Annotated in this window: 59 protein-coding genes, 1 pseudogene and 1 riboswitch (1 of these 61 only partly in view); of the genes and pseudogenes, 30 read left to right on the top strand and 30 right to left on the bottom strand. The window is 57.8% G+C overall.

Annotation, left to right across the window (positions count from 1 at the left end; all coding sequences use genetic code 11):
* The 11 genes in view from ccmA to Q7U76_02105 are tightly spaced (at most 20 nt apart) and all read left to right on the top strand, a layout consistent with a single transcriptional unit that may run on beyond the window.
* On the top strand, window positions 1-231 hold the final stretch of the coding sequence (ccmA, locus tag Q7U76_02155) for a cytochrome c biogenesis heme-transporting ATPase CcmA (GenBank protein ID MDO8355179.1). The gene continues 390 nt to the left of window position 1, outside the view; only the last 231 of its 621 coding nucleotides appear in the window; its start codon lies beyond the left edge, outside the window; its stop codon occupies window positions 229-231.
* Window positions 228-911 carry a heme exporter protein CcmB gene (gene ccmB / locus Q7U76_02150; protein ID MDO8355178.1) on the top strand — a complete coding sequence of 228 codons (684 nt, stop codon included), beginning with the start codon at window positions 228-230 and terminating at the stop codon, window positions 909-911. The genes ccmA and ccmB overlap by 4 nt, the downstream gene beginning before the upstream one ends.
* A 2-nt stretch (window positions 912-913) precedes the next feature.
* Window positions 914-1684, top strand: coding sequence for a heme ABC transporter permease (locus Q7U76_02145; protein ID MDO8355177.1), 771 nt, complete (start codon window positions 914-916; stop codon window positions 1682-1684).
* Entirely contained in the window at window positions 1684-1851 is a 168-nt protein-coding gene (gene ccmD / locus Q7U76_02140) for a heme exporter protein CcmD (protein MDO8355176.1), read from the top strand. The genes Q7U76_02145 and ccmD overlap by 1 nt, the downstream gene beginning before the upstream one ends.
* 11 nt (window positions 1852-1862) lie before the next feature.
* Window positions 1863-2330: a cytochrome c maturation protein CcmE gene (gene ccmE, locus Q7U76_02135; protein MDO8355175.1), complete on the top strand. Its 468-nt coding sequence runs from the start codon at window positions 1863-1865 to the stop codon at window positions 2328-2330.
* A 12-nt stretch (window positions 2331-2342) separates the two neighbouring features.
* Window positions 2343-4334 carry a heme lyase CcmF/NrfE family subunit gene (locus tag Q7U76_02130; protein ID MDO8355174.1) on the top strand — a complete coding sequence of 664 codons (1992 nt, stop codon included), beginning with the start codon at window positions 2343-2345 and terminating at the stop codon, window positions 4332-4334.
* Window positions 4331-4858, top strand: a complete 528-nt coding sequence (locus Q7U76_02125; GenBank protein MDO8355173.1) for a DsbE family thiol:disulfide interchange protein — start codon at window positions 4331-4333, stop codon at window positions 4856-4858. Before Q7U76_02130 ends, Q7U76_02125 begins: the two co-directional genes overlap by 4 nt.
* The gene (locus tag Q7U76_02120) at window positions 4855-5316 is read left to right on the top strand and encodes a cytochrome c-type biogenesis protein CcmH (GenBank protein ID MDO8355172.1); all 462 of its coding nucleotides are present in this window, start codon (window positions 4855-4857) and stop codon (window positions 5314-5316) included. The genes Q7U76_02125 and Q7U76_02120 overlap by 4 nt, the downstream gene beginning before the upstream one ends.
* On the top strand, window positions 5313-6617 hold the full coding sequence (gene ccmI / locus Q7U76_02115) for a c-type cytochrome biogenesis protein CcmI (GenBank protein ID MDO8355171.1): 1305 nt from the start codon (window positions 5313-5315) through the stop codon (window positions 6615-6617). The genes Q7U76_02120 and ccmI overlap by 4 nt, the downstream gene beginning before the upstream one ends.
* A gap of 15 nt (window positions 6618-6632) precedes the next feature.
* A complete protein-coding gene (locus Q7U76_02110; protein ID MDO8355170.1) occupies window positions 6633-7946 on the top strand; it encodes an NAD(P)-binding domain-containing protein in 1314 nt (437 codons plus the stop codon).
* A gap of 20 nt (window positions 7947-7966) precedes the next feature.
* Window positions 7967-8590, top strand: a complete 624-nt coding sequence (locus Q7U76_02105) for a tetratricopeptide repeat protein (protein ID MDO8355169.1) — start codon at window positions 7967-7969, stop codon at window positions 8588-8590.
* Between the two features lie 216 nt (window positions 8591-8806).
* On the opposite strand, the gene Q7U76_02100 is transcribed toward Q7U76_02105, so the two are convergent.
* From Q7U76_02100 to Q7U76_02055, 10 genes are all read right to left on the bottom strand, one after another.
* Window positions 8807-10159, bottom strand: a complete 1353-nt coding sequence (locus Q7U76_02100; protein ID MDO8355168.1) for a DUF5666 domain-containing protein — start codon at window positions 10157-10159, stop codon at window positions 8807-8809.
* A 110-nt stretch (window positions 10160-10269) separates the two neighbouring features.
* Window positions 10270-11106, bottom strand: coding sequence for a DUF6502 family protein (locus Q7U76_02095; protein MDO8355167.1), 837 nt, complete (start codon window positions 11104-11106; stop codon window positions 10270-10272).
* 34 nt (window positions 11107-11140) lie between these two features.
* On the bottom strand, window positions 11141-12553 hold the full coding sequence (locus tag Q7U76_02090; GenBank protein ID MDO8355166.1) for an ATP-binding protein: 1413 nt from the start codon (window positions 12551-12553) through the stop codon (window positions 11141-11143).
* 3 nt (window positions 12554-12556) lie between these two features.
* Complete coding sequence (locus tag Q7U76_02085; GenBank protein MDO8355165.1) at window positions 12557-13234, bottom strand: response regulator transcription factor; 678 nt, start codon at window positions 13232-13234, stop codon at window positions 12557-12559.
* A gap of 65 nt (window positions 13235-13299) precedes the next feature.
* Window positions 13300-16404: a CusA/CzcA family heavy metal efflux RND transporter gene (locus Q7U76_02080; protein ID MDO8355164.1), complete on the bottom strand. Its 3105-nt coding sequence runs from the start codon at window positions 16402-16404 to the stop codon at window positions 13300-13302.
* A gap of 1 nt (window position 16405) precedes the next feature.
* Window positions 16406-17590, bottom strand: coding sequence for an efflux RND transporter periplasmic adaptor subunit (locus Q7U76_02075; GenBank protein MDO8355163.1), 1185 nt, complete (start codon window positions 17588-17590; stop codon window positions 16406-16408).
* Between the two features lie 21 nt (window positions 17591-17611).
* Window positions 17612-18868, bottom strand: a complete 1257-nt coding sequence (locus Q7U76_02070) for a TolC family protein (protein ID MDO8355162.1) — start codon at window positions 18866-18868, stop codon at window positions 17612-17614.
* Window positions 18869-19044: 176 nt separating this feature from the next.
* On the bottom strand, window positions 19045-19503 hold the full coding sequence (locus Q7U76_02065; protein MDO8355161.1) for a hypothetical protein: 459 nt from the start codon (window positions 19501-19503) through the stop codon (window positions 19045-19047).
* A gap of 156 nt (window positions 19504-19659) precedes the next feature.
* Entirely contained in the window at window positions 19660-20109 is a 450-nt protein-coding gene (locus Q7U76_02060; GenBank protein ID MDO8355160.1) for a DUF2231 domain-containing protein, read from the bottom strand.
* 86 nt (window positions 20110-20195) lie between these two features.
* Window positions 20196-20510 carry a PepSY domain-containing protein gene (locus Q7U76_02055; GenBank protein ID MDO8355159.1) on the bottom strand — a complete coding sequence of 105 codons (315 nt, stop codon included), beginning with the start codon at window positions 20508-20510 and terminating at the stop codon, window positions 20196-20198.
* A 226-nt stretch (window positions 20511-20736) separates the two neighbouring features.
* Between Q7U76_02055 and Q7U76_02050 the strand changes: the two genes are divergently transcribed.
* The 5 genes and pseudogenes from Q7U76_02050 to Q7U76_02030 all read left to right on the top strand — a co-directional run bounded on the left by Q7U76_02050 (window position 20737) and on the right by Q7U76_02030 (window position 23781).
* Window positions 20737-21639 (top strand): DMT family transporter, encoded by a 903-nt coding sequence (locus Q7U76_02050; protein ID MDO8355158.1) that lies wholly within the window; start codon window positions 20737-20739, stop codon window positions 21637-21639.
* 272 nt (window positions 21640-21911) lie between these two features.
* The gene (locus Q7U76_02045; protein MDO8355157.1) at window positions 21912-22304 is read left to right on the top strand and encodes a nuclear transport factor 2 family protein; all 393 of its coding nucleotides are present in this window, start codon (window positions 21912-21914) and stop codon (window positions 22302-22304) included.
* Window positions 22305-22549: 245 nt separating this feature from the next.
* Entirely contained in the window at window positions 22550-22795 is a 246-nt protein-coding gene (locus Q7U76_02040) for an addiction module protein (GenBank protein MDO8355156.1), read from the top strand.
* A 116-nt stretch (window positions 22796-22911) separates the two neighbouring features.
* A pseudogene (locus Q7U76_02035) lies at window positions 22912-23082 on the top strand (winged helix-turn-helix domain-containing protein).
* 15 nt (window positions 23083-23097) lie between these two features.
* Complete coding sequence (locus Q7U76_02030) at window positions 23098-23781, top strand: restriction endonuclease (protein MDO8355155.1); 684 nt, start codon at window positions 23098-23100, stop codon at window positions 23779-23781.
* Window positions 23782-23899: 118 nt separating this feature from the next.
* Here Q7U76_02030 and Q7U76_02025 read toward each other — a convergent pair whose 3' ends face one another.
* Window positions 23900-24298: a PilZ domain-containing protein gene (locus tag Q7U76_02025; GenBank protein MDO8355154.1), complete on the bottom strand. Its 399-nt coding sequence runs from the start codon at window positions 24296-24298 to the stop codon at window positions 23900-23902.
* A gap of 180 nt (window positions 24299-24478) precedes the next feature.
* Here Q7U76_02025 and Q7U76_02020 point away from each other — a divergent pair, with 180 nt between their 5' ends.
* Complete coding sequence (locus Q7U76_02020; GenBank protein MDO8355153.1) at window positions 24479-24715, top strand: hypothetical protein; 237 nt, start codon at window positions 24479-24481, stop codon at window positions 24713-24715.
* 148 nt (window positions 24716-24863) lie between these two features.
* Here the strand turns inward: Q7U76_02020 and Q7U76_02015 are convergent, their stop codons facing one another.
* The 3 genes from Q7U76_02015 to Q7U76_02005 form a co-directional block, all read right to left on the bottom strand.
* Window positions 24864-25124: a type II toxin-antitoxin system RelE/ParE family toxin gene (locus Q7U76_02015; GenBank protein MDO8355152.1), complete on the bottom strand. Its 261-nt coding sequence runs from the start codon at window positions 25122-25124 to the stop codon at window positions 24864-24866.
* Complete coding sequence (locus Q7U76_02010; GenBank protein ID MDO8355151.1) at window positions 25108-25338, bottom strand: CopG family transcriptional regulator; 231 nt, start codon at window positions 25336-25338, stop codon at window positions 25108-25110. Before Q7U76_02010 ends, Q7U76_02015 begins: the two co-directional genes overlap by 17 nt.
* Window positions 25339-25436: 98 nt before the next feature.
* Window positions 25437-25676: a hypothetical protein gene (locus tag Q7U76_02005; protein MDO8355150.1), complete on the bottom strand. Its 240-nt coding sequence runs from the start codon at window positions 25674-25676 to the stop codon at window positions 25437-25439.
* Between the two features lie 299 nt (window positions 25677-25975).
* Between Q7U76_02005 and Q7U76_02000 the strand changes: the two genes are divergently transcribed.
* The 3 genes from Q7U76_02000 to Q7U76_01990 all read left to right on the top strand — a co-directional run bounded on the left by Q7U76_02000 (window position 25976) and on the right by Q7U76_01990 (window position 28314).
* Window positions 25976-27457, top strand: a complete 1482-nt coding sequence (locus Q7U76_02000; protein MDO8355149.1) for an alkaline phosphatase D family protein — start codon at window positions 25976-25978, stop codon at window positions 27455-27457.
* Between the two features lie 98 nt (window positions 27458-27555).
* The gene (locus Q7U76_01995; protein ID MDO8355148.1) at window positions 27556-27804 is read left to right on the top strand and encodes a hypothetical protein; all 249 of its coding nucleotides are present in this window, start codon (window positions 27556-27558) and stop codon (window positions 27802-27804) included.
* A 27-nt stretch (window positions 27805-27831) separates the two neighbouring features.
* Window positions 27832-28314 carry a hypothetical protein gene (locus Q7U76_01990; protein MDO8355147.1) on the top strand — a complete coding sequence of 161 codons (483 nt, stop codon included), beginning with the start codon at window positions 27832-27834 and terminating at the stop codon, window positions 28312-28314.
* A 134-nt stretch (window positions 28315-28448) separates the two neighbouring features.
* On the opposite strand, the gene Q7U76_01985 is transcribed toward Q7U76_01990, so the two are convergent.
* From Q7U76_01985 to thiC, 5 genes are all read right to left on the bottom strand, one after another.
* A complete protein-coding gene (locus Q7U76_01985; GenBank protein ID MDO8355146.1) occupies window positions 28449-29540 on the bottom strand; it encodes an aminomethyltransferase family protein in 1092 nt (363 codons plus the stop codon).
* Window positions 29541-29566: 26 nt separating this feature from the next.
* Window positions 29567-29992: a histidine kinase gene (locus Q7U76_01980; protein MDO8355145.1), complete on the bottom strand. Its 426-nt coding sequence runs from the start codon at window positions 29990-29992 to the stop codon at window positions 29567-29569.
* An 86-nt stretch (window positions 29993-30078) separates the two neighbouring features.
* The gene (locus Q7U76_01975) at window positions 30079-30594 is read right to left on the bottom strand and encodes a tetratricopeptide repeat protein (GenBank protein ID MDO8355144.1); all 516 of its coding nucleotides are present in this window, start codon (window positions 30592-30594) and stop codon (window positions 30079-30081) included.
* An 89-nt stretch (window positions 30595-30683) separates the two neighbouring features.
* Window positions 30684-31487 (bottom strand): sulfide-dependent adenosine diphosphate thiazole synthase, encoded by an 804-nt coding sequence (locus Q7U76_01970; GenBank protein ID MDO8355143.1) that lies wholly within the window; start codon window positions 31485-31487, stop codon window positions 30684-30686.
* Between the two features lie 139 nt (window positions 31488-31626).
* Window positions 31627-33540 carry a phosphomethylpyrimidine synthase ThiC gene (gene thiC / locus Q7U76_01965; protein MDO8355142.1) on the bottom strand — a complete coding sequence of 638 codons (1914 nt, stop codon included), beginning with the start codon at window positions 33538-33540 and terminating at the stop codon, window positions 31627-31629.
* A 148-nt stretch (window positions 33541-33688) separates the two neighbouring features.
* Window positions 33689-33791, bottom strand: a riboswitch (TPP riboswitch).
* A 167-nt stretch (window positions 33792-33958) separates the two neighbouring features.
* Between thiC and nadA the strand changes: the two genes are divergently transcribed.
* From nadA to lspA, 3 genes are all read left to right on the top strand, one after another.
* On the top strand, window positions 33959-35062 hold the full coding sequence (gene nadA, locus Q7U76_01960) for a quinolinate synthase NadA (protein MDO8355141.1): 1104 nt from the start codon (window positions 33959-33961) through the stop codon (window positions 35060-35062).
* Between the two features lie 222 nt (window positions 35063-35284).
* Window positions 35285-38098, top strand: a complete 2814-nt coding sequence (gene ileS, locus Q7U76_01955) for an isoleucine--tRNA ligase (GenBank protein MDO8355140.1) — start codon at window positions 35285-35287, stop codon at window positions 38096-38098.
* Entirely contained in the window at window positions 38098-38619 is a 522-nt protein-coding gene (lspA, locus tag Q7U76_01950; GenBank protein MDO8355139.1) for a signal peptidase II, read from the top strand. Before ileS ends, lspA begins: the two co-directional genes overlap by 1 nt.
* Window positions 38620-38753: 134 nt before the next feature.
* Here lspA and Q7U76_01945 read toward each other — a convergent pair whose 3' ends face one another.
* Window positions 38754-39632, bottom strand: coding sequence for an undecaprenyl-diphosphate phosphatase (locus Q7U76_01945; protein ID MDO8355138.1), 879 nt, complete (start codon window positions 39630-39632; stop codon window positions 38754-38756).
* A 284-nt stretch (window positions 39633-39916) separates the two neighbouring features.
* Here Q7U76_01945 and Q7U76_01940 point away from each other — a divergent pair, with 284 nt between their 5' ends.
* The 4 genes from Q7U76_01940 (at window position 39917) to Q7U76_01925 (ending at window position 44141) form a co-directional block, all read left to right on the top strand.
* Window positions 39917-40621, top strand: coding sequence for a helix-hairpin-helix domain-containing protein (locus Q7U76_01940; protein ID MDO8355137.1), 705 nt, complete (start codon window positions 39917-39919; stop codon window positions 40619-40621).
* A gap of 160 nt (window positions 40622-40781) precedes the next feature.
* The gene (locus tag Q7U76_01935; GenBank protein ID MDO8355136.1) at window positions 40782-42059 is read left to right on the top strand and encodes an efflux RND transporter periplasmic adaptor subunit; all 1278 of its coding nucleotides are present in this window, start codon (window positions 40782-40784) and stop codon (window positions 42057-42059) included.
* A gap of 126 nt (window positions 42060-42185) precedes the next feature.
* Entirely contained in the window at window positions 42186-42905 is a 720-nt protein-coding gene (locus Q7U76_01930; GenBank protein MDO8355135.1) for an ABC transporter ATP-binding protein, read from the top strand.
* Complete coding sequence (locus tag Q7U76_01925) at window positions 42906-44141, top strand: ABC transporter permease (GenBank protein MDO8355134.1); 1236 nt, start codon at window positions 42906-42908, stop codon at window positions 44139-44141. It abuts the gene before it with no gap.
* A gap of 43 nt (window positions 44142-44184) precedes the next feature.
* On the opposite strand, the gene Q7U76_01920 is transcribed toward Q7U76_01925, so the two are convergent.
* The 6 genes from Q7U76_01920 to Q7U76_01895 form a co-directional block, all read right to left on the bottom strand.
* Complete coding sequence (locus Q7U76_01920; GenBank protein ID MDO8355133.1) at window positions 44185-45402, bottom strand: DUF3391 domain-containing protein; 1218 nt, start codon at window positions 45400-45402, stop codon at window positions 44185-44187.
* 156 nt (window positions 45403-45558) lie between these two features.
* Window positions 45559-45951 carry a RusA family crossover junction endodeoxyribonuclease gene (locus Q7U76_01915; GenBank protein MDO8355132.1) on the bottom strand — a complete coding sequence of 131 codons (393 nt, stop codon included), beginning with the start codon at window positions 45949-45951 and terminating at the stop codon, window positions 45559-45561.
* 167 nt (window positions 45952-46118) lie between these two features.
* Window positions 46119-46559, bottom strand: coding sequence for a division/cell wall cluster transcriptional repressor MraZ (locus tag Q7U76_01910; protein ID MDO8355131.1), 441 nt, complete (start codon window positions 46557-46559; stop codon window positions 46119-46121).
* Window positions 46560-46575: 16 nt separating this feature from the next.
* Window positions 46576-46773 (bottom strand): helix-turn-helix domain-containing protein, encoded by a 198-nt coding sequence (locus tag Q7U76_01905; GenBank protein ID MDO8355130.1) that lies wholly within the window; start codon window positions 46771-46773, stop codon window positions 46576-46578.
* Between the two features lie 110 nt (window positions 46774-46883).
* Complete coding sequence (locus Q7U76_01900; protein MDO8355129.1) at window positions 46884-47228, bottom strand: zinc ribbon domain-containing protein; 345 nt, start codon at window positions 47226-47228, stop codon at window positions 46884-46886.
* A gap of 3 nt (window positions 47229-47231) precedes the next feature.
* Window positions 47232-48053, bottom strand: a complete 822-nt coding sequence (locus Q7U76_01895) for a ComF family protein (GenBank protein ID MDO8355128.1) — start codon at window positions 48051-48053, stop codon at window positions 47232-47234.
* Between the two features lie 124 nt (window positions 48054-48177).
* On the opposite strand from Q7U76_01895, the gene Q7U76_01890 reads away from it, so the two are divergent.
* Both Q7U76_01890 and Q7U76_01885 read left to right on the top strand, forming a co-directional pair.
* The gene (locus Q7U76_01890; GenBank protein MDO8355127.1) at window positions 48178-48894 is read left to right on the top strand and encodes an ABC transporter ATP-binding protein; all 717 of its coding nucleotides are present in this window, start codon (window positions 48178-48180) and stop codon (window positions 48892-48894) included.
* Complete coding sequence (locus tag Q7U76_01885; protein ID MDO8355126.1) at window positions 48894-49820, top strand: dihydroorotate oxidase; 927 nt, start codon at window positions 48894-48896, stop codon at window positions 49818-49820. Before Q7U76_01890 ends, Q7U76_01885 begins: the two co-directional genes overlap by 1 nt.
* Window positions 49821-49822: 2 nt before the next feature.
* Here Q7U76_01885 and Q7U76_01880 read toward each other — a convergent pair whose 3' ends face one another.
* Window positions 49823-50095 carry a response regulator transcription factor gene (locus Q7U76_01880; GenBank protein ID MDO8355125.1) on the bottom strand — a complete coding sequence of 91 codons (273 nt, stop codon included), beginning with the start codon at window positions 50093-50095 and terminating at the stop codon, window positions 49823-49825.
* A 181-nt stretch (window positions 50096-50276) separates the two neighbouring features.
* Between Q7U76_01880 and Q7U76_01875 the strand changes: the two genes are divergently transcribed.
* Window positions 50277-52880, top strand: a complete 2604-nt coding sequence (locus tag Q7U76_01875) for an FtsX-like permease family protein (protein ID MDO8355124.1) — start codon at window positions 50277-50279, stop codon at window positions 52878-52880.
* Window positions 52881-52899: 19 nt separating this feature from the next.
* On the opposite strand, the gene bioB is transcribed toward Q7U76_01875, so the two are convergent.
* The 3 genes from bioB to Q7U76_01860 all read right to left on the bottom strand — a co-directional run.
* On the bottom strand, window positions 52900-53895 hold the full coding sequence (gene bioB / locus Q7U76_01870) for a biotin synthase BioB (GenBank protein MDO8355123.1): 996 nt from the start codon (window positions 53893-53895) through the stop codon (window positions 52900-52902).
* A gap of 85 nt (window positions 53896-53980) precedes the next feature.
* Complete coding sequence (locus Q7U76_01865) at window positions 53981-55381, bottom strand: tetratricopeptide repeat protein (GenBank protein MDO8355122.1); 1401 nt, start codon at window positions 55379-55381, stop codon at window positions 53981-53983.
* A 4-nt stretch (window positions 55382-55385) separates the two neighbouring features.
* Window positions 55386-55701: RsfS/YbeB/iojap family protein (locus tag Q7U76_01860; GenBank protein MDO8355121.1), on the bottom strand; the 316-nt coding region annotated here is incomplete at its 5' end.

Below are 55701 nucleotides of genomic sequence, written 5' to 3'. Positions count from 1 at the left end.
GTGCTGTCGCAAGGACAGAAGCGCCGGGTCTCACTGGCACGCTTGTGGGTCTCACAGCGGTTACTCTGGATTTTGGACGAACCGTTCGCAGCACTGGATGCGGCGGCGACCGGTCTGCTGATGCAACAGCTGCGAGCGCATCTCAGTAACGGCGGGATCGTCATCGCGGCGACTCACCAAGAGATCGATGTCGGCGCCGATCGCCTTGATCAGCTGAGGCTCGTTGGATGAATCAGCTTGGCATGTTCGCAGCTCTGCGTGAAATCATTCGACGGGATCTCCTGCTGGCGATGAGACGCCGTTCGGATGTTCTGACGACGGTGCTGTTTTTTATCCTGGTCGGGAGCCTCTTCCCCTTGGGCGTCGGACCGGAACCAGCGGTGCTGCGGACGATCGCACCGGGTGTCTTGTGGGTCGCTGCGCTGCTTTCGTGTTTGCTGTCGCTGGGTCGCCTGTTTACGACTGACTATGTCGACGGAGTATTGGAACAGATGCTGCTGATCCCGCAACCATTATCCGTGTTGGTCATCGGGAAGGTGACGGCGCATTGGCTGATCTCCGGGTTGCCGGTGGTGCTCCTCTCGCCGCTTCTTGGCCTGCAGTTCGGTCTGACCGGGGAGGCGTTGGGCATCCTGACCCTCTCGCTCTTGCTGGGCACGCCGGCGTTGAGTTTTATCGGGGCGATCGGTGCCGCGTTGACCCTGGGGGTGCGTGGCAGTAGTGTGCTGATTGCGCTCCTCGTGTTGCCGTTGTTTATTCCAGTTTTGATTTTCGGCGCCGGCGCCGTGTCGAGCAGTGCCTCGGGAATCGGCGCCGGCGCGCATCTCTCGCTCCTGGGCGCGGGTCTGTTACTGGCCCTCGCATTGGCGCCCTGGGCCACGGCCACATCGTTACGGATCGCGCTGGAGTAATCATGACTATGATAGGTCTCACTCGTATCAATTGGTTCAAGTATTCGTCGCCGCAGGTCTTCTATCCCTTGGCCGGACGCCTGATGCCCTGGTGTGCTGCCGCAGCGATTCTGTTGATCGGGGCGGGGCTCTATCTTGGGTTTTTCGTGGCGCCGACCGATTTTCAGCAAGGACAGTCCTATCGCATTATTTTCGTCCATGTCCCGGCTGCCTGGATGTCGATGTTCCTCTATGTGGTCATGGCCGTCTGGGCCGGGATTGGATTAGGCCTCAATGCGCGTCCCTCGTTTATGATGGCCCAAGCGATTGCTCCGACCGGGGCGCTGTTCACCTTTCTCGCGCTGGTGACCGGCGCCATGTGGGGCAAGCCGACCTGGGGAGCCTGGTGGGTCTGGGATGCCCGGCTGACATCCGAACTGATTCTCTTGTTTCTGTACGGCGGGGTGATGTTGCTCCGCACGTCTATCGATGACTCCCGACGCGCCGATCGTGCCAGCGCCGTCTTCGCGCTGGTCGGAGTCGTCAACGTGCCCATTATTTACTTTTCTGTGCGTTGGTGGAATACGCTCCACCAGGGTGCTTCGGTGAGCATGACGGCTGCGCCAAAAATGGCGGCGACGATGCTCACGGCGATGTTGGTCATGACGCTGGGGTTCTGGATGTACAGTCTCGCCGTCACGCTGGCGCGCATGCGTTGCGTGATTCTTGAACGTGAGCAGCAAGCCTCATGGGAAACGCAGGCTACTCATCAAGACGCGCTGGAGGTTCCCTGATGCAGTGGGGGAGTGTGTCAGAGTTTGTGGCCATGGGCGGGTACGGGCTCTATGTCTGGACGTCGTTTGGCGTCACGGCGTTCGGTATGCTGTGGGAAGTGTTCGCCTTGCGACGGCGACATGCGGCGGCGCGTGAGGGTGCCCGTCAATCATTTCAGGACCTGTGAATGGAACGACGATGAAACCCAGACAGAAACGTTTTGTGCTCATCGGGCTTGGTCTCGTGGCGTTGGCCGTAGCGGCGGTGTTGGTGCTGAATGCGTTCCAAAGTAACCTCGTGTTCTTTTTTACGCCGACGCAAGTCGCCAATGGCGAGGTGCCTCAGGGCCGCAGCTTCCGCATCGGCGGGATGGTCGAACAAGGAAGTCTGACGCGTGAGGGCGACGGCCTCACCGTTCATTTCATCGTGACCGACATGGCGAAGCGCGTTCCCGTGATGTTCAAAGGGATTCTTCCCGACCTCTTCAAGGAGGGGAAGGGCGCAGTGGCGCAGGGGCAACTCGGGGCCGATGGGACGTTCATCGCCAGCGAGGTGCTGGCCAAGCACGATGAGAACTATATGCCGCCGGAAGTCGCTGAGGCGCTGGCCAAAGCTAAGGCGAAAGGCGCACAGAGCAGCAGCACATTGGTCGTACAACCGCAGTAGGACACCACCTGTATGATTCCAGAAATCGGTCATTTTGCGTTGATTCTTGCGCTCTGCGTCGCGGTCGTGCAGGGGAGCCTTCCTATTTATGGGGCCGCAGTCGGGAACGCGGCCTTGATGTCCGTTGCGAAGCCGGCGGCGCGCGGGCAATTCATCCTAGTCCTGTTGGCCTTCTGTTGCCTGGGATACGCGTTCGCCGTCAAAGACTTCTCGGTCCTGTACGTCGCGTCCACGTCGAATTCCCATCTCCCCCTGCATTATCGTCTCGCGGCCATCTGGGGCGCGCATGAGGGGTCGTTGCTCCTCTGGACGTTCATCCTCACCATCTGGATGGTCGCCGTGACGTTCTTCTCCTCACATCTACCGGAGGCGATGCGTGCCCGTATTCTCGGCGTCATGGGGTTGGTCAGCCTGGGATTTCTCTTGTTCATGTTGACCGTGTCGAATCCATTCGAACGGTTGATTCCGGCCGCGGCCGATGGGCGCGATCTCAATCCCTTGCTGCAGGATCCCGGCATGGTCATGCATCCGCCGATGCTCTATATGGGGTACGTGGGATTTTCCGTGGCGTTCGCCTTTGCGATTGCAGCCCTGTTGGGAGGCAATCTGGACGCAGCCTGGGCCCGCTGGTCGCGCCCTTGGACGACCGCCGCCTGGTGTTTTCTCACCGTGGGTATCGCGTTAGGCAGCGGCTGGGCCTATTACGAACTCGGCTGGGGCGGCTGGTGGTTCTGGGACCCGGTGGAAAACGCTTCCTTCATGCCTTGGCTGGCAGGGACCGCGCTGATCCACTCGCTGGCCGTGACGGATAAACGGGGCGGTTTCAAAGTCTGGACGGTGCTGCTCGCGATTCTCGCCTTCTCATTGAGTTTGGTCGGAACATTTTTGGTCCGATCCGGTGTCTTGACCTCGGTCCATGCTTTCGCGACCGATCCAAAACGCGGCTTGTTTATTCTGGTCTTCCTCGCGATCGTCATCGGCGGGTCGTTGGTCCTCTATGCCTGGCGTGCCCCGCGTGTGGGGTTGGGGGGCGGCTTCGACATGGTCTCGCGCGAAGCGATGTTGCTGGGAAACAATGTATTGCTGGTCGCGGCCTTGGGATCGGTCTTCCTGGGTACGCTCTATCCGTTGTTTCTCGACGCGATGGGTCTCGGGAAGATTTCAGTCGGCCCGCCCTATTTCGATACGGTGTTTGTCCCCCTCATGACCCCGGCCATTTTTCTCATGGGAATCGGCCCATTGGCGCAGTGGAAGAAAGCGAGCTTGCCGGACTTGGCGCTACGCCTGCGTTGGGCCTTCGGCGCGAGCGTCGTCACCGCGCTGCTGCTCCCGTTCGTGCTGGGCAAGTGGACGCCGCTTCTCAGCCTGGGGCTGTTGTTGGCGTCTTGGATTGTGACGACGGCAGCGGTGAATGTGTGGGAGCGAGTGAGCCGCCTCGTCGGCATCAGTGTCATGAGTGCTCTGGCCACGCTTCCGCGGGCCTATTGGGGCATGGTGGTTGCCCATTGCGGCATCGCTGTGTTTATCGTGGGCGTCACCATGGTCAAAGGGTTCGAGGTCGAACAAGATCTACGCATGAATGTCGGCGAGACCTCCACCATCGGAGGATATACCTTCCGGTTCGATGGCGTGCAAAACGTTAAGGGGCCGAACTATACGGCGGCACGCGGGATGTTTCACGTGAGCCAGGGGGGGCATGACGTCACCGACATGTTTCCTGAAAAGCGGCATTATCCGGTTCAGAATCAGGCGATGACCGAAGCCGCGATTGATACAGGATTGCTGCGCGACCTCTATGTGTCGCTCGGGGAACCGCTCCCTGGGGGAGCCTGGAGCGTGCGGTTGTACCACAAGCCCTTCATCGACTGGATCTGGGGCGGTTGTTTGATTATGGCGTTGGGCGGGGTCCTCGCGATGACCGATCGCCGCTATCGTTTAGCCGGGCGGCGTGAAGAATCGCTCGTGTCAGACCTGCCGCACCCGGTGGGGCCAGAGGTCTCATGAAACGGTTCCTCCTCCCTCTTGCGATCTTTGTGGTGGTCGTCGGGTTTCTGGGTATTGGGCTCACCTTGAACCCTCGCGAAGTGCCATCGCCGTTAGTGGGTAAATCGGCGCCGGAGTTTGCCCTGCCGCAATTACACGAACCTCAGCAGATGTTGTCGCTGCAGGATCTGCGCGGCAAAGTCTGGCTGCTGAATTTCTGGGCTTCGTGGTGCGGTGGCTGCAAGGAAGAGCATCCTGTGCTGATGCAGCTCGCGAAAACCGGCGAAGTCCCGATCTACGGCATGGACTACAAGGACCGGCGGGACGAGGGGATCGCCTGGCTGCAGCGATGGGGGAATCCCTATTCGGTCATCGCGGTCGATGAATCGGGGCGTGTGGGCATCAACTACGGAGTCTATGGCGTTCCTGAAACGTACGTGATCGATAAAGCGGGGGTGATCCGCTACAAACAGATCGGTCCGCTGGATGAGAGTATTCTGGACAAGAAAATCATGCCCCTGGTGCGGGAGTTACAACAACAATGAGACGCTGGTTACTTGTGTTGCTCTTGATTCCCTGCCTCGTGTCGGCAGAGGAAGCGAAACCGCTGGCTGAGAACCCGCAGGCAGAGGCGCGTCTGAAGACCCTTGCTCTGGAGTTGCGCTGTCTCGTCTGTCAGAACCAGACGCTGGCAGACTCGACCGCGCCATTGGCCGAAGATTTGCGCCGTGAAGTCCGCGAAATGATCGCGAAAAATATGAGCGACCAAGAGATCCTCGACTTCCTGGTCCAACGGTATGGCGACTTCGTGTTATACCGGCCTCCGCTCAAGGCCACGACGACTTTTCTCTGGCTGGGCCCGTTTCTCTTGCTCGTGGTGGGAGGGGTTATGTTAGCCGTTTCGTTGCGGCGCCGAGCGAAGACAGTGCCAGATCCCGCGCTCTCCGATGAGGACCATCGAGCAGTCGCGCAACTGCTCTCGGAAGGAACCAAACGCTCATGACACTCATGTTCTGGCTCATCGCATCGGCTATGACCATCTCTGTGATCGCGCTCCTTCTATGGCCGTTGCTCAGGCGAACCACTGCGGTCGCGATGGGCGAACGCGATAACAGATTGGCGGTCTACCGGCAGCAGTTTGCCGAACTCGAACAGGATCAGAAGAATGGGGTGTTGACAGAGGAGCTCTACCAGCAGGCGCGGTCTGAGCTCGAGCGTCGGCTGCTCGATGAAACCGGGAGCGCCGATACGGCGCCGGCAGCGGCAGGATGGCAGGTCAATAGCCGTCTGGTCGCGGTCGTCGTCGCCATCGTCGTTCCTCTGGCGAGTGTGGTTCTGTACTGGACGATCGGGAATCCGCTGGCGATTTCGCATCCATCCGCATCGGCGTTTTCGGCGCAGGGCAACTCGGATTCCGACCGCATGAGTGCCGAAGGGATCGAGTCCCTGTTGGAACGTCTCAAGAAAAAACTCGAGCAAAATCCCAACGACGGAGTGGGATGGGCGCTGCTCGCCCGCTCCTATGTGAGCATGGGGCGGTATGGCGAGGCCGTGACGATTTACGAGAAAGCCGTCAGCCTGATTCCGGATGATGCCCAGTTACTGGCCGACTATGCCGACGCGTTGGGCGTCGTCCAGGGCCGGACATTGGAAGGAAAGCCGGAGTTGCTGATTCAGCAAGCGCTGACGCGCGATCCACAGAATGTGAAAGCGCTGATGATGGTCGGCACCGTGGCATTCGATCGAAAGCAGTATGCGGATGCGGCGAGGTATTGGGTCCAGGCGCGCGCGAATTTGCCGCCCGATGCGGAGCCGGAGGTGCTTCAAGAGTTAGCCTCTGCCATCGATGAAGCGAAGGGCCTCGCGGGGGAGAAGGGCCTCGCGGGGGAGAAGGGGATGGCGGCAACCGTGAAGGTCACGCCTGCGGGACCGGCCACTCCCGCCAAGCAGACGGGGCAGGAGCTTGCGATCGCCGGAACGGTCACCCTCGCACCGCATTTGGCCGGTAAAGGATCGCCCACCGATACCCTGTTTGTGTTTGCGAAGGCTGTGGAGGGGCCGCCCATGCCGGTCTCGATCGTCCGCGTGATGAAAAAAGATTTGCCCTTCACCTTCCGGCTCGACGATTCAACGAGTCCCATGCCGGCCAGGAAGTTGTCCGATGCAGGGACCGTCGTGATCGTCGCGCGTCTCTCGAAGTCCGGCGAGGCCATGGCGAAGAGCGGGGATTTGCAGGGCATGAGTCAGCCGGTCAAGCCCGGGGTGAATGGGATCAATGTCGTGATCGATCGTGAAATCCCATAGCGCGGGGAAGCTCCCATGTCGCACTCGTATCTCACCACACTGTTCTACCTCCTGCCACTGATTCTTGTCCTGCTGCTCTACTACCGGCGGCACAGCAAAAAGGAAACTCAATTCGGTGCTCGCCTGGCTGAGACGATCAAGTCTGGAGTTGCGGAGCCTCTGACGCTCCATCCCGTCATCGATGTCAATAAGTGTATCGGGTCGAGCGCCTGTGTGAAAGCCTGTCCGGAGCATGCGCTTGGAATCGTGAGAGGGAAAGCCCTGCTCGTTCAGCCCGATCACTGTATCGGCCACGGAGCCTGCGAAGCGGCCTGTCCGGTCGAGGCGATTCAGTTGGTGTTCGGGACGGAGAAGCGCGGCATCGATATCCCGCAAGTCAAGCCGACCTTTGAAACGAACGTCTCCGGAATCTACATCGCCGGCGAGTTAGGTGGGATGGGATTGATTCGCAAAGGGGTGGACCAGGGGGCCCGGGCTATCGCGTCCATCCTGAAGCACAAGGGGAGTGCGAATGAATTGGATGTGGTGATCGTCGGGGCGGGACCGGCCGGGATCTCAGGCTCACTGGCGGCGAAAGAAGCCGGGTTACGATTTGTGACGATTGAACAGGAGGATGGCCTGGGCGGTTCAGTTTATCATTTCCCGCGGCGGAAGCTCGCGATGACGGCTCCCATGAAGTTGCCGATCATCGGCATGTTCAATAGGCGGGAGATCAGTAAAGAAGAGCTGCTCGAGTTCTGGAACGGCATCATTCGGAAAACAGGACTTACGATCAACTTCAAGGAGCGGATGGAGGCAATCACGAAAGCCGGTGGCGGGTTTATGGTCAAGACTTCGAAGCAGAGCTATCGGACGAAGAACGTGCTCCTAGCTATTGGCCGACGCGGCACGCCGCGTAAACTCGGTGTGCCGGGGGAAGAACAATCCAAGGTAGTGTACAGCCTGATCGATGCGGAACAGTATCGCGGACAGCATGTGCTGGTAGTGGGAGGCGGCGATAGCGCCGCCGAAGCGGCGTTGGCGATTGCGGAAGAGCGGGGTACGACGGTGTCGGTATCCAGTAGGGGAGACGATATTCTCACGCGGCCCAAGGAAAAGAACCGGATGCGGCTAAAAGAATTCGCGGCACAAGGGAAGCTGAAGATATTCCTGAATGCGAGTGTGAAACAGATTGAGCAAGATACGGTGACGCTTGAGCAGGAGGGGAAGAGTTATTCAGTGAAGAACGACGCCGTGATCGTCTGTGCCGGCGGTACTCTGCCCACTCCTATGCTCAAAGAAATCGGCGTGATGGTCGATACCTACTACGGCACGGCTGTGGCGAAGTAGCATTGCTCAAGGAGGTCCCCATGTGGAGTCGGATCATTATCGCCAGTACGATTCTGTTATCGATGAACGCCTGTGGAGGGTCACGGTCACTACCTGCGACACAAGACACGTCACCTCTCGTTGCCAAGCAAGGCACCGCATTGGCGGCTCCCATTCAGCAATTGCACAAGCAGGCTGAAAAGGGAGATGCGGAAGCCCAGTTCAATCTAGGCCTCTTGTACGACCGCGGCCAGGGTGTGCCAAAAGATAAGAGCGAAGCGCTCCGTTGGTATCGACTGGCGGCCATGCAAGGGGATGCCTTCGCTCAGAATGCGCTCGGTGACAATTACTGGGAGGGCACGGGTGTGCCGAAGGACGATAGAGAAGCCGTCCGATGGTGGCGTCTTGCTGCAGATAAAGGTTTTGTCCCTGCGCAACATAGCCTGGGGAAGCTACTGGCTGGAGGCGGCCAGGGGGTAGCATCGGACAAATCTCAAGCGTACATGTGGCTTGCGCTGTCTGCCGGCCAGGGTGACGAGGAGGCTGCTCGACAGAGCGAGATCCTCTCCAAACAATTGACGCCCGTCGAGGTGGCGAATGTAAGGAAACTCATCAAACAATGGAAGCCCTCCAGAGCCAGCGTGACGGTCAACAAGATCCCGTAGCAATAAGGACAGTTTCGAGCCATCTCCGTTGCACCCGAACTCAAGCAAGGGTAATGATTTAACCTGCCGGCGACGGATTCCTCTGGCCGAGGCCATATTCAAATAGGTCTGTGTCCTCCGCGACATGGCAACGATCCGGCATGAACAGGATCGAAGCGTTACCTGGCTCTAGCGAGAAGGGGAAGTTTGGGTGAGGAGGGGAGATGCTGCCCACGGCTAATCGCCACGGGAAACCGATGACCACGTCACAGTATTTGCTTGATAGGTCCCGCGGAGGACGATTTTTTCACCGCTTGAGAGACCGGTAAAGAAGCCACTTCTTCCGATCACTCCAGAGCGCCCAAGAAATCGATTCTCTGGAATCGACGATGTGTCAATGGAAGATCCGAAGAGGACGAGAAATGGATCTGCGGCGGACATGACCAATCCCTTTATCTGAACGGTTGATGCTGGCGCACTCCGCTCCACTTCCGTTGCCAAGATCATATCCCCACCACGAAGTTGACCGTGGATTTTGAGATGATCGCCAGCCTGAAGGTCGGTGAGGCTATGTGGATTCCCCTGACCCTGGAGGGCTGTCTGCGAATCAAATTGGATAGCAAGCGCGGGTAAGCCTGTTAACGTCAATGTACTGTCGGTCGCATTGATCGCGGCCACATTCGCCTGCAGTTCCGTTTCTCCTTCAAATTCGACGTTCGTGGCATTCACAATGCCGCCGACCAGCGAACCATACACCTCCAGATGGGCCCCAACTAGGATGTCGTTGATGGTTCCTCCTTCGAAGGTCGTGCCGGCGCTCGTTTGTACAGGTACGTTGCCGAGGTAGAAGTGGCCAGGTGCACTGATCTGGGATACGAATCCTTCAATCTCTGTGCTCTCACTATTCTCAGCGCGTAATGTTTCCGGCTTCACCTTGGTCGCGGTCAGTCGGATGCCGTACGGTCCCGATCCCCCAGATTTCACCTGGCTTCCCTGAACGTCGACCAACCGCCCGTCCCAGGATGTCCCGGCAGGATTTGGCATTTGGCTGATGTCCGCTCCCGTGTAGTTCACCTCCAAGCTGCCGAGGGTAAAAGACTGACGACCGTCATCATGCTGAGAGATGAATCCTTTAACCTGATAGTTGGTCGCTTCTCCCGAGTTCTTGCGGTCGATGAGGGTGGCGACTACCGTGCCAGGGCCGGATACGAAACCGCTCACTTCCACCAGGTCGTTTTGCTTCAAACTGCTGATGGCTGGGACGCTGGGGTCGATAATAGTCGATTGATTAATCAGTACGGTTTGTCCTAACACGATCAGGCTGAGCCCGTCCGGAGCCACGAATTGGACTGGGCCCTCGATGGTGTCCTCGTACAGGATCGTCCTGGCTGTCCGTTGGACGACTTGGTTCGTCTTGTAATCCTCGGTGATCGTGCCATTGACGAGGATGATCATCCCCTTCTTGAGCTGCCGCTCACTGGCATTCGGAATGCCATCGACCGTGAAGCTGGTGCCGTTCGTGGCGAACTCGTTTCCGGATACGAAGACGCTGCCGAATCCTGTGACGGGTCCCGTTGAGACCGTGGCCACGGACCCAGTTCCACCGATCCCGCCGCCGGCCTGAGGACTTGGGCCACAGGACGCGAACGACCCGAAGGTGACACTCAGGAGAAGAACTCTGTAGATCGATCCGAAGCATCTCACGATGCACTTCCCGGTTTGGAATCCACGTCTTCTTCGAATTGATAGATCCCCAGTCCCACGCGGACCCGCCCCGTGCCTTTTGAAGACGGATTCACATCGCGGTCTCGATGGGCCAGCCAGCGGTCCAGTGTTTCCAGGAATTCCTGTCCTTGTGCCGCCGCAAGAATTTGAAATTCTTTCGCCGCCTCTTGCGGGACGTTGTCGTACATCACTTTTCTCTGGAATCGAGGCTTGCTTGGAGTCTCGTATAGGTTGTGATCGATCGTTGCAATAAGATCTGCAGTATCAGTGCCAAGAATGGCGAGCTTCTCAGCATCGCCTTTTTGCGGGATATAGCCTCGAGCACGAAGGCAAATTCGCCCATCCTTGAGTTCTTGGATGGCTCCGACATGTACCAGTTCGTCGAAGATCGCGCGGACAGGCATGTCCCCACTGTAGCGTTTGACCAACGCACTAAACGATCCACGCTTGCCATCCAGTTCAAGCGGGGCGGGGTGGCCCTTTCCGTCACCGAAGGCCGGATCTTTCAGCCATCCGCCAATGACTCTCGCGGCTCGGTTGTATTGCTCTTCCGGCGCAGTGTCGCGGGCTTCGGGGCTGCTCAGTAGCTGTTGGACCTCTTTGCGAGTCAGTCCGGTCAGAATGGCGATTCGGGAGATGGAGGCCTGTTTCCCTTTGACGCCACATTCGTCCCGGGCGACCTCAACGTAGGTCTGCTTGGCGAGGTCGAAGAAGGTTTTTGCCGCGAAGCCGTTCCGGAGAAAGAGCCGGACGAGCGGACGGAGAAAGGTGAGCGTGGCAGCCGAGAGGGCTTTCGTGTGGCCTGGTTTCACAGACTTGGGAATTTAGTCCCACACCGAGGAGAAGTCAAGTGGCGCAAGCGCTGACGGTCGGCGGTCTGTACGGCGGAAGCGAGAGGGTGAAGACCGATCCCTTGCCGAGGGTGTTGGCTGCGCGCACGGTTCCGCCATGAGCTTCTGCGATTTCTTTCACAATCGCGAGCCCGAGGCCCGTTCCGCCGGACTCCCTGTCGCGTGCGTGATCGCCCCGGTAGAATCGTTCAAACAGATGGGGTAGATGTTCCGGCGCGATGCCGGGGCCTGTATCCTCTACTTCCATTACCACTTGTCCGTTGTCCGGTTTAAGCCGTAGCGTGACCGCTCCCTCAGGCGGCGTATGGGCCAACGCGTTATCGAGCAGATTGATCAGCAGTTGTGTCAGTCGTCCGTGATCTCCCAATACCAGCGGCACCGGGTGAGTCTCCAGCGTCAGTCGAACCTTGCGATCTTCGGCCAGCACGGTGAGTTCCTTCACCAGTTCCTGAACCAAGGGCTCCAACGCCAGAGGAATGAGTTTTACGGGCGGGCGATCCCCGGAGAATTGGGCCAGTGTCAGGAGTGAGCGTGTCAAGGTGCTGAGCCGCTCAACCTGCCCCAAGCTGGTCACCAACGCCTCCCGATATTCGTCGGCGCTCCGGCTCTTAATCAACGCGACTTCAATCGTGCCCTTGATCACGGTCAAGGGAGTCTGCATCTCATGCGAGGCATCGGCCACGAATTGGCGTTGTCCTTCAAAGACTGTATGCAGCCGGTCCAGCATCGCGTTGAAGACGCGGGCCAATCGTGCAAACTCTTCGTACGGCGCATCCAGCGTCACGCGGGTCTTCAGCGAGGGGACGGAGATTTGCTCCGCCGTGGCGGTGAGCACGTCGACCGGCGTCAGCGCCTGACGGGCGAGCCAGCGACTCCCCAGCCAGGCCGCTCCGATCATGGCCGCGGCCAGGCCTCCAAGCAGGAGTCGCAACAGGCGGAGGGCGTCCTGCACAATACGGAGCGATGACTCCGTCTGAAGAATGTACTCCACGGTTCCGCCGCGGGTGATGGGGAGCGAGATGCGCCGGATAGATTCATGATTCGGTGTGGTGATCGTGTCGTAGGCCGTGCGTCCCTGTTGGAGATCGGCCAAGACAGCGGCTTCCAGTGAGGGGCGCACAATCACCGCCGCTCCTTTCCATATGATCGTTCCGTTTGGATCCAGAACCACGGTCGAGCGGGCAGCCTCACGTAACTCCTGCTGTTCGTCATCTTCCAATGTGGTGAGGGTGCCGGTTTTGATTTCGACTCTGGAGGCTTCGTGCTGGGCGAGAGCGAACAGTTCCCCGTCGATGTGGCGATAGAGGAGGTTCGAGAGCCCGATGTGGATGAAGACGGCAAAGGCAGTCAGAAGAACGAGCATGAGAACCAAGGCCGACCGGCGGATGTGAGTGCGGAACGCGACCATGCCTTACGCCTCCGGTGTTTTCAGCACATACCCGACACCGCGGACGGTATGGATGAGAGGGACCGAATGTTCCCGATCGACCTTGGCCCGCAGCGCCCGAATGTGCACATCCACAATATTCGTCATGCCGTCATAGTGGATATCCCACACATGCTCGATGATCGCAGTCCTTGTCAGCACGCGATCGGGGTTGCGAAGCAGATATTCCAGCAATGCGTATTCTTTGTTCGTCAGCGTGATCTCCTTGCCCGCCCGCCAGACTCGATGGGCGAGGGGATCGACTTCGAGGTCTGCGACCATGAGGCGCGGCGCCTGGTCATGGCCCTTTCGCCTGATCAATGCCCGCACCCGGGCGAGCAGTTCGGCAAACGCGAAGGGTTTCGTGAGATAGTCGTCGGCACCCATGTCGAGACCGGTCACCCGGTCGTCAACCGTTCCTCTGGCTGTCAGGAGCAGGATCGGCGTGCTGTTGCCGGCGGCACGGAGGCGGCGGCAGACCGTGAACCCATCCAGTTTCGGAAGCATCACGTCGAGGATGACGAGGTCATAGGGCGTGATGCTCGCCATGAGGAGTCCCTCCTCACCGTCCTGTGCGAGATCCACCGCATAGCGTTCTTCTCGGAGCCCCTTTTGGGTGAACCCCGCAAGGTTTGGGTCGTCTTCAACAATCAAAATGCGCATCCTGATCCTTTTGTCTCGATTCTAGTCTTCCGGCTTCATCCGGGCAATCGACGTCGGCGAGGCTCTTATCCTGTCGCAGAGGTTTCACGCTGCGCGATCGGTAGTTGTGCGGTACAGACGCGTTTGTAGAGCGCGGGAATAATCAGCAGGGTGAGAATCGTGGAGGTGAGCAGGCCTCCGATCACGACGGTGGCGAGGGGCCGCTGGACCTCGGCTCCCATGCTGGTGGCTACCGCCATGGGGAGAAAACCAAGGCTGGCGACGAGCGCCGTCATCAGCACGGGCCTGAGTCGATCCATTGCGCCTTGCATCACAGCCTGATCCGTCGGGAGGCCTTCCTCTTCGAGTTGCCGGATGTGGCTGAGCAGCACCACCCCATTGAGCACGGCAATGCCAAACAGAGCAATGAATCCGATGACCGCGGAAATGCTGAGCGGCAAGCCGCGGAGCCAGAGCGCCACGATGCCACCGGAGAGCGCCAAGGGAACATTGAGGAAAATCAACAGTGCGGGACGCATAGCCCCGAAGATGACCGATAACACCCCCAGAATCAGGAGGAGGGTGATGGGCACGACTACAGCTAGTCGGCTGGTGGCTTCCTGAAGATGCTGAAACTGTCCGCCCCAGGTCAGTTCGTATCCTATTGGGAGTGACACCTCACGTGCCACCAGGCGCTGAGCCTCTGCCACGAAGCTTCCCAAGTCCCTTCCCCGGATGTTGTTCTCCACCACGATGCGCCGCTGCACATGCTCCCTGCTGATCTGAGCCGGTCCCGTGGCCACCCGGATCGCTGCGACGCGCGAGAGGGGGACGAGTTCACCATGAGCGGTTGGGATGAGCAGATTGCCCAACGCGGCGGGATCGGCCGAGGCACTGTCGGCCAAGCGGACGACGAGCTCAAACCGCCGCGATCCCTGGACCACGGTGCCGACGACATGTCCGACCCGCGTTGTTTGTACGAGGGTGAGCACCTCATCTGCCGTAAGCCCGTAGCGGGCGATCTGTTCTCGATCCACAATCACTCGCAGCAGTGGAAGGCCCGCGACCTGCTCGACTTTGACGTCTGCCGCGCCCCGCACGGTTTCTAATACACGCGCCACGGCCTCGGCCTGCCTGGTGAGGACCTCCAGATCGGGACCGAAAATCTTGACCGCCAGATCGGAGCGCGTGCCCGCGATCAACTCGTTGAAGCGCATCTCGATCGGCTGCGTAAAGCCGAGGCCGACGCCGGGAACGGCATCGAGAATGGCGGGCCGCATCTTGGCGATCAAGTCCTCGCGCGTGCCGGCCGTCGTCCATTCGCCCTGCGGCTTGAGAATGACGAACACATCGGACATCTCCACTCCCATCACGTCGGTCGCCACCTCGGGGCTCCCGGTTCTGGTGACCACCTGCACGACTTCCGGGAATCGGCGAAGCACCCGTTCAACGTCTAAGGCGTTTTTGACCGACTCGCTCAGCGACACGCTGGGCAATCGCCAGAGTTGAATTGCCATGTCCCCCTCGTCGAGTCGAGGCACAAACTCGATGCCAAGCCACGCGCTCAGTCCGAGACTCACGACAAACAGCCCGACCGCCGGCGTCACGACCCAGGCCGGTCGCGTCGTTGCCCATCTGAGACAGGGCTCGTAGGCCCGGCGCAGGATGCCGATCACAGGCGTGTCCTCATGTCCCGGCTTCGCCCTCACGAACCAATAGGCGAGCAGAGGGGTGACGGTGATCGCGAGCAGGAGCGAGCCGGCCAGGGCCAGGATGACGGTCAGCGCCATCGGACGGAACATTTTTCCTTCGATGCCGGTGAGTGCCAGGATGGGCACATAGACGAGAATGATGATGCCGACGGCGAGGGTCATGGGGCGAAGGACCTCGCGGCCGGCCGCTACGATCTCACCCAGCCGTTCTTCCTGGCTCATGGCGCCCTTCTTGGCCAATCGCCTGAGGATGTTATCGACCATCACGACCGAGCCATCCACGAGCAACCCGAAATCGATGGCGCCCAGGCTCATCAAATTTCCGGAGAGGCCTGCCTGCATCATCCCGCTGAACGCGATCAGCATCGACAGGGGAATGGCGGACGCCACGATCACACCGGCGCGGAGATCGCCGAGAAAGAGGAACAGGACGGCAATGACGAGCAGTCCACCTTCGAGCAGATTGTTGCGCACGGTGCGCATCACCTTCGAGACCAGCAACGTCCGGTCGTAGTAAGGTTCGATGGTCACACCAGGAGGGAGAGTCGCTTCGATCTCTTTCACTCTGGATTTGACCCGTTCAACCACTTGCTGGGCATTCTCGCCCGCCAACATCTGGACCATGCCGATGACGGTTTCGCCCTCTCCCATGGATGTTGCCGCGCCGATGCGGAGGGCCGATGCCTCCTTCACCTCGGCGAGATCGCCAATATAGATCGGCACTCCCCCGGGGCCGTGCGCCACCACAATCCTCGCAAGGTCCGTCACCTGTGTTGCCAAGGCTTCGCCACGAATGAGCAATTGTTCCCGTTGACGTTCGATGTAGCCCCCGCCGGCGATGGCGTTGTTACGTTCGAGCGCTTCGAATACCTGCCGAATCGAGAGTTTGAAGGACAGGAGCTTCGCGGGATCCACCACGACTTGGAACTGTTGCGGTTCACCTCCCCAAATATTCACTTCGACGACGCCCGGCACCGCCCGCAGCCGCATTCCGATGTCCCACTCAAGGAGAGTTCGGAGGGCCATGGGACTGTAGCCATGCCCTTTCAACGTGAATTGATAGACTTCGCCCAAACCGGTCGTCAGTGGGCCGACAATCGGACGGCCATAGTCGACGGGGATACGTTCCATCGCGCGGGTCAACCGCTCAGTGACTAACTGCCTCGCCCGGTAGATGTCCGTCTGATCCTCGAAGATCGCCGTGACCGCGGAGAGCCCATAGCGAGACACCGAGCGGAGTTCGCGGAGGGCCGGCAATCCGCTCAGCGAGGCCTCGATCGGAAAGGTGATGAACTGTTCCACTTCGACCGGGCCGAGCGCTGGGGAACGGGTGAGGATCTGGACCTGGACCGGCGTCAGATCCGGCATGGCGTCGATGGTGAGGTGGGTCAGAGACCAGAGGCCGAGAGCGATCACGAGCATGACCGCCACCAGAGTGAAGAAGCGGTAGCGCAGGGAGAGGATGAACAACCGCTCCATCTTATCCTCCCTCTCCGGACCCGATATGTTCTTTTAGGAGCACATTCTTCAAGTCGAAGACGCCGTCGATCACCACCTGCTCGCCCGCGGTCAGCCCTTTTCGCACCTCGATCCAGCCCCCGCCTTCACGTCCTGTTTCGATCGGAACGAAGGCATAGCCAGTCTCCCGCTGAACAAAGACGCCATGCACGTTGTTCACCATCGTCATGGCCGACAGGGGAACAGCCAAGGTCGCCGGACTCGCGACGGTCAGTTGAACATCGACATATTCTCGTGGCCTCAGGTTGTGTTGCTGGTTCGCCGCCTCGAACCGAACTTGAATGGTGCGCGTGGTCTCGTCTGCTACCGGCGCAAGATAGGTGAGTGGAGCTGTGACGGGCTCACCGCCCTTGGGCAGGATCGTTCCCACATCGCCTTCTTTGAACTTTCGAGCCTGTTCGATCGGCAGATTGGCAAAGACCCAGACTCGGCTCGTGTCGACGACCTCGAACAGTTCATTGCCAGGAGAGACGCCCTGCCCCCGCACCACATTTTGCGCGACCACGGTCCCGTCGATCGGCGATGTGAGGGTATAGAGATGCCCCTCCTGGTGACTCCCATGCTCCAGTGCACGTAATTCTTTTACTGTCATGCCCATCGTCATCAGCTTTTCGCGAACATGCTGATGACGGGCTTGGGCCTCCAGGTAATGGCCTCGTTCTTCGACCAGTCGACGCTCCGTCACGATTTCATCGGCCCGCAGCTTCTCCGTCCGCCGGAACCCGCTCTCGGCCACATCCACCTGGGACTTCGTCACGAGATATTCCTGGACCAATTCATCCAAGCGCAGACTCTCAATGGCGACCAACGGCTGACCGCGTCTGACGCGATCGCCCAACTGGACATGGATGTGCTCGACTTGTCCCTCGATCCGGGAGGAAATTTTGGCGACTTGCTTCAAGTCGAGCGCGACTTCACCGGGAGCCGTCACCACTTCTGGAACTACATGTGCGGCGGCCGTCTCGGTGCGTAATCGATCCCGCACGGTTGCCGGGGCTTGAATGGTGCCGGTGCGAGGAGCGACTGACTGCGGGCTCGCTTTCAGCGGTTGAGTCGGCTGTTCGCTCCCGCGATCGCCGCAGGCGGCGAGAAGCAGGAACAGCGCGAGCACACACAATCCGGTCTGTGAGGTCCATCTGATGCTCATGGTCTGGCTCTTTCTGGATCGTTAGATCCCACCGACGGCACGTTCAAGCCGAGCGAAGGCGATGGAGAGGTCCGCGCGAGCCTGGACGTACTCGAGTAACGTTTGCCGGTATACGCGTTGGGAATCGAGCAGGTCCAGGAGGCTGGCAACTCCCTGCTTGAAACTGATACGTGCAACCCGCAGCGTCTGCTCCGCTTGCTTCAGCAATCCCGTCTCGAATACCTGGAGTTGTTCGGTCGCGGTGCGGACATCCTGCACATGTTGTGTGATGGCTTGGGAGATTTCATTTTTGGCCCGTAGCCGCTCGGCTTCAGCGCGATGTCTGGCCCCGAGTGCCGTTTCGATCTCTCCTTGACGCCGGTACCAGAGTGGAAGGGGAACACTGAGCCCTGCGGTGACCGACTCATCACCGGCCTCACGATGATAGTTGCCTTGCACCGTGACGTTTGGAATCCTGGACTCCTTTTCGAGCGTGGTGCTGAACTCCGCCTGTTCGACGAGTTTGGTGAGCCGTCGGAGGGTCGGATGCTGTTCCATCGCGCGTGCAGAGAGCATCTCGAGATCAAGCCCCTGTTGGAGAGGCTCAAAGTCGCCTTGGATCGAGAACTGTTTGCCCAAGGTACCGGCCGTCACCATATCAAGCTTGGCTCTCACGACCACCAAGGCATTCTGGGATCGTGCGACTTCTTTCGTGGCTTTCTGGACCTCGACGGTGGCCTTCATCGTTTCAAAGACCGTGGCGTCGCCCGCAGCCACACGGGCCTTCACGGTTCGTAGGACCTCTTCCACCATCGTCAGGTTTTGGCTGGACAACTCGACATCTCGCTGCGCGAACAGCACATGATAGAAGGCGACCTTGGTCTCAGCGATCACGTTGAGGCGAGTCTCGTCCACCGCGGCGTTGGCCCCTGCCGCTCCTGCATCCGCTGCCTGCTGTCTTGCGCGGCGCTTTCCTTGCCACTCCAGAGGCTGTTCGACCGTCACCGTTCGCTCTGTCACCTTGACCCCCGTGCTCGGGTCACGAATGCTCCCTCGCCCGGCTACTCCTGAAATGGAAGGGTTGAGATAGGCCCCGGCGGTGACTTGTTGTCCCAGACTTTGCCGCACAACGCCCTGGGCTCCTGCCATCGCGGGGTTATGTTCGAGCGCGAGGGAGATGATCTCCGCCAGGGCATATTGTTGCGGGCTCTCGGCGTCCGCATTCGTAACGGTTCCGGTGATGGCGAGCGTGCCTGCGCAGGCCATCAGGACAGAGAACTGGTACCATCGATTCGACATCTGACACCTCCGTCTTTTCGCATGCGTGCTGCTTGGCTGAGACAGGCTTTGCCGGTCTTTCCGAGTCAGAGTCGTGGGCTAGCCGGAATTGGCTTGTCTCTGCCAGAGAGAGAACTTCCGCGCATGCTCCCAGCCTCAGGAGGCCGGGTTCTGTGAATCATGTTGGTGGAATCGATTTAGACGGAGATTGCAGGTGGCGCGCGGCCGGAGAGATCGTGTGCGAGGAGCAGCAAGATGGGCGCGGGGAACATAGCCCGGCGTGTGAGGAAGCCGGGGCGGGTCAGCAGGGTGAGATCCACTTCCGCGAGCAGGGCATGGGACAGAGGCTGCTTGACCGACTGGTGATCTGGAGAGGAGGAGAGAAACGCGAATCCGATTTCCGGATGGCTCAAGAGGCCTGCGGCTGCGCCGAGGAATGGAAGAATCGACGGCTGAATCACCGGCGCGTCATGCGCGTGAGCATGATGCCCGTATTCGCCATCCAGGTCTTGCGAGAAGACGGTGTGGAAGACTCCGCCGTGGTCATGTCCGGCTATCCCATGATGCTGATCCGCGTCGGGGTGGACATGGATCAACGGGATCGCGAGCATCCAGAGGATCAGCCAGAAGACAGGAATGATACGAAGCCGACGCACATTCAACCTCATCGCCTCAGTGGAACGCTCGCTAGCCACTTATATGGTTAGCCTACACCACGTGCAGCACAGGAACAAGTTTTGATGTCACCCGCGATGCGTCTCTTGCCACTTCCCTGACTCACTACTGTCCTCATCGCAATGGCATCGCGTCCACTATTCTTTTACAGATATGTGCTGTGCCGTATGCACGCCGGCGCCATGCTCATAGACGAGATTACCGCCGGTATGGCCGGTCGCACTGATGGCGACCAGTCCGATCGTCGCCACCATAAAATACGCAATAAGGGCCTTTGTACTGAAGCGATTGCGAAGCAGCAGCCGAGAGAGAAACAAGACCGTCATAATACCGAGCGTCATGTAGGCCAGCGTTTCATGGGTCTCGATGAGGGCTTCTGCCACCCCGGCTTTCTCCGCTGCCCCTTCCGCCTGCCCTCCCGCAATCGCGGCGACGATGCCTCCCAGGAGCCCTAAGCCCAATAGCCATTGCGCGGCTTCGCGGAGGCTGTCGCGGGTGAGGGCTGCACTGGCTATATCAAAGAGGACACTGGCGAAGAGCAGTGCGATCGGAAAATGAACGAGCATCGGATGAAATGGGATCGTCATCGCCGGGTCTCCTTTGTCATGAGGGCAGGCTGCGCGGGATCAGGCCGGACCGTTCCGGCCTGATCCCGTTGAAATCACTGTCGCGCTTACTTCTTGTGGCTTCCTTCGTGCTTGGCTGCTTCCTTGTCTTCTGAGACCAGTCCCGATTGTGCGTCGACGGTATATTCCCGGCTCTCCCCGCTGCTGCTGACCACGGTGATCTCATACTCGGTCTTGCCATCTTCAGCTTCCAGTTCCGCTTCAATGACCCGGCCCGGGTACTTGTCCGTGACGGCCTTGATTGCCTGTTCCAGCGAGACTGCCGTCTTGGGGATGCTTTTGTGATCCTTGTCGGCAAGTGCCAGTCCGGCAAAGGCGGTAAGGGAAACTGCCACACAGGCTGCCATGATGAGCTTCTTCATAATGAGACCTCCTTATTGAATAGTGGAATAAGAATGAACCGACGCTGCTCTGGTATGCAGACTACCCGGTCAACATGAGGGGCCTATGAAGCGAAGATGAAGAATTCTTCATCGAAGCCTGTTCTGCCTCAGACATCAGTTGTCATATAGGGGAAACGGCCTCTGTTCACGGGGGTGAAAGAATATTCCTTGACGGCGGACGGAAACGACGGTATCCCCATAGGGCATGGCATCTCCCTCCACCAGTCTCGCCTATGGATCGGTTCTGCTCGCTGCGGCCCTCTGGGGCGGCTCGATTGTGGCACAGAAGATGGCCCTCGGGTCGTTCTCCGCCGTCGAGGCCTCGGTCCTGCGCGACATCGGTGGCCTGGCCATTCTCCTGACCACTTGGTGGTGGCAGGAAGGGACCCTGGCCAAGATGACCAAGGCGGATCTGCGCCTGTTGGGATTGCTCGGACTCGGTGTGTTGGGCAACCACCTCTTCATTCTCATGGGGCTCAACTATGTGAGCGGGGCTGTGGGTGGGGTGATCATCGGATCGAGTCCGGTGGTGACATCGTTGCTCTCGGCTTTGTTGATTCAGGATGTTCCGCTACGAGCCGTCTGGGCTGGCGGTCTCTTATCCTTTGCGGGGGTGGGGTTGGTCTCTGTGGCAGGGTTCCAGGCCGCGGGCGATCAGCCGCTGCTCGGCAGCCTGCTGGTCTTCCTCGGTGTGGTGAGCTGGGCCCTCTATAGTATCGGCAGCCGCCAGCTTATGGAGCGCCACTCGGCCCTTACCGTCAATTGGACAACACTCCTCGTCGCCACCGTTCTCCAAATTCCTCTCTTGTGGACGGACCGCAAGATGCTGGAGGCAGGACTTGGGTCCGTGACAGAGGCGGATTGGATGGCGCTGGGCTATCTGGTCCTGTTCGCCACGGCCATCGCACAACAGGCCTGGCTGTTCGGCGTGAAGGGCATCGGGCCTTCGCGCGCTTCCGTCCTGGGCAATCTGACCCCTGTGGCCGCCATCGTGCTGTCTGCATTGCTGTTGAAAGAATCAGTGGGTACGAATGAAATCCTCGGCATCGCGCTGATTTTGGCAGGGGTGTGGGTCGTGGATCGGCAAACCTCCCGTCTCACCATTTAGTCGGCTGCTGAAAAAGCCCGCCAGCTTCGTTCTCGCATCGTTCAGGCCCTCAACGTACCCTAAAGGGTACGCCTCGGGCCTTCGCTCGCTGCGGCCTTGCTGGACGGCCTTTTTGAGCAGCCTGCAAGATCGATTGTTCAGCTTCAATCGCTGGTCCCTGCAGTCTAGAGGCACGGGATCATGGCTTCCATCCGCCTCTGGCCCCTAGCCTCTCGCCCTTCTCTCCAGGATTACAGTATGATACGGCTCATTTTTCAGCGAAGGAGCCCTGCATGCTGGAGCAACGTATCGAGGAAGTGAACAAAGCGAACCATGCCTTCTATGCCGCGTTCGGCAATCTCGACATCGCCGAGATGGACAAGGTCTGGGCGCATCAGGAATATGTCACCTGTGTCCACCCCGGTTGGTCGTTGCGGTCGGACTGGCCGGCAGTCCGTGACTCCTGGGTCTTGATCTTCAATAATACCTTCTCGATGACCTTCGAACTTACCGACGTGATGGTGCAGGTGGCGGGCGATATGGCCTGGGTCGTCTGCGTGGAGCACATCACCACCCATCAATCCGACGAACCCCAGCAGGCGCAGGTCTTAGCCACGAATCTCTTCGAACGGATCGGGGATGAGTGGTTGCTGATACATCATCATGGGAGTGCGGTCATGGGCTAATGGTTCCCCTGTGCTCCCGGAACGCGCACGATCAGAATGTGCTCGTTCGACGGGCGCAGTGGGGGAACCAATCAGCCCATGACCTTGGGAGAGTAGGGGAAAGACTGCGCAACGCGCGGCATGAGAAGGCCCTCGTTGGACGGGCGCACGTCGAGAGCAAGAACCGCCTCAGCCCATTGTTTAAGGGTGGGGGGAAGAGAAGGGATCGTTCGACGGGCCAAGTAGCGGGCAGTACGGAGGTTGTCATGTCACCTGGTTTTGTTGAGATTGAAGAGAAGATTCGGTCTCTGAGTTTCGAAGATAAAACCGAGTTGCTGCGGGTTTTGATCGAAGAGCTCGATGGCCAGGCTGATGCCGATGTCGAGCGTGTTTGGTTAGTTGAGGCACAAAGACGCTATCGCGAAGTCCGCGAGGGGAAAGTGAAGTCAATGTCCGGCGAAGGTGTCTTTGAGAATGTCCGTGCCCGCCTGAAGCAACGGGTCATCGCTTGACTTGGTATTACTGCAACGCCTGTCGCTAAACTGAGATGAGATGAGTGGATTTTATTGGTGGCCAGGCAGTCAAGTGCAAAGTCAAGCAATGACCCTGCCTTCGCTTGTGCTCCTCAGTGCTCGCTCAAGTATTCAAGTTGACTGAAGAAGAAAGAAGGCAGCTCTTGCCTAGCGGTCGACAAACTCTTTTTAATAATCGAGTCGCGTGGGCGAAGTTCCATCTGAAAAAGGCTCTCGTGGTAGAGACTCCGCGTCGTGGCGTATACAGAATTACGGATCGCGGGAAAGAGCTTCTACGCAGTGTGCCTGAACGGATTGATATTTCCACGCTAAAGCAATTCCCAGAGTTTCGTGCGTTCATCTTAAATAGTCGTCGGAATGAAGAGGTGGGACAGCTCGGTGGAGAAAACACGCAAGTGCTTGCTGGTCAGGCACTTTCCGCCAGTCGCCTCGAAATTCAAACCCACTACACGCCTGAAGAATTGATGGCCCAAGGACATAGCCAATTAACAGTACAGCTTTCCACAGAGTTGCTTGATCGAATCAAGTCAGCATCTCCAGCGTTCTTTGAACAGGTCGTTGTGGAGCTTCTCTTGTCTCTGGGGTACGGGGGCTCTAGGCTCGATGCGGGCCAAGTAGTTGGGCGAAGTGGGGATGAGGGAATAGATGGTGTGATTAAGGAAGATCGGCTTGGTCTCGATATTATCTACATCCAGGCAAAACGTTGGGAGAGTGTAGTTGGTCGTCCTGAGATTCAGAAATTTGCGGGTGCTTTACAAGGACAGAGGGCGAGGAAAGGCATTTTTATAACTACTTCCTCATTTTCCAAGGAAGCCATTTCGTTTGCCTCTTCTATCGAGAGCAAAATTGTGCTGATTGATGGTGACCACCTTACTCGCTTGATGATTGAGAACAATGTTGGGGTAACAAAGGTCGCTGGGTATGAGATAAAGCGGATCGATTCCGACTATTTCGGCGAAGAATAATAAAGGCGATGGGAGTAGTAGGCACTCTGACGGTTAGGATTTTGGTGCTGCGGCGGTGGGGAGTTCTTTGCCGCGGATAGGGTTGGCCCAGTCTGAATGTAAGTGGGCAGTGCGCGTATTATGCGGAATAGTGTTTCCCGAGGTGGTCGCGTTGAAAACGGATGATGTGTCGGATCAATAATTCCTGGTCCTGTGTGGTCATTCTGACGAAGCGGGTATGTAGGCGGTAGGTATCGACCTGATACGGGAGTGGCTCTAGCCGCAGCACTTCGGCATAGGCTTTGAAGATGACTTTATCGGGCAGGATCAGCGTGAGCGACAGAATTTCACCGGGCTTGTAGACCTCGTTCACGGTCACGCCAATACCCCCGCCGCTGATGTTGACGGTCTTCTCTATGAGCGGACCCTCTGTTCTGTCTGTTTCGGCCTGAATGCTGATGGGCAAGACGACGTTGATGCGAAAGTATGCGCGACGGTCTTTGGGGGATGGCTGTGAAATTGGTGCATCAGATGGCATGTCACGCAAAAGTATATCAAATTCAAGAGGGGATAACGGGGCAGGTTACGGTATTTGGCGAATTCTTCGATCGTCCCGGCTGTCAGAGATCGGACTCTAGCCTGTAGGAAGTCGTCGACGCCAGGTGAGATAGTTGAGAAAGTGCTCCCGGCAGACAACGTGACATTGCGAGGTGGAATCATGAAAACGGTTACGCTTGAAGTACGCTCACCCGAAGAAGGCATGAGTGAGTTTGTGGAGACTTGGAGGTCCGGGAAGGCCCAACGGTCGGCGCGTCGCGTTCAACGTGACGTGAAGGCCGTTCACAGTGATGTGACGGCTCTGTTGTCTGCGGGCCTGTTAAACCGCACCGAGACCGGCAACATCGAGTTCCCCTACGAGGCCATCAAAGTTGAATTCCTTCTCCATGCTGCGTAGTCCATCGGATATGCAGTCATAAGTTGGCAGAAACCGTTCTCTGGTATGGCGGCGACGGGCGTTAGAATTTTGGTGCTGCGGCGGTGATGGGGGCTTCTTCGACACGGATGGTGTTGGCCCATTCGGCGACGAACGTGTATTGATTGTGTCAGCGATAGACTTCCCTGCGGTGCCCAATCTTGATGATCTCGATCAGTTTCTGGTTATCATCTATGGTGTAGACGACGCGATAATCACCTTGTCGGATACGATAGGAGTCCTGCCCCGCCAGTTTCTCGCTGTTGGAAGGCCGTGGGGTTGCCGCAAGTTCCTTGATTCGTTGGATGATTCGCTGAAGATCGGCTTTGGGGATTTTCCGCAGATCACGTTCTGCGGACTTCTTGAAGAGGAGGCTATAAGAGCCCGTCACGTTTCAGGTCCTCAATTACCTTTTCGAAGGGACGGGAAGGCTCTTTGCGTCGTGCGGTCACAGCGGCTAGGTCGATGTCGTCTTCCCGCATAGCTTCCAGCACTGCGGCATTGACCAGATCTGAGACGGTCCGATCCGTCGAGGCTGCTTTGGCTTTCAGGGCCCGGTACACTTTGGGCTTTAGATAAACCGTCGTTCTTGTATCTGTTGCCATGGTCGGCTCCAGCTTTCGCAAGAGGGGCGCTGCTTCTCGTGTTGGTATTGTAGCATGGCCGAGGAATGTCGGCTAGCCAGCTTGGTTGGCGACGGGTGTTAGGATTTTGGTGCTGCGGCGGTGGAAACTTCTTCAACGCGAATGGTGTTGGCCCACTCTGCGACGATGGGGTCTCGTTCTTCCATCGACATTCCGGCATACTTCATGAACATCTGGGGGCCTTTACGGCGGCGCCAGGTGAGGTAGGCGAGAAAATGCTCACGGCAGATGCTGTGCGTGCCGGCAGGAGCGTAGACTCTCGTTTGGCAGCCCTTAATCAGACAGGTCAGGTCGTGCATTCCATCCTCCGGTTTAGCAGGATGCTGAAAAAGCCCGCCAGCTTCGTTCTCGCATCGTTCAGACCCTCAACGTACCCTACGGGTACGCCTCGGACCTTCACTCGCTGCGGCCTTGCTGACGGCCTTTTTGAGCATCCTGCGGGGGTAAGCCCCGTATCTGTCAGATCTACAGGTCACCGAGGTTCCACTGCGCTGAGATGGGTGTTCCGTGGTCTGTTAGAAACCATAGTATGCAGGACGGACGGACTGATTATCAACCAGGCTCAGCTTGACGCCTGAACCTCCGTTCCGGTAAGTCCATGGCTATGATTGGCTCGCTGAATATCCTCGCCATATTCTTGGTCGCGCTTATTTCTCTTCCCAGCTGTGTGTCGGCATCACGTGAGGGGCTTCCTCCTGGGAGTCCCTTTGCGGAGACCGCTGCGACGAGTCTCTTGCCTCAGGGGATTGCAGTGGGGGATGTCACAAGCGGGTCGGCCCTGCTCTGGGTGCGGACTGACGGGCCGATGACGGTGCAATTTGAGTGGGCGCCGGTGGCGGCCTGGGATCTTGTGTCGAAGATGGCGATTGCTATTGCTCCCGTGGCGTGTTCGCCCCTGTTCACGACCGGCCAGGAGACTGATTTTACCCTGGCGGTTCCCATTGGAGGATTGATGCCGGCCACCAGGTATCGATTCTATGTCGTTGCCGGCCGCAAGGGGCGCGAGGGGACGCCGACGGAGGCGCATGCGGCGCTACAAGGTGAATTTACGACGCTCCCCGATGCGAAGAGTCATGCGCCCGTGACCTTTGCCTGGAGTGGCGACTTGGGTGGGCAGGGGCTCTGTCGGCGGGGCGTTGCGGGCTATCCGATCTTCGATATGTTGCGGAAGCAGCCGCTTGATTTCTTTCTGTTTCTCGGTGATACGATTTATGGTGACGATCTCTGCCCTTCTCCTCCGAACGAACCGGGCGCCGATTTTCGAGCGACGAACCTGGCCGAGTACCGTGCCCGTCATCGCGATCAACGGAGTGCAGAGGCGTTACGGCGGTTTCTCGCTAACGTCCCGGTCTCTGTCATCTGGGACGATCATGAAGTACGGAACGACTTTGCCGGGCCTTTCGATAGCCAGATGCCGCCGGGGCGTCAGGCCTTGCGCGAGTATTGGCCGATCCCTGTTGCGCCTGACGATCCCCAACGACTTTATCGCACGGTGCGGGGCGGGGCGGATCTCGAACTCTTTGTCCTCGATGCTCGGCAGTATCGGAGTCGCAACATTGACCCGGACGGTCCGGCGAAGACAATGCTGGGAGCACCTCAGCTTCAGTGGTTGCTGAAGGGGCTGACCGAGTCGACCGCGACATGGAAAGTGATTGTGTCCAGTGTGCCTCTCTCTATTCCGAAAGGCGGAGGCGGAGGTGCCTCGGGGTACGATGGCTGGGCCGGAGGGCCTGGCGGTCCAGGGTTTGAGCGGGAACGACACGTGATCGTGGATGCCATTCTCGGACAACAGATGAAGAACGTGGTATTTCTGGCCGGTGATGTCCACTATGTGCAAGCGAATGCGTACGATCCGAACGGGGACGGGATTCCAGACTTTCACGAATTTGTGGCTGGCCCCTTGTCCGCTGCGCCAGGCCGGCAGACGCCGCCCAATAAAGAGTTACGTCCGACCACATTGATCAACGAAACCGGGTACATGAATTTCGGCCTCATTCGAGTCACCCAGTCCTCCTTCGACGTGACGATCCTCGACGAGGCCGGGACTACCAGGTTTTCCCACCATCTAGCGGCCAAGTAACCGCCGTCTTCTGCGAAAATCCTCTTGAAATCCGGACAGGTTGCCAGTTACGGTACATGTTCTCTTGCGTGTCAGTTTGAGGTCTGATGAGGTGATTGGTGCTGTTGCAGCTGATTTCTGTGCTGGGTGCGCTGATGGTGTTGTCGGCCTATGGTCTGATTCAGGGTGGCGTCTGGCGTGAGCTGGACGCGGGCTACCTGGCATTGAACATCGTCGGGTCGCTGTTGCTGGGAATCGTTGCGATTGCGGATCAGCGGGTGGGATTCATTTTCTTAGAGTTTGCGTGGGCCGGCCTTGGATTGGTCGGTGTCGTCAGAGCCGTCAAGGCCAGGCGTACTACGAATTAACAGGGTTCGAATGAAAGGACTATACAGATGGCGGGATTGATGTCAGCGGATGAAATTTTCGAGAAGGCTCAAAATGCTGCAGCGGCGGCCACGAATCCTGATGAAAAGGCCATGCAGATCGATTATCCGGCGCTCAAAGAAAAAATCCGTGCGGCCTTAGGCGATCGCAAAGTGGCGCGCTGCCATATCAACAAGTTCTTGCCGGAGGGTTACGAAGATCAGGGGCGATTCAACTTGCTGCTCCTCACCGCCGGCAATGTCGTCTTCGACATGGTCATCGGGGACTCGTACTTTCGCTACGATGTCGTGTCGGTCGGGCAGCTGGACAAGGTCCAGGTCATCGATGCGATGTGGGACAACAAGGAAAAGCGCAAGGAAGAGCCGTTCCTGAGCCTCCGCCTGATGCATGCCGAAGAGGCCCACCTCTTGTTGGCGCTGGAAGATGACGAGCGGACGAGCTTGTTGGCCTTCGCCAGCGCAGTGTCGGCAGTCCGGAACCCCGAAAAGTAAAGTAGAAGGCTGCTTAAAAAGCCCGTCCAGCAAGGCCGCAGCAAGTGAAGGCCCGAGGCGTACCCTTAGGGGTACGTTGAGGGTCTGAACGAAGCGAGAGCGAAGCTGGCGTGATTTTTCAGCAGCCTGAGGGATTAGGCGTGACGGTAGAAGGGGAGCGCCTGCACTGTTGCGTCGTGGCGAATCCCCTCGATCTCGACAGCAAGGGTAGTTCCGGGGGCTGAAAAGTCTCGGAGTGGGAAGGCCAGGGCGATCGGGCCCTTGAGCTGTGGGGATTGTGTCGCGCTGCTGACCCAACCGATTTCCCGGTCTCCAATGAAGAGCTTGGCTCCCTTTGGCGGGATGATCGAGCCTTTCATGACCAACCCGACTAAGTGCCGCCTGACGTTTCCATAGGTATCCATCCGCGCGACTACTTCCTGCCCAGGATAGCAGCCCTTGCTCAAACTGAACGCTTTCCCTTCCAGGTTCGCTTCCGGTGGAACGATTTCTTCATTGAGGTCCGGTCCCGCTTTGGGCAGGCCCGCTTCGATCCGGAGCGCCTCGCGAGCTTGTCCGCCAACGGCTTTGATGCCATAGGTCGCGCCTGCTTCCATGAGCCGCTCCCAGGCCGTGCTGAGGGCTTCAACGGGCAGTAATACTTCGAGGTCCGTCTCTCCGGTCTCTTCTGTTCGTAGGACGAACGAGGCATGGCCGCCGATCTGGGCTGCGACGGCGCTGACCGGCTTGAGATCGCTCATCTCGACACCGAAAGCGGCGCTGACGGTTGCACAGGCTTTGGGCCCGCTGACCAGCAAGAGCCCCCAGGATTCTGCACAATTCTCCATCTTCGCTTTGATACCGTAGAGCAGAAATTTTTTGAGTGCGAGAATGGTGGCCTCGCCAACCTCTCCGACATCTTCTACCCAGAGGCTGTCAGCCATTGTATAGACTCGAAAGTAGCCGAGCATCTTACCCTTATGTGTGAGGAAGCTCGAGTAGCGGCCTTGGCCTGGCTGGAGCGGAAGAATGTCGTTGCTGATGAGTCCCTGCAGCCATTTCACGCGATCGTCGCCGGTGACGCGGATCTTGCCACGGTGGGAGAGATCTGAGAGTCCGACGGCTTGGCGGACCGCCTGATATTCCTCGACCCATTTACCATAGTGAGCGGGCATGTCCCATCCGGCAACTTCCTCGAAGGTGGCGCCAAGCGTTGTGTGGAGATCGTGGATGCGTGACTGTTTCATAGTTCCTCTTAATAGCTTGGAAGCTTTCAGCCTTCAGTATTCGGATTCAGCTGACTACTGATGGCTGTGTGCTGACCGCTGATTACTTCCTCAACCAGGTCTTTCAGCCGAGCGGAGAATTCATTGCGTGAGACAATCTTGGTCACGCCCAGTGTTCTGGCCCGGTTGAACGTATCGACTTCTTCGTGATTGGCGAAGGCCAGGATGGGGATGGACTTCAAATTCACGTCGGATTTGAGCGTCTCCAAGGCTTGAAAGGCGTTCAAGGTCTCGTCATTCATGTTCAAAATGAATGCGGACGGGGTCATGGCCGAAGCCTTGTCGGCGATATCCTGCTGCGTCCTGGCCCGCTCGATCTTGTAGCCCTTCGCCATCAAGGCGTCACGGACTTTGGTGTAAAAGAAGATGTCGGTGACACCGACGAGGATGGCTTTTGGGTTTGTCTGGTCCATTTGGTTTATTTGATTTTTCTAGTTTCTTAGGTTTAAGAGGGGAGTCGTACAGGTCAACTGCTTAGTCCGAGTCGAAACAAACCAGTTCAGTTGAGTGAACTGATCAACCGCCCCAGCGCTTTCTTGGCTAACGCGTAATTGGGATTGAGGGCCATGGCTTTCTTGTAGGAGTCGATAGCCTCGGTCCATTGGCCCTTCTTCTCGTAGACGCGACCCAGGTTGAGATGGGGGAAGGCGGGGCTCTCATACCGTCTGGCCTGCAGGGCTTTCTGGAACCAGGCGATCGCTTCGTTCAATTCACCCTTTTCGATCAGGTATGCCCCGATGTCATTGTAGGGGTTGCCGAATTCCGGGTCCTGCGCGATCGCGTTGTGACATTCCTCGATCGCATCATCGAGCCGCCCCATGAAGCTGTAGGTCCAGCCGAGAAAGGTATAGGCTTCAGCCGTGGGATGGGTCTGAATCGATTTCTTATAGAGCGTCACGGCCTCTTCCAGTTCGCCCTTCATCTGGCGTTCATAGGCCTGCTGAAACAGCTGCCAGGCTTCGCGTTTATCTTCTTCGTGGCCTTCGCCTTGGATTAGAAAATCTTGTACATCCATAAAAACACAAAGAGCTAATGGCTTATAGCAGGGACAAAGAATTCCGGAATCGCCTTGTGCCATAAGCTATATGCCATATGCTCCCCCTGCTATTCTTGTTTCAGCTTCTTCTTGATCAACTCTGCGCCGTAGCGACCTGAGAGCAACATCGAGCCGAAGGCCGGGCCCATGCGGGGCGTGCCGTATACGGCTGCCACGGCCAATCCGATCACGAAACAGTTGGGATAGACTTCGCCGGTGCGGTCCATGATTTCCTGCTCAGACTGTGCGACCCACATGGCTCCGTTGCCGGGGACGGCCTTGTGAAGATTCCGCTTGTGCAGGAGCTCTACGACGATGGCATCGTGGCCTGTGGCATCCACGACAATCTTGCTTTCAAGGGCAATGGGGTCTACGTGGATGATGTCATGGCCGGCCATTTCTGCCGTCGTGCTATTGACCACCACCCCTTCCAGGACCGCATCGCGCCGAATAATCAGGTCGACCACTCGCGTGAGGTTCATGATCTTGGCTCCGCCTCTGTAAGCCGCGGCGATTAGTGCGCCGGTGGCATGCGGGGGATCGACCATATACATGCCTTCGCATTCCGTGATCTTTTTGCAGGGCACGCCGATTTCTTCGAGGATTTCATTGGCCGGTTCGCAGATGGTGGCCTTGTTCATCAGATAACCACCGGACCAAAAACCGCCGCCCAGGGCGAGGCTCTGTTCGACGATGACGGTCTTGAATCCCATCGCAGCCAGGTCATGGGCGCAGATCAAGCCGGAAGGGCCGGCGCCGACGATGATCACATCGCTCTCGATGAGCTGATCGAACTCTTTGTAGTACTCCCGCGCGATCTGGCGGGTAATGTCTCGTTCGCGTAATGGGGCTGGTGTTGGTGGCTTTGCCATCGAATCTTCTCCTTCATCGACTGCTGAAAATGGCTTCCGGCTTCGTTCTCGGCTCTACCAAATCCTCAACGTACCCCTGAGGGTACGCCTCCGGTTTGGTCTCGCCTGCGGCCTTGCCGGAAAGCCATTTTGAGCAGTCTTATCGATAAATCTCGGAGCCGGTTTTTTTAAATTCTTCTGCTTTTTCTTTCATGCCGATTTGAATCGCTTTGTGTTCGTCGACTTGTAGTTGCGCGGCATAGTCCCGGACATCCTGCGTAATCTTCATCGAGCAGAAATGCGGCCCGCACATCGAGCAGAAGTGCGAGACCTTCGCGGCATTGTCCGGCAAGGTTTCGTCGTGGAAGAGTTTGGCCGTGTCCGGATCGAGCGATAGATTGAACTGGTCTTCCCACCGGAACTCGAAGCGGGCCTTGGAGAGCGCGTTGTCTCTGATCTGCGCGCCCGGATGGCCCTTGGCGAGATCCGCTGCGTGAGCGGCGATCTTGTAGGTAATGACGCCGGTCTTCACATCTTCACGGTCGGGGAGGCCCAGGTGTTCCTTGGGCGTTACATAACAGAGCATCGCACAGCCGAACCAGCCGATCATGGCGGCTCCGATGCCGGAGGTGATGTGGTCGTAGCCCGGTGCGATATCGGTCGTGAGAGGCCCCAACGTGTAGAAAGGCGCTTCCTGGCAGGCCTTCAATTGCTTTTCCATGTTGACCTGGATCATGTGCATGGGCACATGGCCCGGGCCTTCGATCATGACTTGGACATCATGCTTCCAGGCAATCTTGGTCAGTTCACCCAGGGTCTCGAGTTCGGCAAACTGTGCCTCATCGTTGGCATCCGCAATGGAGCCAGGGCGCAACCCATCGCCCAAGCTGAACGACACGTCGTAGGCCTTCATGATCTCGCAGATTTCTTCGAAGTGGGTGTAGGTGAAGTTTTCTTCGTGATGAGCCAGACACCACTTCGCATGGATCGCTCCGCCGCGAGACACGATGCCAGTCATACGTTTGGCGGTCATCGGCACGTAAGCCAAGCGCACACCGGCATGGATGGTGAAGTAGTCGACGCCTTGTTCGGCCTGTTCGATCAAGGTGTCGCGAAACAGTTCCCATGTCAGGTCTTCGGCCTTGCCCCCGACTTTTTCCAGCGCTTGATAGATCGGCACGGTGCCGATGGGCACCGGCGAATTGCGAATGATCCACTCGCGGGTTTCGTGGATGTTTTTGCCGGTGGAGAGGTCCATCACCGTGTCGGCGCCCCAGCGAATGGACCAGATCATCTTTTCGACTTCTTCTTCGATGGAGGAGGCGACGGCAGAGTTGCCGATGTTGGAATTGATCTTCACCAGGAAGTTGCGGCCGATGATCATCGGTTCGCTTTCCGGATGGTTGATGTTGGCCGGGATGATCGCGCGGCCACGGGCGATTTCATCGCGGACAAATTCTGCCGTGATGACGGGGGGGATGCTCGCACCCCACGATTGGCCCGGGTGTTGGGTAACCCCGCCGCCATGTCCGTTCCGCGAGGCCAGTTCGCGCGCTACTTCGCGGGATTGGTTCTCCCGGATCGCGATGAACTCCATTTCCGGTGTGACGATGCCTTTTCTGGCGTAGTGGATTTGGGTCACGTTCATGCCGGGTTTGGCTCGCAGCGGCTTGCGAATGTGCTGAAACCGGAGTTCGTCCAGCTTGGGATCGGTCGCGCGCAGGCGGCCATACAGCGACGAGACATCTGGGAGCTCGGCCACATCGTTTCTGCCGAGGATCCAGTTTCTGCGGTAGGGAGCCAAACCTGCCTTGGCGTCGATTTTGACGTTTGGATCAGTGTAGGGGCCTGAAGTGTCGTAGATCGTGATCGGTTCATTGGCGATGGGCAGGCCCCCATTCATCGATTTGGTGGGGGTCAGGCTGATCTCTCTCATCGGGACCTTTACGCCGGCCTGTGCTCCCTGCACGTAGACTTTTCGCGAGGCAGGAAAGGGCGTGGTCGTCAAGGTCGATCCGGCGGACTTCTGTCCGTTCCCAGTGGCAGATCCATTGCCGATTGTCTGGTCGCTCATGAGGAGATCCTTTCTTCAGGATGCTATCAGCCCCCAGCTCTTAGTCTGCAATCCGGACGCTGACGGCTGAATGCGTATGTGCTGATTGCTGGTTCGTCCAATAAAAAAGCCGCACCTGAGGCTAGAGGGTGCGGCAGAGACCAACGGCATTCGGTTGTTCTCGCTTCCCTACGCTGGTATTACCCAGTTCAGGTTTTGAGGGTCGTCCGTTTGGGCGGACTCTCAGCCGTATGGCTCCCCTAGCTTCGACTGGGAATCGTATCGCCGGCCCCCCTCGTTGTCAACGGGGTATTAGGCCTACCATGATCGAACCGAGTGGACCATCGCCAGCCTAGGACTTCCTTGCGGTGGCCGGTTCATTGATTGTGGGGGAGCCCTAACGTAGAATCATCCTCCACGTTCTTGAGCCGAGGAAACCATGCCAACATTATCAACGATTCCCAGGCCGATCACAGAGTATCAGCAATTGTCTGCGGAGGAACTGTTCCGCCGGACGGTTGAGGCGAAACGTGTGCTCGGTGACCGTGTCATGATCCTGGGCCATAATTATCAACGGGACGAAGTCATCGAGCATGCCGACTTTCGCGGGGATTCGCTTTTGCTGTCGAAGTTGGCAGCCGAGCGGTCCGAGAGGCCCTATATCGTCTTCTGCGGCGTGCACTTCATGGCTGAGACTGCCGACATCCTGAGCCGTTCCAAGCAAACGGTCATCCTCCCGGATATGGCCGCAGGCTGCTCGATGGCGGACATGGCGGCCATCGAACAGGTCGATCAATGTTGGGAGACGCTGGGACGCATCCTTCCCGTAGAAGAAACCGTCATGCCCGCGGTTTATGTGAACTCTGCTGCCGTCCTGAAAGCTTTTTGCGGCGAACATGGCGGGATTACCTGTACTTCTTCCAACGCGAGGGCGGTCATCGAATGGTCCTGGGCCAGGCGGGAAAAGATTCTCTTTTTCCCGGACGAGCATCTAGGCCGCAACACGGCCAACAAAATGGGGCTGCCGCGAGAAGAGATGATCGTCTGGGACCCCTTTCAACCTAACGGGGGCAACACCCGTGAGGCGATCAAGCGCGCGAGGCTCATTCTCTGGAAAGGCCACTGTAGCGTGCATCAGATGTTCCAGCCCGTGCACATCGACAATTTCCGCAAGCAGTACCCGGACGGGAAGGTCATCGTCCATCCGGAATGTCACGAGGATGTCGTCAATAAGGCGGACCTCTCAGGATCAACCGAGTTCATCATCAAGACTGTCACGGCGTCGCCAGCCGGGTCTGTCTGGGCTGTGGGAACGGAATTGAACCTGGTCAATCGATTGAAGCGGGATTTGACCGATAAGAAGGTGTTCTTTCTCTCCTCTACCGTATGCCAATGCGCGACGATGTTCCGGATTGATGGAGCCCATCTCTGCTGGGCGATGGAGAATCTCGCCGACGGCCATGTGGTGAACCATATCGTGGTGCCGGACGATGAGAAACATTGGGCGAAGATTGCGTTAGACCGCATGATGGCCGTCAGTTAACGGGACCGTGAAAAACGCCTTCAGCGTCGTTCTCGTATCGCTCACAGACTCAACGTACCGCAAGGGTACGCCTCGCCTCTTCGCTCGCTGCGGCCTTGCTGGAAGACGTTTTTGACGATCCCGCATCAACGCTATGGGCTGGTGCCTCGGCTGACATTCCGGTATATTCCTACCCCTGATTCCCCTCACGTTCTAAAGATCTCTAGAGAGACCAGATAGGTTATGGATTACAAGGCAACGCTCAATCTCCCGAAGACCGATTTCCCCATGAAGGCGAACCTGCCGCAGCGGGAGCCTGAGCTGCTGGCCTCGTGGGAGCAGGAACGTCTGTATGAACAGATCCAGGAGGCGGGGAAGGGCCGGCCGCTCTATGTTTTGCACGATGGGCCTCCCTATGCCAATGGCCGGATTCATATCGGTCACGCGCTGAACAAGATCCTCAAAGACATCATCATCAAATCCAAGACGATGGCGGGCTATCAAGTACCTTATGTGCCGGGCTGGGACTGCCATGGTTTGCCGATCGAACATCAAGTCCTCAAAGAGCTCGGCGACAAGAAGAAGACGCTGGATACTCCGGCCATTCGTAAGCTTTGTCGGGAATATGCGGAGAAGTTTTATACGATTCAGCGTGAGGAGTTTCAGCGGCTCGGTATCTTGGGCGATTGGCAACGTCCCTATCTCACGATGAATCCGGGCTATGAGGCCACGATCATTCGCGAGTTCGGGAAATTCGTGGAGCGGGGCGGCGTCTATAAGGGCCTGAAGCCGGTGCTTTGGTGCACGGCGGACCAAACTGCCCTGGCCGAGGCGGAAGTGGAATACGAGGACCATACCTCTCCCTCGATCTATGTGAAGTTCCCGGTGGTCACGTCGCCCACGGTGCTCAGCAAGACGTTCCCCGATATCTCCTTCCCCGCCGGTATCAAGCTCGTCTCCGTCGTCATCTGGACGACCACTCCCTGGACCCTCCCGGCCAATCAAGCGGTCTGTCTCCATGGGGATATCGACTATGCCTTTGTCCAGGTCGGCGACGAGGTGCTGATCGTGGCGGAGAAGCTTGTTGAGAACATGGCGAAGGGTTGCAAGCTCGAAGGGGCTCGGGTGTTCGGGGTGAAGAAGGGGAAAGAAGGATTCGAAGGGTTGGAGACGCAACGGCCCTTGACGACCGGTCTCTCGCCGATTCTGCTCGGCGACTTCGTGACGCTCGATCAGGGAACCGGCTGTGTTCATATCGCGCCGGGTCACGGCATGGAGGACTACATCCTCGTCCTGGAGCATAATGCGAAGGCGTCAGCTGGAGAAAAGTTGGAGATTCTGGCGCCGGTCGACAACGGCGGGCGCTTTACCGACATTGTGAAAGAATTTGCCGGCCAGCATGTGTTGAAGGCGAATCCGAAGATTGTGGAGTTTCTCCAGGCCAACGGGCGGTTGCTGGGCCATGGGACGTTGAACCATTCCTATCCCCATTGTTGGCGTTGCAAGAATCCCGTCATTTTCCGCGCCACCGAACAGTGGTTCGTGTCGATGGAGACGAACGATCTGCGGAAAGAAGCCTTAGCTGAGATCGAACGGGTCCGTTGGATTCCAGCCTACGGCCGTGACCGGATCAACGGGATGATCGAGAACCGTCCCGATTGGTGTCTGTCTCGACAACGTGTGTGGGGCGTGCCGATTCCAGGTTTTACCTGTATCGGGTGCCGGTCTGTGTTGGCCGATCCGACCGTGATCGAGCACCTTGCAACCTTGATGGAATCCAAAGGGGCCGACGTCTGGTTCGAGCAGTCAGCTGCCGATTTGTTGCCGAAGGGCACAGCCTGTCCGAAGTGCGGCGGGCCGGATTTCGAGAAGGAACGGGATATTCTCGACGTCTGGTTCGAGTCGGGCGTCAGTTACGCCGCGGTCTTGAAACCACGCAAGTGGTGGCCGGCGGATCTCTATCTCGAAGGGTCGGATCAGCATCGGGGCTGGTTCCACAGTGCCTTGCTGGCCGGTGTCGTCACTGATCGTCGTGCGCCCTACAAGGCTGTCCTGACCCACGGATTTGTCCTGGATGGGCAGGGCAAGAAGATGTCCAAGTCGGCGGGGAACGTCGTCGCGCCGCAGGATGTAATCAAACAGTCCGGCGCAGAAATTCTGCGCCTGTGGGTGTCGGCGCAGGACTATCGCGACGATCTCCGGATTTCTCCTGAAATCCTGACCCATATGGTCGAGGCCTATCGGAAGATCCGGAATACCTGCCGTTTCCTGCTGAGCAATCTGTACGACTTCGATCCGGAGAAGGACCGCATCCCCTATGAGCAGTTGCCAGAGCTGGATCGTTGGGCCCTGCATCGGCTGAGTGAGCTGATCCCGCGGGTCAAGAAATCCTATGACGATTTTGAGTTTCACACGATCTTCCATGCGCTCAATAATTTCTGCTCGGTGGATCTGAGTTCCGTCTATCTCGATATTCTGAAAGATCGTCTCTATACCTTCCGGGCCGATTCGCCTTTACGTCGCGGGTCGCAGACGGTGCTGTTCGAGATTCTCATGGCCATGACGAAGCTGATGGCGCCGGTGTTGAGTTTTACGGCAGAAGAGATCTGGCGAACTTTGGCCACGCAGCAGGGAAGTCGTGTTGGAGTGAGTAGTGTCCATCTGAGCACATTCCCGGAGGTTCAGCCCCAGTGGCAGGATGCTGAGATGGCCCAGCGGTGGGAGCGGCTGTTGGGCTATCGTACACAGGTGCAGGGCGTGTTGGAGGGGAGTCGTCGGGATAAAGTGATCGGTTCATCGCTGGAGGCGGCGGTGGAACTTCGAGCCGATGCTGACGTCTACGAGTTTCTTCAGTCCTATCACAAGGATTTGACCACGCTCTTCATCGTCTCGCAGGTCAAATTGATTGCCAGTGGCGAGGCCAAAGGCCCATTGGCGATTGTGGCGACGAAGTCTTCTTTCGGAAAATGCGAACGGTGCTGGAACTATCGTGACGCAGTGGGGAAGGATGTGAGTCATCCCACCCTCTGCGAGCGTTGTGTGGAGGCGGTACAGTAATGCAACGGCCCCTTCGCTACCTGCTCCTGGCCTTGCTTGCGTGCACGATCGTGGTGACCGATCAGGCGACGAAACTCTCCATCGTCGAGTCGATGCGGCTGCATGAATCCATTCCGATTGTTCCCGACTTCTTCAGCCTGACCTATATTCGCAACCCCGGTGCGGCGTTCGGGTTGCTGGCCGGCAGCAGCAATGCGTTTCGTATGGTCTTTTTCGGGGTCACGTCGCTCTTCGCGCTGGGCCTCCTGGGAACGATCCTCTACCGGTTGCCGGAGAGGGATTGGATGGGGCAGCTTAGTATTGCCGGGATTCTTGGCGGGGCGATCGGGAACCTGATCGATCGATTACGCTATGGGGAAGTGATCGACTTTCTCGATGTCTATGTGAATTCCTACCATTGGCCGGCATTCAACGTCGCCGACTCGGCGATCAGCGTGGGAGTGGTCTTCTTGATCATTCACTTCGCATTTGAGAAAAAAGACGAGGCTCTATTGCCGCAAGAGCTCCCGCCCGCTTCTTAGCTGGCTGCTGAAAAATCCCGTCAGCTTCGTTCTCGGCTCACCGAAATCCTCAACGTACCCCTGAGGGTACGCTTCCGGTTTCGATTCGCCTGCGGCCTTGCTGTCGGGCTTTTTGAGCAGCCTGGAGGGCGCTCCTAAAATCCGAAGATGTAGAAGACGGCAATGCCCATCAAAATGCGGTAGTAGGCGAAGGGGCGGAGGGTGTGGCGTTTTACGAAGGTGAGGAAGGCTGCGATTACAATCCAAGCGACGATGAACGACACGAGCATCCCGACTCCGAGCGCCAGATAGTCTTCCTGCCGGAAGATGTCTCGCGATTTCCACATTTGATAGCAGGTTGCGGCGATCAGGGTCGGAAGCGCGAGAAAGAAGGAGTACTCTGTCGCGACTTTCCGGTCCAGTCCCACCAAGAGTCCTCCAATGATCGTGGACCCCGATCGGGACATGCCAGGGAGCAATGAGGCGCACTGAGCCACGCCGATCCAGAACGCCGACGGCAGATCCACCTGTTCGAGCTGCTGAACCCGCACTTGGCTGCGGCGCGCTTCGACGGCGAGAATGATCAGCCCTCCAACGATGGAGGAGGCCGCCACGGTTTGAGGGGTAAAGAGATGGCTCTTGATCCAGCTATGGGTCAGGAAGCCGATGGCAGCGGCCGGTAAGAAGGCGAGGCCGAGTCCAAGCAGAAACCAGAGATTCCGGTGAGCCGCCCAGGATTTTTTCAGTACGGTTGTCCAAGGAGTTGTGCCACGTGTCCGGATCATGGCGGTGACATCTTGTTGCTCCCGGCCGGCTTGTCCGACCATGGAGGCGAGTTTGTGCCGTTCATAGGCGATGACGGCCAGAATGGCGCCAAGCTGAATCGAGATCTCGGCGCTGGCCGCGAGATCTCCCTCAAAGCCTAGGACATGGCCGACAAGAATTAAGTGGCCGGTCGAAGAGACGGGGAGAAACTCTGTCAGCCCCTCCACGATACCCAAAATCGTCGCGAGCCCAGGACCCCATTCGTTCATGCATCGTCTTTCTGAGACAGGTTACGGGATTGACGGTGAGCCTTAGGCATAATCACAAAGTGGCGACAGTCCGTCAAGCAGGTCGATGAATCATCGCAGATCATTTTCGATGAGGTGCGGTGACGGTGGATCCGTTAATCAGTTGACAAAGTGAGAGGCTTGGCATACACAGACATTGTACGTAGTTGAGGCCTCACGCGCTGCATATGCCACAGGTCTGAGGGATGAGGCGCGCTGGCCGGCATCTGTTATCGATACCATGCTCAGTGGAAGGGGAGGTTCGTATGAAGTCAGGATGGATGGCGGTGGTTGTGATGGTCGGCGCAGTCGCAATGGTCGGCTGTGTCAGTCAAAAGAAATATGAAGAAGCGATGGTCGATGTCGATACGGCGAAGTCCGAGTTGGAGCGGACCAGGGCGCAGAAGAATGCGTTGGAACAACAAGTCAGGACGCTCAAGGATCTCAATGTGAAGTTCGGGAACGAAGCGCAGGTTGCGCATGATGAGCTTGAGCGGATTCAGCATGGCCGTGACAAGGAGCGAGGAAGTGTCGAGGGCCGGACCAAGGAACTTGAAGATCGCGCGAAGCAACTCGCCTTGCAGAACAAGGCTGTGCGTCATGAATACGAGGATGTGAAGCGGCACAACGATACGCTCAAGGCGCTGGTCGCCCGCTATCAGAAAGAGCTTAAGGATCAGTCCCGTTCTGTGACGGGGGGCCTCTCGCATGCAGTCCCGTCCCCGAGCGCCCCTTCCGTGGCCGCCCCTGTTCCCCCGGCAGTGAACGCGCCGCAGGCCATGGCTTCTTCCATGAACGTCAATAAGGCGTCTGTCGGCGACATGGTGCTTGTGCTCGGTCTCTCCAAAGATGTGGCGGACCGTATTGTGACGAATCGTCCGTACCGGGTAAAGGGCGAGTTGGTCGCCAAAAACGTGGTGCCCAAGGAAACGTTCGATATGATCAAGGATCGCATCAGCGTCAGCCCTTAAATCGGAGCCCTCGTGACTCGAATTGCCAGGCCGTCCGCCTCATTGGTGGACGGCCTGTTTCTTTTTTTGCACATAGAGGGGCCTTTCCGGCAGGTGATTCCCCCCTCGTCTTGTTGATACAATGCCATCTACATAGGTGAGGGAATTGGAGAACGAGTCCATGCGTCGTGCCGTACTGATCGTTGGGGTTCTGGCTATCGGCTTAGCCATCGGAGGTTATGTCTTCTTTAACGGGGAGCGCAAAGCCCCGGTTCGCTATAGGACCGCCACGGTTGAGCGTGGACCGGTGATTTCCCTGGTAACCGCAACGGGAACGATTAATCCGGTCGTTTCGGTCCAGGTCGGGACGCAGGTGTCCGGCATGATCAAGAGCCTGCATGCCGATTTTAATTCAGTGGTCAAAGCCGGAGATATTGTTGCCCTGATCGATCCGGAGCCCTTCAGAGCCCGCCGCGATCAAGCCGCCAGCAATCTTGAAATGTCGAAAGCGAATGTTGCAAGAGCCAAGACCGATTTGGCGCAACGCAAGCGAGAACTCGATCGGGTGAAATCGTTGGTGGCACAACAGTTCGTCTCCGAGAACGACGTCGACGTTGCGGCGACGAATTTCCAGGGGGCTGAGGCGCAGGTGAATGTGGCAGGGGCGCAAGTGAAACAGGCCGAGGCGGCGCTGAATTCAGCCGAGTTGGAATTGAAATATACCGTGATCCGGTCGCCGGTGAATGGGATCGTGGTCGCCAGAAATGTGGAAGTCGGTCAAACGATTGCAGCGAGTTTTGCCACACCGAATCTGTTCTTAATCGCACTCGATCTGACGAAGATGCAAGTCGATACCAACGTCAGCGAGTCGGATATCGGTGGGATTGCCGAAGGGAAAGAGGCGACTTTCACGGTCGATGCCTATCCAGGGTATCAATTTTCCGGCACGATCCGTCAGGTCCGTCTTGCCCCGATCAATGTGCAGAATGTCGTGACCTACAACGTGGTCGTGGCTGTGGACAATCAAGATCTCCGTCTGAAGCCGGGGATGACCGCGAATGTCTCCATCGTCGTTGCCCAGAGAGAGTCCGTGCTCAAAGTGCCCAATGCCGCGTTGCGATTCACCCCTCCGACTGTGGGCCAGGCAGATCGTCCAGGGCAAGGGGGTAAGCCGGCGAAGGCGAAAGGAGCAGAGTCTTCAGGCGGAGCCGGCAGAGGGGGTATGCCGCCGACTCGCAAGGTGTGGAAGCAGGGGCCTGCAGGGGAGCTCGAATCCATTGTTGTGCAAACGGGCATTTCTGATGGAGTGTCCACGGAGATCATGTCTGAGGCGTTGGCTGAAAGTACGCAGGTCATTGTCGGGATCGAACGGCCTAAAGGCGAAAAGGGTGGTAGCGATCTGCCGCCTGGATTCGGGAGCGGCGGACAGAAGGGTTCCTCGCGTACCAGAGGAATGTAAGATGCGTGACGTGTATCTCGCGAAGCGTCGCTCGTTACAGGGCCTCGCATTTCCAGCCACATCCATCGTGATGAATATGTTGTTCTTCTCACCCATTTCACGTTTCACGCTTCACGGGAAACGCCGATGGCTTCGCTGATCGAATGCGACGATGTGTGGAAGATCTATCGGGTCGGCGACGTGGACGTCCAAGCCTTGCGCGGTCTGAGCCTCACGATTGAGCAGGGTGAGTTCGTGGCCATCATGGGATCGTCCGGCTCCGGTAAGTCAACCTTAATGAACATGCTGGGCTGTCTCGACCAACCCACGAAAGGGCACTATCGGTTGGACGGGATCGAGGTGGGCCAGCTCACGCCCGATCAGCTGGCCGAGATTCGCAATCAGCAGATCGGGTTCGTCTTTCAGAGCTTCAATCTCATTCCCCGAACCAGCGCGCTCGAAAATGCGCAGCTTCCGTTGTTCTATCGAGGGCTCTCGCTCAAGGAGCAACGGGCGAAGGCTGCGGAGGCATTGGCACGGGTGGGGCTGCATGGCAGAGAAGACCATTACCCGACGCAGTTGTCGGGAGGACAGCAGCAGCGTGTGGCCATTGCCCGGGCATTGGTCACGTCGCCTTCGCTGCTTCTGGCCGATGAGCCGACCGGTAACCTCGATACCCAGTCGAGCCAGGAGATCATGCGAATCCTGGAAACGCTCAACCGGGATGAGGGGATCACGATCATTCTGGTGACGCATGAAGTGGATGTCGCAGCCTATGCTGCGCGCGAGATCGTGATCAAAGACGGGCAAATCTTGAGCGATCGCAAAACGAAGGCAGGGCCAATATCCAGCCCGGTGGGGGTCTAGATGGCGGCGTTTGTCTGGCTCACGATCATGACGGCCTTGCGCATCCTGGGCCGCAATCGGATGCGTGCCGGTCTCACGATGCTGGGGATTGTCATCGGCGTTGCTGCGGTCATTGCGATGGTGAGTATCGGTGAGGGAGCCAAGCGGGCCGTGCAGGCACAGATTGCGACGATGGGGACGAATGTGATTATCATCTTTCCCGGGGTCACCTCTGCGAGTGGAGTCCGGGGAGGCCAGGGGAGCGCCATCACGCTCACCGTGTCCGACGCCCTGGAGCTGAAAAAACGCATCCCGTTGCTGGTCGATACCGGATGGTCTAGGCGGGATGTCATGCAAATCGTGTACGGGAACCGAAACTGGAACGGAACGATTAACGGCGTCTCACCGAGTTATCTCACCATTCGAGACTGGTCCTTTACGAGTGGCGGCCCCTTCACCCAGACGGATTTGGATAGCGCCGCCCGCGTCGCGCTCGTCGGCCAAACGATTGTGGAGAATCTGTTTGACCCAGGCGAAGAGCCGGTGGGTGCGGTGATTCGCATCAAGAACGTGCCGTTTCGTGTCATCGGCGTGCTTGCGCCCAAAGGCCAGTCATCGCAAGGTTCCGACCAAGACGATGTGATCTTTATCCCCTTCAGCACGGCGGAGCGAAAGGTGTTCGGAACGTCGTTTATCGGGTCCGTCGCGGCGATGTTCGGCTCGACCGATCAAGTCGATGATTTGCCGATGGCAGCTGAGCAAATTCGAGAGGTCTTGCGCGCGCGGCACCGACTTCAGGCAGAGCAAAACGATGATTTCACGATCAGGACGCAGGTCGATATCGGAAAGGTGCAGGAAGGGACCAGTGAGACCTTGACGATGATGCTCTTTGCGATTGCCTCCGTGTCCCTCTTGGTCGGGGGGATCGGTATCATGAACATCTTGCTCGTATCCGTGACGGAACGGACGAGAGAGATCGGGGTCCGTATGGCGGTCGGTGCCAAACGTTATCACATTGTGATGCAGTTCCTGATCGAGGCCATGACGTTGAGCCTGGTCGGCGGGGTGTTGGGTATTGTACTCGGAGTTGCCGGGGCGAAGTTGACGACGTTGATCGCCGGCTGGCCAACGATCATCTCCGGTAACGTCATCGTGATTTCGTTTTTCTTTTCACTCGTGGTCGGTCTCTTCTTCGGCCTGTACCCTGCGAATAAGGCTGCTCGTCTTAACCCCATCGAAGCGCTTCGGTACGAATAGTCATGCAAGGGTTTGGAGTCCGGTAACTCCTGTCTTGCCGTACTTATGCTGCGTGACTTGCCTCGTCCGATTCTGATGTCACCACACGTGCAATAGAGCGTGGAGGAGACTGTTCCTGATTGGAGAGGTCAACCGTAATCGGATTTCGGTAGGGGCTGCCCGTCTGGTCGTAGGTTAACGCGACGATCGGTTGATGGAGCCTGGCGGGATTAATGGTGGTGATCATCCCCTGCTCTTTCGTATTGAGCTCCACAAAACTGTAGACGGGGTAGATGCCAACCAACTTGATGAAGACGGACACAAGACTCAGGTCGAGACGTCCGAATTCTCCTTCTTGGAATAGGTGTTGAATTGCTGCGTGGGACGGCAGCGGTCGGAGACCTCCGAATCCGGTCAGCAGCTCATCGTATCGATCTGCAATCATCACAATGCGACTCGCTTCTGCCGTTGAGCCAGCCGATGCTTCGGAGGGATAGCCGTGCCCATCCGGGGCGACATGGTGTTCTGCCGCTATTTGGCGGACGGTCTGGGAAAACCCGCGTTGTGCTTCGATGGCAATGGCGCCGAGTCTTGGGTGATGACGAAAGGTTTCGAGGTCTTCACCGGAGAGGGGCGCCGAGGTTTGGTATAGGTGACGGGGAAGTTGTAACAGACCGATGTCATGGAGGAGCGCGCCGGTCGCCAACTCGTGGAGTTGCATCAGGTCATAGCCGAGTGATTGGCCGAGTATCATCGACAGGGTGCAGACGGCAAGACTATGGTTGTTGAAGGAGGCATCGAACTGTCGCCCCTGGCTCATCGCCATAAATGCAGCGTGGGTGCTGAGGGTTCGTGCGACGATGGTGATTTCCTGTATCGCGTCGTTGATCAGTCCGGGATTTGCGGTGCCTGTTTTACTGATGTCGTCAAAGACGGTTTTGACCGATTGAGCCAGTTTGTCTCGCGCTTCTCGAGCCATCGTCAGTTCCTGGTTCAGTGAACTCACTGAGCGGGGTGTGTCGTGGCTTGGGGGCGCTTGGGTGGAGGTCAGCAGGCCAATTGTGTGAAGGGTTTCTTCCTCAATCGGTAAAGACGTGACGTCGAGCCCTTTGGAGGTGTCGATGTCTACGGTTTGGATGTTGGATCGCCGCAAGTGCTCGATCTGCTCGACCCTTTGAACCAGAAACCGGTGTGTCAGGAAGGGGCTCCTGAACCAGGAACATTCGATACCGGCCACATACATTCCAACCCGAAGTTGACGCAGAGGGATCTGCTTGCGCATGCCGTATCTATCCATGACGAAGGAGGTATTGGACAAAATCCAACAGAACCTTATCGGCTCGCCATGCGCGAATCTTGAATGCATGGAGGTAGGGTCCTGTGTCGTATTTTCTTGTGAAAACGTGCGGCTCTGTGGATCTGGAAGGATCGAAGGGCGTTAGGAGCTGCAGGCAGGGGCCAGGGATACTTCGATGCGAGGGTTGTCCTTATCGATGTGTTTATACAAGTGCGTTTCAACGATGCGGTTGTCGTTGATCCCGAGTCCCTCACAGAGAGCATCCTGCGCAATCTTGAGCCCGCCATCGACGTCTCGCCGTAAGGCTGAGGTGAAATAGAATCGGATAGACAGGGCGAGCCACTCTGACTGGAATCGTGAAAGCAAGGAGGCTCGATCGGTAGACTGCGCCAACTTCAGCCAGACGAGTTGTCCGACATGGGCCTTATAGGCGCGACCGACTGAGGAGAGCAATCGTCTGCCGTTTACTGTGGCATATTGATGATTGATGCTTGGAGGGACAGGGAGTGTGAACAGAATCGCATCATGGCTCATCGCTGGTTGCGGTGACGGGGGCGCAGGCATGGGAGCGTTGGGAGCCGTCTTTACTGAAGTCCGTGGTACCGCGATCTTCTTGTCAGAGTTCCGGTAGGACGTGGTGCGAACGGTACGAGGAGCGGATGGGCGTTGGGCCTGGCGGTGGAATGTGGGCATGGCCCAGTTTACAGGAGATTGACGATCTTGGACATGTTCTGCTCGTATCGCTCTTCCGATCGTGAGATAAAACGACGCCAGTCGCTCGGATTCCAGATTTCCATACGATGGTACATGCCGACCAGCACGATTTCCTGGTCCTCATCCAAGGGAATAAGCTTCCTGAGGCGGCCTGGAATCAAAATACGTCCGGCTTTGTCGAGTTCCGATGTGCCGGATTCCGATACGATGTGGTGCATAAACAATCGGCTCTGCTCTTCGTCCAGCGAGGCCTTTGTCCGTTCAAGGACCTTTTCCCATTCCTTCATGGAGTAGAGGAACGTCGACTCTTCAGGGCCCTTGATGAAGACGACGGCCTGTCCCTCGGACTCGACCTGTTCACGGATCGGCGAGGGGACGATAAACCGTCCTTTCTCATCGACTTTGCATGAATATGAACCGGCAAACATCAATGAGTCCTATCCCTTACGAGGCTTGCGGCGTTCTGGTTCGATCGCGAATCCATTGCTCCAGATCCGAACGTACGAATCGCCATTCTTTCCCAAGCTTGAAGGCGGGTATCTGGCGACTCCGTAGATATCGATAGAGCGTCCGGGTGGTGATCTTGAGGTATTGGCAGGTCTCCTCCGCCGTCATCAGCTCGCTCTTGGGCTCTTTGGCCATTGGAGAACCTGGTTCGATAGAGATGCATATGCCTCACGAGGCTTTGAATACTGTTGCCAGGGTAGGAAATATAGGGCCATCTGTCAAGCGAAAATACATGACAGTGTATGTCACAGACTGTCAGTGCCTTCCAATTCAAGAGGACCGGCTTCTTCCGGCTCTATGGTCTCCGAGAGGTCGCTTCCGAGGTCCTCACCCATTTCGTCTCCCACTTTTTTCATGAATCGAGCCATGCTCTGGGGGTCGTTTTCATCGAGCCCGGCAAGATTGTCTGGCTCAGCCAGGGCTTCCAGGCGCGCCGCTTCTGATTTTGGGGAGGCAAACCGAGACAGCATTCGTTCCACTCGAGGGCTTAGGCAATGGGAGCAGGTTGGCGGGGCGTGATTAGTCAGGCTCAAGACAAGGACCGTGCTGCGCTTGTGACAATCGAGACATCGATATTCATACAGCGGCATGGATCATATTCCTATGTGTGTAAGAGCTGGGGGCCCCTGCTCGGCCCAGAGGCGATCCGGCACCAGAGCCGCATCGACCGTTCTGGCCAGGGTCAGTGCGAATACTGGTCCGCTGCCGGCTTGCCGCAGCGCTTTCGCACATTCGTTCAGCGTGGTCCCGGTGGTAAAGACGTCATCCACGAGGAGGATGCGCTTCTCCCTGAGGTCTTGTGGCCGGCGGACGTCAAAGGCTTTCCGGAGATTGTTCAACCGTGCCTGTCGCGTTAGTGTGGTTTGCGGATCGGTGGCGGTAATCCTGATGAGGTTGGTGGCCGATACCGGGCGGTCCATGTGCCGGGCAAGCTGATCGGCCAACAGCAGGGACTGGTTAAACTCGCGCCCTCGTAAGCGGGCTGGGTGCAAGGGCACAGGGATGATCATGTCGATGTCGAGCTCACGAGGCAGGGCGCTGATCATGAGGCGTGCGAGTGGCTTGGCCAGGGTATGTTTACCTCGATATTTGAACGAACAGATGGCCTCCCGTAGTGGCGGGAGATAGGGGAAGAGGGTCCAGGCCCGTTGAAAGTCTGGCGGCCGTTTTTGGCAGTTTTGGCATTGATGGTTGGGTGTATAGGTCGTGGCCGCTTCTGAGACAAACGGCTGATCGCAGCGGGCACAAGCTGGTTGTCGGAGCGGGTGGATATTCTGCCAGCAGGATGTACAGAAAAAGGGCACCGGATCGATGCTGAGTGGATGGCCACAGGCAAGGCATTCTACCGGCAGCACAAACCGGAGAGCCTGACGGCACCATCCGAAGAGCCGATCCTGTATGTCTCCACGTAACATCGCAGGGGAAGCGCTCCAATCAACCGGTATAGGCATCTCTTCTAGGAGAATGTGCGAGGCCTGTCAAGGTTGTTGCTCTGTAAATGGTTGTGATATACGAAGGCAGTAGGCAGTGAGGGTGGGGATGGAGGTGTCGATCGCTGTGGTGAGGCTCGAGCAGGTATCGAAAATTTATGAACGCGGCGGGGATACCATCACCGGGCTCGATCGGGTCACGGTCGAGGTGGCAACGGGTGATTTCTGCGCATTTATCGGTCCCAGCGGCTGTGGGAAGAGTACGTTGCTCAATCTAGTAGCAGGGTTAGATGTGCCGACCTCGGGGGAAATTCTCCTTGGAGGGAGGTCGGCCAGTCGATTTACCAGCGACGATTGGACGAGAGTCAGGCGGGAAACCGTCGGGATTATCTTTCAAGCGTTCCATTTGATTCCCGGGCTTACGGCAATGGAGAATGTCGCGTTTCCTTTGTTGCTCAGAGGAGAGCGAGGGGCATCGGTTCAATCGCGGGTCGAGGAAGTGCTTGAGTTGGTCTCGATGACCGCACGGCGGCACCATCGCCCTAGCGAACTCTCCGGTGGGGAGCAGCAGCGTGTGGCGATTGCGCGAGCGATCGTACATCGGCCTCAGATCATCCTCGCCGACGAGCCGACCGGGAATCTGGATTCCCAGCATGGGGCCGAGATCATCGCACTCCTTCGCTCGCTCGTTGGGCATGTCCGTCAAACCATTTTGTTGGTCACCCACAGCCACGCGGCTGCGGAGGCCGCTGATTATGTCTGGGCCATGAAGGATGGGCAGCTCGTGACGAGAACGTCGCGCGAGCCTGTCCGGGTAGGAGCCTAATGGATCTTTCGACTACGATTGCCGGCGTACGATTTCCCAGTTGTTTCATGAACGCCTCGGGGGCGCTCTGTGTGACGCGTGAAGAACTGTTGGCCCTTGGCCGATCTCGTGCCGGCGCCATCGTCACCAAGTCGATGACGGTTGAGCCTCGTGACGGAAATCCGTCGCCCCGGTACTATGGATTTCCCGGCGGGTCCATCAACTCCATGGGTTTGCCGAATCTCGGGTACAAGGCCTATGCCGCGCTCATTCCAGAGTTGAAGACACTTGGCAAGCCGGTGATTGCCAGTGTGGCAGGTCTTTGCGAAGACGATTTTCCGACGATCGCAGCTGTCATCAATGCGGCCAAGCCGGACTTGATCGAGGTCAATCTCTCCTGCCCCAACATCCCGGGCAAACCGCAGATCGGTTATGACGCCGAAGCTTCCGAGCGATTGCTGAAGCGCGTTCGCAAAGTTATTACGGTTCCGATGGGGGTGAAACTGCCGCCCTACTTCGATCCGGCCCATCACAAAGTAATGGGCGAGGTGATCGGCCGTTGCGGGGTCGATTTCCTCAACCTGATTAATTCGGTCGGCAACGGGCTGGTCGTCGATCCGGACCGCGAGGAGGTCGTCATCAAGCCGAAGGGCGGCTTTGGCGGACTGGGTGGAACGATCATCAAGCCGGTTGCGCTGGCCAACGTGCGGGCGTTTTGGAAGATCTTCGAAGGCCGCATCTCGATCATCGGGACCGGCGGCGTGGTCAATGGCGTGGATGCCTTCGAGCATATACTCTGCGGCGCGTCAGCGGTGCAGATCGGGACGGTCTTGGTTGAGGAAGGGGTCGAGGTGTTTGGCCGATTGGAACGGGAGCTGGTAGCACAGTGTGGCAAGAAGGGCTATACGAAGTTGGAGGATTGCAGAGGAAAACTGAAGGAATTGTAGGACTACTTCGCTCCGAACGTTCTGGCTAGGAGTCCGAGCTGCAGAGCCCGCCGGAGTAGCTGGGCCACATTTCTGACGTTCAACCGCCGCATCAAGTTGAATCGGTGCACTTCCACGGTGCGTACGCTGATCTCCAGCATTTCCGCAATTTCACGGTTCGTATGCCCGATCGACACCAGACGAAGGATGTCACGTTGCCGGGGCGTGAGGAGATCGGCATCGATCGCTTCTTCTATCGGCTGGATTTTTCGGCTCAAAGCAGTTTTCGCGCCCATCAAGAACCTCTCATCGTCAACTCGCGCAAGTCTAGCAAAGGTCTATATTTCTGTAAACGAAACCACTCATTTGTGCAGGACTTCCGTCTTGGTTCGAAGGATTCAATTCTTCTCCATTCCCTCGTCGGTTATGATTCATTCGCTGTCCCCTGAGCCAGGGCCTTAGAGAATTATACCATTTATGTTCAATATCGCTCTGATCCGCTCCCATGGCCTCCAGCAGCCATTTCGCACCTTGCTCAGCATCGCTGGAGTCGCCCTGGGCGTGCTGGCTTCTGTGGCCATCGGGACGGCGAACGTTCAAGTCCTGCGGTCATTTGAACAGGCCGTCACGACGGTGGCCGGAACTTCTACATTGGAAATTGTGGGCAGTGATCTTGGTCTGGATGAATCCGTCATCTCGGCAGTTCGCATGGCCGAGGGGGTGGCAAGCGCTGCTCCAGTCATTGACGAAGCGGTCGTGGTTGCCCATGGAGCACAGCGTGGGCATGTGTTGAAGGTCTTGGGTCTTGATCTTCTTGCGGAGGTCGGGACGCGCGGATTTCAGCTGACTCAGGCTGACACTGAAGTGGCGCTGGATACGCTCCTGGCTCCGGACGTGTTGTATCTTGGCCGTCAGATCGCCGCCGACTGGAACCTGAGAGTCGGCAGTACTCTCGAGGTGATGGCGGGGGGGCGTCTTGTGCGGCTGCGGGTCGTAGGGCTTATTCACGACAAGGCGGGGCGTTCCTCCCTCTGGGATCGGTTAGCCATCATGGATATTGCTGCGGCGCAGCAGTTGTTCCAAGCGATCGGACGATTGGACCGGATCGAATTGGTGACGCAGTCCGGCCAGTCGCTCGACGATGTCATGGCCTTTGTCCGAACGGTGCTTCCTCCACATATGGTTGTGCAACGGCCGGCTCAACGGACGAAGCAGCTCGAAAATATGGTGCAGGCCTTCCAACTGAACTTGACGGTCTTGAGCTGGGTTGGGCTGCTCGTCGGGATGTTCTTGATCTACAACACGATGGCCTTTGCTGTGGCGCAACGGCGGCGCGAGATTGGCATCTATCGGGCGCTCGGTATGACGGAGCGGCGGGTCGCAGGCCTCTTCCTCGTGGAGGCAGGGTTACTCGGCCTCCTTGGCGGGTTCGTGGGAGGTCTTGGCGGGGTTTGGCTAGCCAGGGGGTTGGTGTCGCTCGTGAGCCGGACCATCTCAGACCTCTATGCGCCGGTCGCATCCGATGGGTCGATTGTGTCGATGGACATGTTGACGTTCGTGGCTGTGGCGAAGGGGGTGCTGCTTGGAACCGTGGTCTCGATGATAGGGGCTTTGGGTCCCAGTGTGGAAGCAGGTAGAACTGTGACGGTCCGTGCCTTGGCGCCAGGAGACTATGAATCTGCACACCAACTGAGGGCAGGCCTGTTTGGGTGGGCGAGCCTCGTATTGTTGTTGCTGGGAGGCCTCTGCTCACTGATGGGCCCGATCGGAGGTCTGCCTCTCTTTGGGTATGTCTCGACGGTCTGTCTCTTGGGGGCCCTCTCCTGTCTTGCGCCACTCTGCATCAAGGCCTTGGGCCTGAGGCGCTCTCGCCAAGAGAGTAAGCCCATGGCGCTCGGGGGGAGCCTCCGGCATATTGCGGCAGACCAGGCTGCTCGCCACCCTGGAAGGAATGCTGTGACCGTGTCGGCGTTGATGGTGGGATTGTCGATCATGATCGGTGTGGCCGTGATGGTGCGCAGCTTTCGTGACACGGTCGAGGTCTGGGTGAACGAGACCGTCATGGCCGATCTCATCGTCGCCCCGCAATCCTGGCCCCATGGGAAGCAGTCTGGCCAGTCGTCACGCGCCCTCCCAGGAGCCTGGCGTGCAACCCTGTCGGCGATTGACGGCATCGCCGCTGTCGATACCTATCGGGAGGTGCATGTGGAGGTAGAAGGCCGGCCTGTTGCGCTGGTCTCACGAGATCTCAGGCTCCATGCACAGCGCAGCCGATATCTGATGGTTCGTGGGGAACCAACAGTGGCCTTGCAGCGAGCCGCCGAGACCGGTGGCGTGCTCATGTCGGAAGTCTTGGCCAATCGATTAGGTCTTCGCGAGGGGAACAGGATTTCAGTTACGACACAGGCTGGACCAGTGAATGTGCCCATCGAGGGGATCTTCTACGATTACGCGACCGACGGTGGAAAGATGGTGATGGATCGAGACTGGTATCAGAAGCAATGGCCGGACGACCGAGTGACGGTATTCCCCATCTATTTGGCTTCCGGGGCCGATGTCGATCAAGTAAGGCAGTCGATTCTCACGCAGATTTCGGGGATGGAGGGGGTGACGGTTCCACCGTCTGTGATCCGGAACCACGAGTTGAGGAAGGAGATTCTCGATATCTTCGACCGTACCTTCGTGCTCACCTATGTTCTCGAAGCCATTGCTGTGCTAGTGGCTGTGCTCGGCATCATCAATACTCTGGTGACAGCCGTGTTGGAACGGCGGCGTGAGTTCGCTACCTTGCGAGCTCTCGGCGCCAGCGCGAGGCAGGTGGAGCGATTGGTTTTGTGGGAGGCGGCCTATCTCGGATTGATCGGGGCGGCGCTGGGCGTGGTGGGAGGCCTGCTGCTCGCGCTGCTGCTCATCCACGTGATCAATAAGCAGTCCTTTGGCTGGACGATTCAGATGACGGTTCCAGGCGGACTGATTCTGCAAGCAGTCGCACTCGCTCTTACGGCGGCCCTGGTAGCAGGCTATTGGCCTGCGCGTTGGGCCGCAAGGCAACCTCTCGTGGACGGGCTGCGGGAGGAATAGGAAAAAGTTAGAGCGTGAGCTAGTTACCGACCGGCTGCTGATGGTCCACTTCGATCTTGAAGCCTAGGTCTTCGATCATGCCCCAGACTTCTGGGGCTGGAGAGCCTGGTGTCGTGAGATAGTTGTTCACGAAGATGGAGTCGGCTGGATAGAGGGCCAAGGGCTGGAGGCTACGGAGGTTATGTTCGCGGCCGCCTGCCACGCGGAGTTCGGTTCGTGGGTGCAGAAACCGGAAGAGGCAGAGCACTTTTAAGCAGCGTTGAGGGGTCAGGTTGTCACAGTTCTCCAGCGGTGTGCCTGTCGCCGGATGGAGCGTGTTGAGCGGAATCGAGTCCGGCTTCACGTCGATCAGGGCCATTGCCAGGTCGATGAGGTCTTCGTCCTTTTCTCCCATTCCGACGATCCCGCCTGAACAGATTTCCAGTCCTGCTGCCCGCGCGTTTTGGATGGTGTTGAGCCGGTCTTGGAATGTATGCGTGGTGCAGATGGACGCATGAAAGGCTTCGCCCGTATTCAAATTATGGTTCACTCGATCGACGCCTGCCGCCTTCAGCCGCTTGGCCTGTGGTTCGCTCATAAGGCCGAGTGAACAGCAAATTTGAATTGGAATCTCCTGCTTGATCGCGCGGACGGCTCCCGCGATTTCATCGATCTCCCGGTCCAAGGGACTCCGACCGCTGATGACGATGCAATAACGTTGGGCTTTCGAGGCGGCAGCCTGCCTGGCACCGTCGATCATCTCTTTTTGCGGCAAGAGGTTATAGCGCTCGATCGGGGCGGTGGAAATCGCCGATTGAGAACAGTAGTGACAGTCTTCCATGCAGGCCCCGCTCTTGGCGTTCTGCAGCATCTGGAGGCGAACGGTCTTGCCGAAATAGCGGGATCGGACGGTAAAGGCGGCTTGGAGGAGTTCTAATAATCGCTCATCGGGACTATCGAGCACGGCCTGACATTCACTTCTGGTCAGCGTCTCGTTGCGCAAGGCTTTAGCTGCGAAATCCTGATAGTCGACCATGGGACACTCCGTTATCTGATGAGGTTGAATTGATTGCGATGCGGATGGTCTGGGCCTGCATCACGCAGCCAGCCAGGCCGAAAACCTACACGGTTTCGAAGGGAGAAGCAATGCCCTGGTAGGGAACAAGGGAGGCTGGAGAGGGGCTGTTGCTTTGGCCTTGGACCGTTTGGCCGGCATTCGGCCAGGGCAGTGCCACGAACGTATTCCACGTTCCGCAGCGGTGGCAGCGTCCCGACCATTCGGTCGATTCTTGTTGGCAGGCGGTACAGACGTAGGGCACGACCACACGCTTCTTGAAATGCAGCGCTTTTTTGAGCTCGACGACGGCCTGTTCCATATGTTGCTTGCGTAGAAAGAGATTGGCCATGATCTTATGGTAATCGACTAACTGGTCCTGTATCCCTTCGACGGTTGAGAGGATGTCGAAGGCCTCGTCGGCCATTTCGAGCCGGTAATAGAGCTTGCCCAAATAAAACTGGAGGGCTGCGTTGCTCGGGTCCTGCTGGAGGGCTTCCTGATAGACCCGGATAATTTCGCTGGGTTCGCCTTGTTCGAGAAACAGCTCTTCGAGGCGGTGCAGGATGATGATGTTGCGGGTCCTGGCATAGACCTTCTTGAGGATCTCCACCGCGTCTTTCGTTTTGCCTTCCCGAATCAGGATTTCTCCAATGCCGATGTAGGCAGGCAGGAAGGTCCTGTCTTTCTTGATCGCGCCACGGAAATAGCGCCGTGCCTTATCGGGGTGGCCACGTTCTAGTAGTTGGCGCCCAACTTCGTAGGTGCAGCCGGTGAGGAGATGGGCTTCTGCTTTGCGTTCCGGCTCAGGCAGGTTGGCTTTCAGCAGGCGATGTTGGATTTCAAGGGCTTCGCTCCATTTTTCAAGCCGGATTAAGAGGTCGCGCTCGCGAATGAGCGCGGTGAGGTTATCCGGTTCGATCCTGAGCATTTTGTGCAAGGCCTGCAAGGCGTCTTCGTAGCGCTTGGCGCCTTCCAGGTCTTTCGCCAGCTCCAGCAGGATTTCGATGTTGCGATCGTCGACGCGATTCGCCCGTTGATGAAGACGGATGGCTTCTGCGTAGTTGCTCTCTGCGCGATAAATGTTGCCAAGCCAGAGCAGCGAATCGACACGATTCGGATCCATGGCCAGGGCTTTTTCAAATAGGCCGACGGCTTCAACGATGCGTTTGGACATGAAGGCATGGGTGCCTTCACGATGGAGTGCATCGATCTTTTCCTTGCGGCGCAACAGTCGCGTGCTGCGCCAGTTGCCGATGGCATGGGCGGTTTGCCGCATGCCGACGGCCAAGGCGACGAGTACGGCGCCGACGGCCATGGAAAAGACGACGAGCGTGACCGGACTGAGTTCAAATTGGATGGAGGGGCTGGTGCGGACCGCGACCGTGCCTGGATTCAACTCGCGAAAATAGCTGTAGAGGAAGATTCCGACGCAGATGAGGAAGATAGTGGTGAGCAGTCGGAGCATCGATCTAGGCCTTTTTTTTCGCAGGAGCCTTTTTTGCCGGTGCTTTTTTCGCTGGTGGTTTCTTCGTCGATGCTTTCTTTGCCGATACCTTTTTAGCCGGTGCTTTTTTCGGCTTCTTCACGGGCTCCGGGGCGGCAACCGGTTGTGCAACCGGCGGTTCGTCCGATACGGGGATGCGTTTTGCGTCGGCCCATAGCCGTTCGAGGGCGTAATGTCCCCGGACGTCCTGTCGGAAGATATGGGCAATGACGTCGCCGTAGTCCATCAGGACCCATTGCGAATTTCTCGCGCCTTCGATGCTGCGTGCTCTGGAGCCCGCG

This window comes from Nitrospirota bacterium (genome assembly GCA_030645475.1).
Classification (GTDB): Bacteria; Nitrospirota; Nitrospiria; order Nitrospirales; family Nitrospiraceae; genus Palsa-1315.
This window is presented reverse-complemented; position numbering and strand designations above follow the sequence as displayed.

Bases quoted from the DNA above. Each gene is read 5' to 3' on its own strand.
- ccmB (MDO8355178.1), top strand. From the start codon at position 228: ATGAATCAGCTTGGCATGTTCGCAGCTCTGCGTGAAATCATTCGACGG.
- Q7U76_02145 (MDO8355177.1), top strand. From the start codon at position 914: ATGACTATGATAGGTCTCACTCGTATCAATTGGTTCAAGTATTCGTCG.
- ccmD (MDO8355176.1), top strand. From the start codon at position 1,684: ATGCAGTGGGGGAGTGTGTCAGAGTTTGTGGCCATGGGCGGGTACGGG.
- ccmE (MDO8355175.1), top strand. From the start codon at position 1,863: ATGAAACCCAGACAGAAACGTTTTGTGCTCATCGGGCTTGGTCTCGTG.
- Q7U76_02130 (MDO8355174.1), top strand. From the start codon at position 2,343: ATGATTCCAGAAATCGGTCATTTTGCGTTGATTCTTGCGCTCTGCGTC.
- Q7U76_02125 (MDO8355173.1), top strand. From the start codon at position 4,331: ATGAAACGGTTCCTCCTCCCTCTTGCGATCTTTGTGGTGGTCGTCGGG.
- Q7U76_02120 (MDO8355172.1), top strand. From the start codon at position 4,855: ATGAGACGCTGGTTACTTGTGTTGCTCTTGATTCCCTGCCTCGTGTCG.
- ccmI (MDO8355171.1), top strand. From the start codon at position 5,313: ATGACACTCATGTTCTGGCTCATCGCATCGGCTATGACCATCTCTGTG.
- Q7U76_02110 (MDO8355170.1), top strand. From the start codon at position 6,633: ATGTCGCACTCGTATCTCACCACACTGTTCTACCTCCTGCCACTGATT.
- Q7U76_02105 (MDO8355169.1), top strand. From the start codon at position 7,967: ATGTGGAGTCGGATCATTATCGCCAGTACGATTCTGTTATCGATGAAC.
- Q7U76_02090 (MDO8355166.1), bottom strand. From the start codon at position 12,553: ATGGTCGCGTTCCGCACTCACATCCGCCGGTCGGCCTTGGTTCTCATG.
- Q7U76_02085 (MDO8355165.1), bottom strand. From the start codon at position 13,234: ATGCGCATTTTGATTGTTGAAGACGACCCAAACCTTGCGGGGTTCACC.
- Q7U76_02080 (MDO8355164.1), bottom strand. From the start codon at position 16,404: ATGGAGCGGTTGTTCATCCTCTCCCTGCGCTACCGCTTCTTCACTCTG.
- Q7U76_02075 (MDO8355163.1), bottom strand. From the start codon at position 17,590: ATGAGCATCAGATGGACCTCACAGACCGGATTGTGTGTGCTCGCGCTG.
- Q7U76_02070 (MDO8355162.1), bottom strand. From the start codon at position 18,868: ATGTCGAATCGATGGTACCAGTTCTCTGTCCTGATGGCCTGCGCAGGC.
- Q7U76_02060 (MDO8355160.1), bottom strand. From the start codon at position 20,109: ATGACGATCCCATTTCATCCGATGCTCGTTCATTTTCCGATCGCACTG.
- Q7U76_02055 (MDO8355159.1), bottom strand. From the start codon at position 20,510: ATGAAGAAGCTCATCATGGCAGCCTGTGTGGCAGTTTCCCTTACCGCC.
- Q7U76_02050 (MDO8355158.1), top strand. From the start codon at position 20,737: ATGGCATCTCCCTCCACCAGTCTCGCCTATGGATCGGTTCTGCTCGCT.
- Q7U76_02045 (MDO8355157.1), top strand. From the start codon at position 21,912: ATGCTGGAGCAACGTATCGAGGAAGTGAACAAAGCGAACCATGCCTTC.
- Q7U76_02040 (MDO8355156.1), top strand. From the start codon at position 22,550: ATGTCACCTGGTTTTGTTGAGATTGAAGAGAAGATTCGGTCTCTGAGT.
- Q7U76_02025 (MDO8355154.1), bottom strand. From the start codon at position 24,298: ATGCCATCTGATGCACCAATTTCACAGCCATCCCCCAAAGACCGTCGC.
- Q7U76_02020 (MDO8355153.1), top strand. From the start codon at position 24,479: ATGAAAACGGTTACGCTTGAAGTACGCTCACCCGAAGAAGGCATGAGT.
- Q7U76_02010 (MDO8355151.1), bottom strand. From the start codon at position 25,338: ATGGCAACAGATACAAGAACGACGGTTTATCTAAAGCCCAAAGTGTAC.
- Q7U76_02005 (MDO8355150.1), bottom strand. From the start codon at position 25,676: ATGCACGACCTGACCTGTCTGATTAAGGGCTGCCAAACGAGAGTCTAC.
- Q7U76_02000 (MDO8355149.1), top strand. From the start codon at position 25,976: ATGGCTATGATTGGCTCGCTGAATATCCTCGCCATATTCTTGGTCGCG.
- Q7U76_01990 (MDO8355147.1), top strand. From the start codon at position 27,832: ATGGCGGGATTGATGTCAGCGGATGAAATTTTCGAGAAGGCTCAAAAT.
- Q7U76_01985 (MDO8355146.1), bottom strand. From the start codon at position 29,540: ATGAAACAGTCACGCATCCACGATCTCCACACAACGCTTGGCGCCACC.
- Q7U76_01980 (MDO8355145.1), bottom strand. From the start codon at position 29,992: ATGGACCAGACAAACCCAAAAGCCATCCTCGTCGGTGTCACCGACATC.
- Q7U76_01975 (MDO8355144.1), bottom strand. From the start codon at position 30,594: ATGGATGTACAAGATTTTCTAATCCAAGGCGAAGGCCACGAAGAAGAT.
- Q7U76_01970 (MDO8355143.1), bottom strand. From the start codon at position 31,487: ATGGCAAAGCCACCAACACCAGCCCCATTACGCGAACGAGACATTACC.
- thiC (MDO8355142.1), bottom strand. From the start codon at position 33,540: ATGAGCGACCAGACAATCGGCAATGGATCTGCCACTGGGAACGGACAG.
- nadA (MDO8355141.1), top strand. From the start codon at position 33,959: ATGCCAACATTATCAACGATTCCCAGGCCGATCACAGAGTATCAGCAA.
- ileS (MDO8355140.1), top strand. From the start codon at position 35,285: ATGGATTACAAGGCAACGCTCAATCTCCCGAAGACCGATTTCCCCATG.
- lspA (MDO8355139.1), top strand. From the start codon at position 38,098: ATGCAACGGCCCCTTCGCTACCTGCTCCTGGCCTTGCTTGCGTGCACG.
- Q7U76_01945 (MDO8355138.1), bottom strand. From the start codon at position 39,632: ATGAACGAATGGGGTCCTGGGCTCGCGACGATTTTGGGTATCGTGGAG.
- Q7U76_01940 (MDO8355137.1), top strand. From the start codon at position 39,917: ATGAAGTCAGGATGGATGGCGGTGGTTGTGATGGTCGGCGCAGTCGCA.
- Q7U76_01935 (MDO8355136.1), top strand. From the start codon at position 40,782: ATGCGTCGTGCCGTACTGATCGTTGGGGTTCTGGCTATCGGCTTAGCC.
- Q7U76_01930 (MDO8355135.1), top strand. From the start codon at position 42,186: ATGGCTTCGCTGATCGAATGCGACGATGTGTGGAAGATCTATCGGGTC.
- Q7U76_01925 (MDO8355134.1), top strand. From the start codon at position 42,906: ATGGCGGCGTTTGTCTGGCTCACGATCATGACGGCCTTGCGCATCCTG.
- Q7U76_01920 (MDO8355133.1), bottom strand. From the start codon at position 45,402: ATGCGCAAGCAGATCCCTCTGCGTCAACTTCGGGTTGGAATGTATGTG.
- Q7U76_01915 (MDO8355132.1), bottom strand. From the start codon at position 45,951: ATGAGCCATGATGCGATTCTGTTCACACTCCCTGTCCCTCCAAGCATC.
- Q7U76_01910 (MDO8355131.1), bottom strand. From the start codon at position 46,559: ATGTTTGCCGGTTCATATTCATGCAAAGTCGATGAGAAAGGACGGTTT.
- Q7U76_01905 (MDO8355130.1), bottom strand. From the start codon at position 46,773: ATGGCCAAAGAGCCCAAGAGCGAGCTGATGACGGCGGAGGAGACCTGC.
- Q7U76_01900 (MDO8355129.1), bottom strand. From the start codon at position 47,228: ATGCCGCTGTATGAATATCGATGTCTCGATTGTCACAAGCGCAGCACG.
- Q7U76_01895 (MDO8355128.1), bottom strand. From the start codon at position 48,053: ATGTTACGTGGAGACATACAGGATCGGCTCTTCGGATGGTGCCGTCAG.
- Q7U76_01890 (MDO8355127.1), top strand. From the start codon at position 48,178: ATGGAGGTGTCGATCGCTGTGGTGAGGCTCGAGCAGGTATCGAAAATT.
- Q7U76_01885 (MDO8355126.1), top strand. From the start codon at position 48,894: ATGGATCTTTCGACTACGATTGCCGGCGTACGATTTCCCAGTTGTTTC.
- Q7U76_01880 (MDO8355125.1), bottom strand. From the start codon at position 50,095: ATGGGCGCGAAAACTGCTTTGAGCCGAAAAATCCAGCCGATAGAAGAA.
- Q7U76_01875 (MDO8355124.1), top strand. From the start codon at position 50,277: ATGTTCAATATCGCTCTGATCCGCTCCCATGGCCTCCAGCAGCCATTT.
- bioB (MDO8355123.1), bottom strand. From the start codon at position 53,895: ATGGTCGACTATCAGGATTTCGCAGCTAAAGCCTTGCGCAACGAGACG.
- Q7U76_01865 (MDO8355122.1), bottom strand. From the start codon at position 55,381: ATGCTCCGACTGCTCACCACTATCTTCCTCATCTGCGTCGGAATCTTC.